Raw genomic sequence first — 40,970 nt, 5'->3', positions numbered from 1 at the left:
TTTCAAGTTGAGAGTGGGGTTATATAAGTAAGCGCCTAATCTTGGCGAGATAAGGCGCTTATATTCCGTTGTCATCATCGTTGATAAAAATATTTCAGCATTTATTTCAAGAACAACTGATAGCCGATATTGTCATTGAGCATGGTGCAGTCATAACCAATATCAAGAAGCGCATCTTGTAGCTGGCGAGAGTTGCCCTCAGAAGCTTGTAAGCCAACCAATACACGACCTTCAGCGGCACCGTGGTTGCGATAATGGAATAAGGTGATATTAAAATCATCGCCCAATTTTTCTAAAAAGGTCAATAAAGCGCCCGGACGTTCTGGGAATACTACGCTTAATAATTGCTCATTTTCGACATGGGCATGACCGCCAATCAAATGACGAATATGAGATTTGGCGATGTCATCATCGGTTAAATCATGCGCTTCATAACCATCGGCTGCCAATTGGGTGCTAATCGTTTGACGCTCTTTCTCGCCTTCTTTTAAGGCGATACCGACAAAAATAGACGCAGGTTCCATAGAGTCGGGTGATTTTTTGCTATCGGCACGATAGTTAAACTCGGTGATATTACGGCCATGTAGGCTACGGCAGAAGTTTAAAAACGCGCCGGTTTGCTCAGGAATCGTTACGCCAAAGATGGCTTCTTTTTTCTCACCAATCTCCGTACGCTCGGCGATATAACGTAGGCGGTCGAAGTTCATGTTGGCACCGCAGATGATACCAACGCAGTTTTTGCCTTGCAAATTGTTGGCTTCGATATATTTTTTCATGCCTGCAACGGACAAAGCACCAGCAGGTTCAACGATACTACGGTTTTCTTCAAAGATATCTTTCACCGCCGCGCAGACTTCATCATTGGTACAAGTGACCACGTCAGTCTCGACTAAAGGACCTGACGCATCGCCCTTTTGCATACGCACGATATCAAAAGGCAGCTCGCCAATTTGAGCAACGGCGACACCATCGACAAACAGTCCGACTTGTTTGAGTTTAACCCGTTCATTCGCTTCAAGCGCCGCCTTAAGAGATGCTGATTGTTCTGCTTCGACGGCGATGACTTTGACATGCGGCGCCACTTCACCTAAAAATGCTGCCACGCCAGACACCAGACCACCACCGCCCACGGCAACGAAGACATAATCCATGTTGCGCCATTGCTGGGTCAATTCCAGACCAATAGTGCCTTGTCCTGCAATCACCAATTCATCATCATAAGGCGGGATAAAAGTTAAACCCTCGGTCTCAGCACGATTAATCGCATAACGGTTGGCTTCATCAAAGCTGTCGCCATGCAAATCGACATTACCGCCAAGCGCGCGTACCGCATCGACTTTGATATCCGGTGTGGTGGTTGGCATCACAATGATGTTATTCAGGTCAAGTTTACGAGCAGAGTAGGCAACGCCTTGCGCATGATTACCTGCCGAAGCACAAATGACGCCGCGCGCTTTTTGCGCATCGCTCAATTGGCTAATACGGTTATACGCACCGCGCAATTTAAAGGATTTAACCGGTTGCAAATCTTCGCGCTTAAATCGGATATCATTAGCAAAACGTTGGGTCAGCTTCGGTGCAGCTTCAAGTGGTGTTTGAATGGCGACGTCATAGACGGTGGCTTGCAAGATGGCTCGTACCCAATGTGACAGCATAATGATTCCTAAACAAAGAGAAGATGAATAAAAGAAGTGCAAATGGTTATAAATTGTTGTTTGATAATAAACAGCGATAAACCAGTAAAGATAAGCACAAAAATGAAATAGATTAGCCTATGCTGATTTTCACTATCTTGCAAGACACAATTGCAAATTTTGTGGGGAGTTTCTTGAATATTAAATGCCAATTTGTGAATACATTAAAGTAAGTATGCGCAATGTGATGGGCCAATGAGTATTTAGAATAGGTTTTACGCTAACATCGTTTAAAGCCATCGGTTATAATAAGCGCGCCTTTTAATTCTTTTATCATTTTACCTCTTTTATCATTTTAGCTCTTTTAGAGTGAGACGTTTATTTTTCCAAGGATTTATGATGAGTGATCAGCAAGCACAAAAGCAAGCCGCAGCCAAAGCTGCCCTCCGCTATATCGAAGATGACATGATACTTGGCGTAGGGACGGGCAGTACGGTAAATTGTTTGATTGAGTTATTGCCGACGTTAAGGCTTGCTGGGGCGGTCGCAAGCTCACAGGTCACCGAAGATAAACTACGCGCCTTGGGTATCGACATCGTCGATTTAAACTTTGCCGGTCAGCTTGATGTTTATATTGATGGCGCTGATGAGGTGAATGAGCATTTGCAATTGATTAAAGGTGGTGGCGGTGCGCTCACACGTGAAAAAATCGTCGCTGCCGCATCCAATAAATTTGTCTGTATGGTTGATGAAAGCAAAAGCGTTGAATGGTTAGGGCGCGAATTTCCCGTACCGATAGAAGTACTGCCACAAGCGCGCTCGTATGTAGCGAGGCAATTAGCCCGTTTGGGCGGAGAGCCAGTATATCGTGAAGATTTTGTCACCGATTATGGCAATGTGATTTTAGATACTTATGACTTAGATGTCAGTCAGCCACTAGCGCTTGAGCAGCAATTAAACAATATCGTTGGTGTGGTCTGTAATGGCATCTTTGCTGCCAATCAAGCTGATGTATTGCTTAGAGCGGGCAGTGATGGGGTAACCACTTTGACGCGTTAATGCATTATTGACAGAGTTTAAGGCTAAACAAAGTAATAAACAATAAAAAGGCAGCACATATTGAATATGTGCCGCCTTTTTTGTATCTGTTCATGTGATGTTTTCTGATTTAGAAAAATATCACGGTATGTTTTTAACAAACTATTTTTAGGCAGATAGCTTAATTTTGTCTTTTAATAAAAACTCCATTAAGGCTTTTTGCGCATGTAAGCGGTTTTCCGCTTCGTCCCAAACCACTGAGCGTGGATCATCGAGCATATCGTGAGAGATTTCTTCGCCGCGATGCGCAGGTAAGCAATGCATAAATACCACTTCGGGGTCAGCTTTATCAAGCAGTGATGGCGTGACTTGATAGGGCGCAAAACGGCGTGCGCGAGTGTTTTGTTCAGACTCTTGCCCCATGCTTGCCCAAACATCGGTGACGATTAAGTTTGAATCTTTTGCCGCATCTTGGACATCTTCGACCAAGCTCACGCAATGTGAGAAGCGCTCCATCAGCTCAGGATCAGGCTCAAATCCATAAGGGGCAGCAACACGCAGCTCAAAGCCAAACTGATTGGCCGCTTGCATGTAAGAGGCGCACATATTGTTGCCATCGCCAACCCAAGTGACGATTTTGTTTTCAATACTGCCGCGATGCTCATAATACGTTTGCATATCAGCAAGCAGCTGGCACGGATGGAACTCATCGGTGAGGGCATTAATAATCGGCACACTTGAGTATTCAGCAAAGGTTTCAACTTTTTCGTGCCCAAAGGTACGAATCATAATGATATCGACCATGCTTGATATAACACGCGCCGAATCTTCTAGCGGCTCACCGCGTCCAAGCTGCGTGTCGTTTGGCGACAAAAAGATAGCGCTGCCGCCAAACTGTCCCATGCCCGTCTCAAATGAGATACGCGTACGGGTGGATGATTTCTCAAATATCATGCCAAGCGTGCGCCCAACAAAGGGCTGATAGATCTCGCCGGCATGTTGCATTTTGCGCAATTCACAAGCGCGTTTGATGAGGTTTTCTAGTTCTTGTTTGGTTAAATCAGATAGGGTCAAAAAATGGCGCAAACTCATAGTAATCCTAGCAGTCGATCACAATCGATGAAAAATCGATAAAAATGTTACGTTGTCAGTCAGTAATCATATCGCGTCAGTGCGTATACTGTGGTGACAACAAACTTTTAGTATAGCGCAATTGGGCTTAATGTAAATGTCCAATTTGCCGTGATTTGGCGGTGTCTCTTTTATCTGGCAAACTGTCATGATGTTCCTATCTAACGATTATGATTCTGTTATTTTTCTAGTTGGTCGTGCGCTTAGGCGGCATAGCAGCTCATAGCTAATAGTCTCAGCATGGGCGGCGACTTCATCGACATGCGGCGCATCACCCCACAGCAACACTTTACTATTTAACGCCACGCTTTTTGGAACAGCACTGACGTCAATGACTATCATATCCATAGCTACGCGTCCGATGACCGCGCATGGGTAGCTTTGGTTGTTGGTCTCATCAATGACGCAAACATAGGCATCAGCACTCACCACGCGTGGATAGCCGTCGCCATAACCGATGCTAACCAAAGCTGTTTTGGTATCTTGCGCAGCAGTCCAGCGGCTGCCATAACCAATGCCGTCACCTGCGTTCACCGTTTGTAGCGCAATAATCTGCGCGCTAAATTCCATCGCTGGCTGTAAGTCCAAATCACGCGCACTTTTGTCAATAACCGGCGTGCTGCCGTAGAGCATGATGCCAGGACGTACCCAATCGTGATGATGCTCGGGGAAATTGACGATACCTGCTGAGTTGCACAATGAGCCTTCTACATCGCTGCTTACCGTTTCTCGTAAAGTCTGCAGCATGTCGTTAAAGCATTGGATTTGAATGGCGTTTAGAGGATGAGCGCGGTCATCGGCATTGGCAAAGTGAGTGGTCAGAATCAGCTGATAACCGGCTTTATGCAAACGTTTGGCTGCTGGAATCAGCGTTTGGTCATTAAAGCCTAAGCGGTTCATGCCAGTATTGTATTTTAGCCAAACCACTCGAGTGGCGCTGCTAATAGGCGGCGTATTTTCTAATGCCCAGTTTAGTTGTGGCTCATGATGAATCACGCAGCTAATATCGTGCTCTATCGCTAGCTGCCATTCCTCGGCGGTAAATGCGCCTTCGATGAGACCAATGGTTTTATCCCAACCTAATTGACGGGCTTCTAAAGCTTCCATTAAAGTTGCAACGCCGATACCATCTGCTTGATTTTCACCTTGTTGCAATGCTGGTAAGACAGCAGCGACGCCATGACCATAAGCATTGGCCTTGACCATAGCAAGAACTTTAGCCGTCGGTGCCAGTTTTTTAACTTGCGCCACATTATGAGTAATGGCGGCTGGTTTGATTGTGATAGTGCGCATAATTGCCTTCTTTATTGACAAAGTTATTTTTATTAGTAAAACGGTTTTATCAACCAAATAGTGTGTTTAGTAATGTGTTGAAGCAATAAAGCCAGTACATCATCAATTTGGCTGATGACGCACTGGCTAGTTTTATTCATAGTCGCTTTAAAGTTAAAGCTTGTTATATATATCGTTTAGTCAGCCGTTTACTCGTCATTCTCAAAGCTGACGTTTTGATAGTATTCTGGTGTCAGGTTAATAAAGCGGGTAAATTGCCCTTCAAAGCCTAAGCGGACGGTGCCGATAGGGCCGTTACGCTGTTTACCGATGATGATTTCAGCCACGCCTTTGTGGTCTGAGTTTTCATTATAAACCTCATCGCGATAAATAAACATAATCAAATCGGCATCCTGCTCAATCGCCCCCGATTCACGCAAATCCGACATAATAGGACGCTTATTAGGACGGTTTTCTAGACTGCGGTTAAGCTGCGACAGCGCAATAACCGGACATTCAAGCTCACGAGCCAAGGCTTTTAAACTACGAGAAATCTCCGAGATCTCTCCCACGCGGTTGCCATCAAGACTCGGTACTTTCATTAGCTGTAGGTAATCGACGACGATAGCGCCAAGTTTACCATCATGATTTTTGGCGATACGGCGACAGCGCGAACGCAGCTCTGAGGGCGGCAAGGCGGTACTGTCATCGATATATAAATGCTTAGATTGCAAATGCTGTATGGCGTTCATCATTTTTGCCCATTCATCTTCATTCATTTGCCCAGAACGCAGATGCGTCTGATTAATCGCGCCCCACGATGACAGCAAACGCATGACTATGGACTCCGCTGGCATTTCCATCGAAAATACCACAACGGGCAAATCTTCATTAAACAAAACGCCTTCCGCCAAGTTCATAGCAAAGGTGGTTTTACCCATAGACGGACGCGCCGCTACAATGATTAAATCGCCGGCTTGTAAGCCTTGGGTTTTGTTGTTTAGCTCGACGAATGGCGTTTGCAAACCAATCATGCCGTCAGGATTAGACTTTAGCTCTTGAATTTTATCAATGACATTGGTCAATACTGAAGTGATACCAACGGGGCCGCGTTGTTCTGCGCGTTTATTATGCTGCTCATTAATACTAAATATTTTTGCCTCAACATTGTCTAAGATGTCGCTTACCGTTTGGTCTTTAGGATTATAGGCAAGGGTCAACATGTCATTGCCAGTGGTAATCAGTTGGCGTAAGGTCGATAGCTCGCGCACGCGCTGTGCATAAGCAGTGAGATTAAACAAAGTGGCAGGACTTTGGCTTAAAATATCGGCCAAGTAGCTGTCGCCGCCGGCACCTTTAAGCAGTTTCTGTGCTTCCAACCAATCATGCACCATGACCGTATCGTAAGGCTCGTTGACCGCTGCCAAATGCGCAATCGCATCAAAAATGTACTGGTGACGCCCTGCATAAAAGTCGTCTTTGGTAACGATATCTGCAATCTTATCGTATGCCTCTTCGATACTCATCAAAGACGCCAGCAAGGCCTTTTCAATATCGATATTGTGCGGCGGTGTCTGATTGAGTAAGTCGTCGGTTTTTTCGTTGTCTGCCATGGGTGCCTAATGTCTTAAAAGTCAGTTTCAAAAGTCGGTATAAAATTAATTATATAAAAGTATAAATAGCTATGTGCTATCAGTATTTATTTTAGGAGTGATACCGTCAAGCAAGCGCGACATACCTCTACGAGAGAAGTACCAAAACGTGGTCTCAGCGCTTGCTGGTAAATGCTACAATGAAAGGCGAAAGTTTAACACATTCTAGCGTTTTTTCGGCTGCTATCAGTAATTATCTATAAAAATGCCATCTGCTATGATATAAGATTTGCGTCGTCTTGAACCCTCTTAAACGCTCGTTTTCATAATAATAAATCCAATAAAAACACATTCTTAATATCAAACTAGGATATTTTACTATGCAAAAAAGACGACCATTATTAATCACAACCGGTGAGCCTGCTGGCATTGGTATGGATGTCGTGCTGCTATTAGCAGCTGAGGGTAAATTGCAGGATTTTAAGCGTCCAATCTGGGTTACTGCTGATAGCGCCGCAATGCAAAAGCGCGCTAATATGCTGGTAACAGCAGGCGTGCTCGAGAGCTGTCCGCTTTGGCAAACTGTCGATTTGGAAATAGAGGCCGATGACTTTTTAGAGCAGATGTCACAGCAAACTATTGATGACAATAATAATGACAATAATAATGACAATCATGCTTTTATCCTGCTGAATACCCCTTGTGCTGAACCCGTTGTCTGCGGAAAAATTAATACTCGCAATTCGGCAATGGTTGCCAAGCAATTGGACATCGCCCATCAGTTAGCGACCAACAAAAAAGTCGCTGCTATCGTCACAGGGCCATTGCAAAAATCTGCACTGATAGATGCGGATATTAAACTGCTCGATGGCACCATGTTTAGCGGTCATACCGAGTTTTTTATGCAGCAAAGTGGCTGTGAGAAAGTTGTGATGATGCTCGCCAATCAAGCCATGAAAGTGGCGCTTGTCACTACTCATTTAGCATTAAAAGACATACCTGCTGCTATCACTGCTGATAATGTACGCCAAACGGTGCAAATTGTCATTGATGATATGCGAGAGAAGTTTGGTTTAACGCAGCCACGTATTTTGGTCTGTGGTCTTAACCCACATGCAGGCGAGGGCGGGCATTTGGGCGTTGAGGAAATTGAGATTATCAATCCCGTATTGCGTGAATTTATCGATGCGGACGTCGATATATCAGAGGCGATGCCAGCGGATACCTTATTTACTCCAAGACATTTAGCGAATTGTGACGCTGTGATTGCTATGTATCATGACCAAGGTTTACCAGTGCTTAAGTCGCACGGCTTTGGCGATACGGTCAATCTTACCTTGGGGCTGCCCTATATTCGTACCTCGGTTGATCACGGTACGGCGCTTGATTTGGCAGGGCGTGGTGGCGCAAGTGCGACCAGCTTGTACCAAGCATTGCTGATGGCCAATGAGATGGCGGATAAATCACTTATTGATAGCTCTCTTGCATAAGTCTGTGCCTTAGCGACGTTTGTCACGCAGTATTGATTGGGCAACTTTAGTGTGAATGATGGCTATTTATGAGTCATTAGACACGGTCTAATAAAAGTGGTTCCATTATACCAGTCTGTTTTAAGTGGTCTGTTAATAGGTTTAGAGGGTTAAATAGCTGGTTCCGTTAGGGTATACTCTAAAATTCTTCCTCTCGAAATTTATTATATTTAGAAGAAAATTTACGCAAATCATTTTTCAATTTTTCGTTTAAAGTATCATATAAGTCATTTTTCAAGACGTCATAAGCGTTTATAAAAGCGCCTTTATTCTTTTGAGTATATTCTTGCATCATATCTATACAAGAAAATGAACTCAGTATGTTAAATAAGATATAGATATTGTGAGGGTCGTATTCTAAAGCCTTTTGGAAATAAATTAATGCAGAGTAGTTTTGTTGATCTTCTGCAAGATATGGGGCAAGATCTACCGCTATTCCTTTTAAAGTTAAAGCTTCCGCTATTTCACTATCTGTTGAATTACTATCAGCAATTACTTCATTTAAAATACTTATAGCAAGTTCTGGCTCATAATTTTGGCAAAAAATCTCTGCTTGGGTCAGTTTTTTTTCTATGATAGACATTATTTTTTCACCCATTTGTCTTTGATTGTAAGGTCAACAGCTTGATGCCTGTATAGTGCAACGATCATAGATAGAATATGTATGGCAAGTACATCATGAAGTACACTGTGGCTATCCCAGCAAGTTAAAACCTTGATACCATTAGCCTACATCTTGATATTCAAGTCCTCACTAGGGTACCATTCTCATTCTCATAATCGTCGTTATAATAAAGGATTTTAGAACAAAAATAAGATTCTGTGTCGCTTGCGTTAAGGTATAGATGGCTTATTAATAAAACGTCTCAAAAATACAGTGTAATTATGAGCTGTGCTATAATTTCGTATTACAAAGCCAGCAAATAAAAGCGCATATAAATCCAGCACATTGCTGCCATAGCGCTATAGCCCATTTATCTTTTATCGATTAAGACCTTTTTATGTCCAAAACTACGTTTGATGCTCAATCTATTTCTAACAGCCTACGCGCTGCCAAACACCAACCGCGTAAACGCTTTGGTCAAAACTTCTTACATGACCGTAGTGTTATACGTGAGATTGTTGAGAGCATTCGTTTAGAGCGTGACGATAATTTAGTCGAGATTGGGCCGGGCATGGGCGCACTGACTGAGCCGCTATTGGCAGAAGTCGATGCGATGACCGTGGTAGAGCTTGATCGTGACTTGGCAGATAGTTTGCGCATTCGTATTGGGGCTAATAGCCATCCAAACTTTACGATTATTAAAGACAATGCCATGCATGTTGATTATCGTGAACTGTATAGTCCTGAGCGCGGTAAGCTGCGCGTGGTGGGCAATCTACCGTACAATATTTCTACGCCGATACTGTTTCATTTGCTCAGTTATGCCGATGTCATTCAAGACATGCACTTTATGTTGCAAAAAGAAGTGGTCGAGCGTATCACCGCTGACGTTGGCAGCAAAACCTATGGTCGTCTATCAGTCATCATGCAATATCATTGCGATACCGATTATTTATTGACCGTACCGCGCGGCGCTTTTAATCCACCGCCAAAAGTCACCAGTGCGGTTTTTCGCTTGACGCCGCATATCAATAAACCAATCGTAGCAGAAGATGAAGAGTATTTCACACTTGTGGTACGCGAGACTTTTAACCATCGCCGTAAGACACTACGCGCTATTTTTAAAAATTCTACGTTATTGCCGACGCTGAGCGAAGCCGATTTCGCCGCTTGCGACATCGATCCACAAGCGCGTCCGGAAGTGTTAAGTGTGAAAGATTTTGTCAATTTAAGCAATCAAGCGCGTCACTTATCATCTTAATTTATTAGACGCTTAATTTATCAAACAAAAATGATAGAGGGTTTATGAGTTTTCGCCATCAATATGTCATCGGTGATTTGCAGGGTTGCTATGCGGCCTACCTGCAATTACTTGAAACTTTAGATTTTGACCCAGCGCAAGATAAGTTATGGTTTGCCGGCGACTTGGTGGCACGTGGTGAAGATTCGTTAAGTACCTTACGTCATGTCAAAGCACTATGTGAACAAGGAGCTGCGGCAACGGTATTGGGTAATCACGATATCAATTTAATTGCGGTTTGGCGCGGGGCAACAGCGCTCAAGAAAAAAGACAAAACCGCACCTATCTTTGCTGCTAATGATTGCGATGAATTGTTAGAATGGCTACGCCATCAGCCACTACTGGCTTATCCTGATGAGCAGACGGTATTGGTACATGCGGGTATCCCACCGCATTGGACGATTAAGGCTGCGGCGAAATATGCACAGCAGTTAGAGGCCCAACTAAAAGGCAGCTTAGAACAGCTTGATCGCTTATTGCCGAATCTATATAGCAAAACTGCCGATGAGTGGCATGCAGACATTCATGGCTATACCAAAATGCGAGCGATTGCTAATTATTTCACCCGTATGCGCTTATGCAAACAAGATGGCACGCTCGAATTTGATTTTTCAGCAGGATTAGATGAGCCAATGCCAAAAGATTTTTTGCCTTGGTTTGAATGGCAAGTACCACGTGCACGCAAGATTTTATTTGGTCATTGGGCGGCGCTTAAAGCTGAGGTTGATTTGCCGCATGCGCGTGCACTTGATGGTGGCTGTGTTTGGGGTAATTATTTATTTGCTTATCGCTTGGGCGACGGCAAAGCCATCACTTCAAGTGCTCACTGCCTACCACCAACAGAAGAGCCAACAGAAAAATAGTCATGCTGCTTTATTGCTATTGTCTGAGATGAAGTTTGTAAAAAACTAATTTATCACTTAATTCGTAAATTAAAAAAACCGTTTGCTAAGCTGGTATTTAAGCCACCAAAACCGCCCGTTTAACTGGGTAGGTTTGGTGGTTTTTTCGGTTTAGGCAAAGGCGTTTTGGCATCGCCAACGGCTTTACTATCAGGATTGCCATCTTCGTCCTTATGCGCTTTATCGTACTGGATGTCATTACTATAAGGGACGCTATTTAGCTCCTCATCTATTAGTCCATCATCGAGGTCGATCGTTTTTTTGGCGCTTACTGGCTTAGTAGTACTGTGCGTTTCTCGACTTTTCAGCGCCGCGTCAGCATGACTATCCGATATGTTATTATCATAATCTATATCAGTAATGGCCTGCTCATTTTGCATGCTTTTTTGCTTAGATTTGGGCAGAATTTTGACGTCAGATAAACGGCGTACCACATAGTTATGCGGTATGGTCTGTCCGCCTTTATGAGCATTGGTATCATCAAAAATCATATGACCTTGGCTATCGATACGAGCGTATTTCATAGGTTTGTCACGTGGCCAAAAAAAGTCGGACGGGTGGGTCAGCATATGACTAAAAAGCTGCTTGGTCAAACGGCTCCATTCCATAAACTTGACTTCTTTAGAGCGCAGGGCGACAAACAATGCCAGCGAGAAACTGACCATGAGGTTGACCATACCGATAAGGGCAACGCCCAAAATAGAGATGAAAAAAACCGTCCAATCCCATTGATTGGCAGGTATGTGAAATAACCCATGCGCCAGATTCGCCGAGGCAAAAGCGATATGACGTATGTCAATCGGTAAGCCAAATATAAAGCCTATGGTAGCCGTGCTGCCTAAGAACACTCCGAATAAAAAGTTGCCCATAATGGCGCCGAGATTGGCTTCGATAAAGCCGCCTAAACGCTGAAGCCAAGCTTTGGGTAATAAGTATTGCAAAAGCTTATGACGCTGAATACGGGCGCCGATTTGGTTGTAAACCGCCAAATTATCATAGTAACCCGCGATAAGACCGGCTAAAAATAAATACACGCCAGCGATAGCCGCATGAGGAAGTGCTAGTGAGTGAAAAGGGTCAAGGTCATGCAATAAGTGTGCGGCCTTGTCAGTATTGATCATCGGAGTACCAGTATACTGTAACCACGCAAACGAGATAATCAGGGCAACAGGTATGGCTAACATGACGTTACCCATAATCGCAACAAACTGGGTACGTAAAATATCTACCACCAGCTCTGATAACTTGTTTAATTGGTGCGATTTCTTACCAGAACCGTCAGAGATGGTAGAAGCGATTGCCGCTGCTGTCATAGCCGGCTGTTTGGTAGCGACCGTACCGTGGACGATATGAATAAATACAAAGCCTAAACCATAAATCATACTATTGATAAAGGCGCGTCCCATCGGCGCCAGCGCCAGATGGTACGCCAGTATCTTCGTAGTTGCCATAAAAGCAATGATGAAGCCACCGATGGAAGCTTTTTTAAACATCTTTTGATAGCCAGCTTTGTCGGTACTAATATAATGCTCTCCGACGCGGCTGGCGTTTTCGGTGACTTTGCGCGATAGCAGCTTGGTATTATTATCAATCAAATAACCAATACTATAGCGGCGACTGGCACTCGTAATCAGCGCTTGAATAAGCTCAATAATAGCCTGATCACGCTTATCGTAGTTGTCTGCTACCAGCTCAGTTAAAATACGCATCCGTTGTAGGCTTTGATCCAAGCGCAGCATCATGTTGGTTAGGCGGATTGAGATACCAGTTTTATAGATACGTTTACGGATAGTGGCAACGATATCTTCACATTGCTCAATCATCACTAGTAATGGCGCAGGATCGACCGCTTTGTCAGGGATAATATCGGTTAGAGTATCAAGCTCATGCGCTTCTCGGTATTGATTGACGTAGAGGACAGCTTCTTGATTTTGTGCCACAAATGACGCCGAGTAATTGAGCATTTGCGGATAAAATTCCATCAAATCTGGATGCAAGCCGATGCCGCTAATCCGATACGATAAAATGATAATCGCGTTCAAGATACTGTTTTTTGCCGTTGCGACCAAGTTTAAATGCTGCTCATTGACCTTGAGTAGGCCGACCATCTCATCCCATTTGTCTTTGTCAATATTGCTAAGCCAGCGCTCATCCGAGCGTCTGTCAAATAAATAACCGACCAATTCTATAACGGAATCTTCTTGTGGCAGCAGGGGCAAAAAACGATGACCGATAAGGCGGCGCAGACTATTAAAAAAGCCTTGATCCGACATGATGCCCGTATCGGTATATAACGCAATTTGGCGGTATTCAATAATGAGTTTTAAAACGAAGCTTGACAGTCCATCGGCGTATTCTGGATGCTGACGTAAAATATCAATCAAATCTTGCATCTTTTTATTGGCTAACGCCGGCTCTTTGTCGCTGACACGTAGCTCATCGATTAAGCGCTTGAGTACCGCAGGATCTGGCACATCACTTAAGGCAGTAATCTGTTGTAAAATGTGTTTTATTTCTGACACATTGCATCCCTTATGGTAGTTATTTCAATCATTGTTATTATTGAGCCTGAGCAAGGAGATATTTTTTTTAGCAAATGCTGTGTTTATCAATATTGCAATAAGTGAGGGGAGTTTTTGAGTGTTAATTTTTAGCGTGCCAATGCATCACTTTACTGTTTAAAACTAAAAACCCTTATTAAAGTTAGGGCGTGTCCTCAATTCAAGCGCTTGTATCTAAATGGGCTAAAAATGGCTAAATTTTGTCAAACATCGTCAAATAGCTGACTAATATCTCGATATTATTTGCGCGATTTTCCTCGTTTGACGGCAATTTATCTCATTTTTAAAATGAGGACACGCCCTAATAAGCTTAGCTCTGCGTTATTTTAATCGTAACCATCTCTCGGCGCTTAATTATTTTGTTAGCAGTTATTCTGACCTTTACTATGCTGATTTCTCTTCTTTCTTTAATTCGTCTAATTTCTTTAATGGCTGCCACAATATTTTTGGCAAAAAAAGGGACAGTAGCGTGACTGTCCCTTTTATCGTTGTACGGTATGGCTTACTTTATTATAAAAGTAAACAATTAGCTAGCAGGTACATCAAAGTAACTAAGATCAAAGTTCATCATTGGATCACTGCCAGCTTTTACCATCTGCGCGTGAGCGTCGATACGTGGCAAGATACGACCGACGAAATAATCGGCAAGCTTGGCTTTATTGGTGTAGAACTCACCTTCTTTACCATTCGCAGCTTCGACCATGAGTGCAAACATATACGAGTAGGCAAGGTAGCCAAACGCATGCATGTAATCAACGGCACAGCCATTAATTTCACTCTTACGTGCGCCAATATTGCTAAGTACCGTGGTGGTTAACTCTTCAATCGTATCAGCAGCGTTTAGCGTTGCTTGCTTGATACCATGATCCGCTTGCATATTATTGACAAAGTCACGAATCTCACCTAAGAAATGGATGACATATTTGCCGTTATTTTTTGCCACTTTACGGCCTAGTAAATCAAGCGCTTGGATACCATTGGTGCCTTCATAAATCTGCGCAATACGGGTATCACGGACGATTTGCTCCATACCCCATTCGCGGATATAGCCGTGACCACCAAATACTTGCTGACAATCAATAGTGGCTTCTAACGCTTTGTCGGTCAAGAAAGCTTTAGCAACTGGCGTCAGTAAGGCAACGCGTGCAGCGGCTGCTTGAGCGGCTTCAGGATCGTTACTAAATTTCTCTTGGTCTAGGTTTTTGGCGACGTACATCGCAAAACAACGTGACGCTTCGGTGTTGGCTTTGGCATTTAACAGCATACGGCGTACATCGGCATGATAAATGATGGCGTCAGCAGGTTTCTCTGGGCTTTGAATTTGGGTATCGCTACGGCCTTGACCACGGTCATTGGCATATAGCGCCGCATTTTGATAAGCAAGCTCAGAACCACCAAGACCTTGTAGACCCATGGTCACACGCTCATAGTTCATCATGATGAACATTGAAGACAGACCGGTGTTTTCTGCGCCAACCATCCAGCCTTTGGCATTATCAAAGTTCATCACGCAAGTCGCTGAGGCTTTGATACCCATTTTATGCTCGATAGAGCCAACTGCCAAGGTGTTGCGCTCGCCCAAGCTGCCATCTTCATTAACCAAGAATTTTGGTACCACAAACAGCGAAATACCCTTTGAGCCTTCTGGCGCATTCGGGGTTTTTGCCAACACCAAATGAATGATATTTTCTGTGAGGTCATGCTCACCGCCGGTGATAAAGATTTTGGTACCAGAGATGTTATAGCTACCATCGTCGTTTGGCACGGCTTTGGTTTTGATAATACCTAAGTCAGTACCAGCATGCGGCTCAGTCAAGCACATAGTACCCGACCATTCACCGTTGTACATTTTCTCTAAGTAAGTTTGCTTTTGCTCTTCAGACGCCGCCGCATTTAAGCAAAGCGTTGCGCCTACGGTTAGGTTTGGATATAGAGCAAATGACTGGTTGGCGGTAAATACCATCTCTTCGGTCAACATAGTGACCATTTTTGGGAAACCTTGACCGCCGTACTCAGAGTTACCACTTAAGCCAACCCAACCTGATTCGGCATACTGCTTATAGGCGTCTTTAAAGCCAGTAGGGGTGGTGACAACGCCATTACCTTCAAAGGTTGCGCCTTCTTCATCACCGCTACGATTGATAGGTAATAAGACGTTTTTTGATAATTTTGCCATTTCTTCCAAAATCATATCGACAGTTTCCATATCGACATGAGCAAGGTTTTCGTTGTTTTGCCAAAATTCAGGCGCCTTAAATACGTCGTTTAGGATAAAGCGCATGTCGTTAAGAGGGGCATTATAAACAGCCATAAACATTCCTTTGGTTTAAATGAATAAAAGTGAGTAGGGCAAAGCATCAAATTGTTCTTGTGAGTGTAGCTTAAACATAGATAGTTAAAGTTTAGCAAATTAGCGTAACGACGGGTGGTTTTCTTCGTGAATTGTGCGTCCACCAAAAATAGCTATCAATAAAAACGCTAAGAAAATCGGCAACACACCTAAGTATGTTGCCGATAGGAACTGCTTATTAAAATAGATACTACACTTGCAACGTTCTATACATTAAAACGCAAATTGATCAACGTCCATAGTCATGTACGGCTCAACACCAGTGCTGATGCGCTGTACGTGCGTGGTGGTACGTGGCAATAATTTTGCAAAGTAGAATTGCGCGGTTTTGATTTTGGCATCGTAAAAGGCTTTTTCGCCAGTACCGTCTGCCAATGCAGTTTGCGCAACCAAGGCCATACGCGCCCATAAATAAGCTAGCGTGACATAACCGCTGAAGTATAAGTAGTCAACTGCTGCACCGCCAACCGCATCTGGGTTTTCAGTCGCTTGCATACCGATACGCGCGGTTAAATCGCCCCATTCTTTGACGTGTTTGGCAAGTGGGCGGATAAATTGACCCATTTGATCGTTGTCTTTGTTCTCTTCGCAGAAAGTTTGGATGACTTTGACAAAGTTGGCCAGCATTTTGCCTTGTGAGCCCAATACTTTACGGCCGAGTAAGTCAAGCGCTTGGATTTCAGTGGTACCTTCGTAGAGGCAAGCAATACGGGTATCACGGACGTTTTGCTCCATACCCCACTCGCTAATAAAGCCGTGACCGCCATAAACCTGTACGCCATGGTTAGCCGCTTCTAGACCAGTTTCAGTCAAGAATGCTTTAGCAATCGGTGTCAATAGTGACAGCATTTGGTCAGCAAATTTAAGATCATCGCCTTCGCCTTTTGCAACAGTATCCGCAAAGTGTGAGAGGTAATAAACGAGGGCACGACCGCCTTCAGCAAAGGCTTTTTCGGTCAATAGCATGTTACGAACGGCTGGATGGACGATGATAGGGTCAGCGACTTTATCTGGGGCTTTAGCACCTGATAATGAACGCATCGCTAAGCGGTCTTTGGCATAGGTTAATGAGCCTTGGAACGCATATTCTGCTGCCGTTAAACCTTGAACGGCGGTACCGATACGGGCCACGTTCATAAAGGTAAACATGCACTGTAGACCGCGGTTTTCTGGGCCAATCAAATAACCAGTTGCGCCGTCAAAGTTCATCACGCAAGTCGCTGACGCTTTGATACCCATTTTGTGTTCGATAGAACCACAAACGACGTTGTTGTTTTCACCAAGGCTGCTGTCTGCGTTGACCATGACTTTAGGTACGATAAACAGCGAGATGCCTTTGGTGCCAGCAGGCGCGCCTGGTAGACGGGCTAGGACGATATGAATGATATTGTCGGTTAGGTCATGCTCGCCCGCTGAGATAAAGATTTTTTGACCAGTGATGCTATAAGTGCCGTCATCGTTTGGCTCAGCTTTGGTGCGGATAATACCCAAGTCAGAACCCGCATGTGCTTCAGTCAAGCACATAGTACCTGACCACTCGCCGGTGACCATTTTTTCAAGGTAAGTTTGTTTTTGCTCTTCAGTACCATGGTGCTCGATGGTTTGAATCGCGCCATGTGATAGGCCAGGATACATAGAAAATGACCAGTTCGCCGTGCCAACCATCTCATTGATGACCGTTGATAACGAGAAAGGCATGTTTTGACCGCCGAATGCTTCTTCAGCAGACAAGGCTGGGAAGCCAAGCTCGCAGTAGGCTTTATAAGCTTCTTTAAAGCCTTTTGGCGTGGTGACAGTACCGTTGTCGAAATGACAGCCTTCCGCGTCGCCGCTTTGGTTTAATGGTGACAGCTCATTTTCCGCAAAGCTTGCCGCCATCTCAAACAGACTGTCCATCAACTCACGATCGGCTTCTTGGAACGCAGGTAAGGTTTTGTAGTGACTTTCGCTGTCAAGTAACTCATGCATCACGAATTGGATATCACGTAGGGGCGCTTTATATTGCATAACTTCCTGTCCTTTTTTAGGATGCGACCGGCAATAATGCGGCGACCATCATTGATTTTCATGATTGAAATCTGAGTCGCTCGCGTTTTACTAGTATGAGGATTGTCTGTGTCAATAGCAGACAACAACATCGGTCATATGAAATAAATTGAGAAGAGTAAAAAAGAATTATGACTGTATTCGTAAATTCTTGGTAAAAGATAGGCGTTCACTGGCAAATATACAAGTTTGGTGACAATACTGATAAGTCATCAACCTGTGTTGCATCCTATATATCATCGAGCTTATACGCTAAAAACTTAAGCGTTATTTAATAATAATGGTAGAAAAATTCAAGCAATTTACTCTTAAGATAGAAGTCTAAGGAGAGTCAGTTTTAGACAAATGTTGCTGCGTGAGCAACTTAGTGGCCTCATCTGACGTCATCGGTTTACCAAACCAATAACCTTGACCGTACTGACAACCCATACTAAGCAGTAAGTCACGTTGTTGCTCATTTTCGATACCTTCGGCGATAACGTGCATATCAAGTGCTTCTGCTAAATCCAAAATCGCTTTAACAATCGCGCGCTGCGTACAATCATTGGTGATTTTAGAGATAAAGCTTTTATCAATTTTAATAAAATCAAACGGATATTCTTGTAAATAGCTCAGCGAAGCGAAACCCGTACCGAAGTCATCAAGCGCCAGACAGATGCCAAGTTCTTTGAGTAAATCTAGTTGTTTTTTGACATTGGCATGACGTTGTATTAATGAAGATTCGGTCACCTCTATGTGCAGTTGGTGGGCGGCAAGTTTATGGCTGTCTAACAAGTTACGGACCAAGCCAAAAAAATCAGGATGGCTGAATTCTGCCGCATCGGCATTGATACAGATGTGCTGCTCAAAACCCAAATCTCGCCAAACGGTCAATTGCTTGGCAATTTGGTTTGCCATTTGTGAAAACAACTCAAACGATAATTTATGAGAAATGACGGCATCCATAAAATCGGCGGGTCTTAGTAAACCACGGGTAGGGTGTTGCCAGCGCACCAATGCCTCAAAACCGCTAATCACACCCGTATCTAGGGCAAATTTGGGTTGGTAATACGGCACGAATTGACACTCGTTACTAGCCGTCCTAAGCTCAGACTCTAACTGTATATTGTGCGCATTCATCTCATTAATAGATTTATGATACCAGCAGACATCATCGCCGCCCTGCTGTTTAACGTAATTCAACGCTTTTTCAGCTTTGGTCAATAAGCCGATGAACTCATTGCCGTTTTCAGGGAAGTAGCTGACCCCAACCGAGATATGACAATAGACCTGTGCTTCTTTTGCCATGCTGTCATTTAAGAAAAAAGGGCGCTCGCACATTTGCATTAAGCTGTCTAGTTGATGGCGCACCATATTGGCATCGTTGCATTCAAATAATAAAGCAAAGTCGTCACCGCCAAAATGCGAAAAGCAGCGTAAATTGTCCAGCTCCAACTCGGTGATACGTAAAACAAAATTTTCTACCAGTTTGTTGATGCCATCTGGTCCCAATAAGATAGCAAGGTTGCGATAACGGTCAATGTTAAAACGCACGACCACCACTTCTTGGTAGCTTTCTATTAACAACTCACTGGTTTGACTTAAAAACACTTTACGGTTCGGCAGTCCAGTCAGCTGGTCATAATTTAACAGGTGGGCGACCTTTTCTCTGTTTTTAGCCAGCGTCGCCATATTACGTATGGTACCAACGTAGTAAGGGGTCTCTTCTAAGTAAATTTTGCGATAGGTGATATGACAGTCGAGTATTTCGCCATAGCGATTTGCCATCGAAAAATCGATTTCACAAAATCCTGTAATGTCTAAGCTGTTAATCAAATTTTTGAGCACCGCTTGCTCTTCTTCGGACAAAAACTCGGCTGCATAGATGCCAAGCGGACGGCCAAGCAAAAATTTTTCTGTATAACCAAGCATCAGCTCATAGCTTGCATTGACGGATAAATAGCGCAGTTTTTCGTCCAGTATGAAAATAGCGTCTTCAAATTGCTCGCACAGTTTGACCAATAATTGCTGCTTATCCGATATTGGCATAGGGGTAAAATCGGTCATAATAGGACTCATAACATCAAGTTGAATGATAAATGGCGATGCAGTAGTGGCAATTTGAAGCCTACCTAATTAAAGCATGTAGGGTCGCCAATGATGCCAATGTTGCTAAGGCAACGACAGGGGCAGTTTCGGTACGTAATACCCTTGTGCCAATTTGCCACGCTGCAAAACCAACGTCAGCAGCTTTGCCGCATTCATCAGCGCTGAGCCCGCCCTCAGGTCCGATTAGCAATTCAACATAAGGCGTCTGTTGTTTCAAAACGACGGGCAGCGCCTCAGGCATCAGTGGCTGTCCTGCTGCTGGCACGCTTAGCTGCAGACATAAATCGGCAGGCCGCTGTAATGCTTGATAATAAGCATCTTTACTCAGCTCAGCTACGATTGGGCTGACTATCATCTCATTTTTATTTTCGTTAGCTGCTATATTTGATAGCCAGTCATCAATCGATAATGGCGCGATAATAAGGGGCGGGCGATTCAGTCCACATTGCTCACAGGCAGCAATAGCCACTTGTTGCCAGTGTGCCAGTTTTTTCTCTACTTGGGCAGGTTTTAGATTGACCTCACCGTGATGGCTACTCAATAGTTGAATAGCAGTGACACCAAGCTCAGTGGATTTTTGAATGGCGTAATCCATCCGTTCGCCGCGACTCATCACTAGCCCGATTTTTGTCAACACAGCGGCATTGCGATCGGTTTCTACGTGTAATGATAGCGTCGCAGTGGCCTTTTTTTTACTGATGCTATTGAGCTGTACCTGATATTCACCGCCGAAACCGTCAAACAAAATCCCTTTATCACCGATATTAGCCCGTAGTACCCGGCACCAATGATGGACAATATTTTCGGTCAACTCGACGCTAGCACCGATAGGTAAAGTGCTAAGTTGCGGGTAGGTCGGGGTGTTTTTATCACTGCTGTCGCTACTAGTGTCATAAAAGAAACGTCGCAAATTTACTTATTCCTATAATGGGGGTGATGATATTTTTCAATATCTTAGCAGAATATCATTTGAGTGGGTAAAGGGATTGTCATCAGTAGAATTGGTATAAATGCAATGCCCATACCAAAAAAGACTGGCGCCCCTAAGAACGCCAGTCATTCAGCAATACATTTGATAAATATTTAAGCAGTCAGTCCGAGGGCTTCGACTAAGCGCTTGTTTGGCTCAACCTTGTTCATGCTATAAAAATGCATGGCAGGGACGCCCTCGCTAATCAAGCGCTCGCACAGACGATAGACGACGTCAAAGCCAAACTCCCGAATAGCGGTGCGGTCATCGCCAAAATCCGCCAACTGTTTACGCACGTAACGCGGGATATCAGCGCCACAGCTATCAGCAAAGCGTACGAGATTGCTTGAGTTGGTAATCGGCATAATGCCAGCGACTAAAGGCTGTGCAACCGTGTCAATACCGCGTTTTTCTAAGGTATCACGCAGATATAAATAGCTATCGGCGTTATAAAAAAACTGGGTAATCGACGCATTAGCGCCCGCTTGGTATTTATTCACCAAGTTGTCAACATCAAACTCAAAGCTGCGCGCTTGTGGATGCATCTCAGGATAGGCTGCGACTTCGATACGGAAGTGATCGCCTGAGTATTCGCGGATAAACTTAACCAAGTCTAACGCAAATGGCAGCTCGCCCATACCAACCTGACCGGATGGTAAATCACCACGCAGGGCGACCAAGCGTGTGATGCCCAAGCTCTTATAAAGATCAAGCAGTTCAGCGATTTCCGCTTTGTCATCACCAATACAAGACATATGCGGCGCAATATCAGTGTCACCGCGCGCGCACAAAGCTTGAACGATATCTAAAGTGCGGCTACGGGTTGAACCACCCGCACCGTAGGTCACTGAAAAGTAAGCAGGTGATAGCTTATTTAACTCATCATAAGTGCTGAGGAGCTTTTCATGTCCTTGCTCGGTTTTAGCTGGAAAAAACTCAAAGGAGAAAGCAGGCTTAGTCACAGTCTGGCTCCTATTAGTATTTATAAGCGTCAGGCTTAAACGGACCTTCGACAGGTACGCCTAAATACTCCGCTTGTTTTTCAGTCAGCTTAGTTAGCGTACCGTTAAAACCAGCAACCATCGCCGCAGCCACTTCTTCGTCTAGCTTTTTTGGTAAGACTTTGACGTATAAGTTGTCATTGCGCTTATCTGCTGGCAAGTCAGCGAATTTTTCTTCGAACAGATACATTTGCGCCAATACTTGGTTAGCAAATGAGCCGTCCATCACGCGCGATGGGTGACCGGTTGCATTACCCAAGTTCACTAGACGACCTTCAGCAAGCAGAATCAAATAATCGTTTTCATCGTCTGAGCGGAAGATTTGATGCACTTGTGGCTTAATCTCAACCCAGCGCCAGTTATCACGCATGAACTGCGTGTCGATTTCGGTGTCAAAATGACCGATATTACAAACGACAGCACCTGGTTTAAGAGCCGCTAGCATATGTTTGTCACAAACATGGTAGTTACCGGTAGTGGTGACAATCATATCTGTATCTTCAAGCAGGCGGGTGTTGATATTTTCTGCGCCGCCAGTGTTATCGCCGTTGATGTAAGGTGACAATACTTCAAAGCCGTCCATACAAGCCTGCATGGCACAGATAGGATCGACTTCTGACACACGGACAATCATACCTTCTTGACGTAAGCTTTGCGTAGAGCCTTTACCTACATCGCCATAACCGATGACTAGCGCACGGCGACCCGCAAGGAACATATCAGTTGCACGTTTGATAGCGTCATTTAAGCTATGACGGCAACCGTATTTGTTGTCATTTTTAGACTTAGTAACCGCATCGTTAACGTTGATAGCCGGTACTTTTAGCGTGCCTTTATTTAGCATCTCAACCAAGCGATGGACACCTGTAGTAGTTTCTTCAGAGATACCATGGATGTTATCAAGCATTTGGGCATAATCGTTATGAATCAAAGCAGTCAAATCACCGCCGTCGTCCAAGATTAAGTTAGCATCCCAAAGTTGACCTGACGCTTCGCCGCCAACATGGATCTGTTGACGTAAGCACCACTCGTACTCTTCTTCGGTTTCGCCTTTCCAAGCATAAACAGAGATACCAGCAGCGGCAATCGCCGCAGCAGCATGGTCTTGAGTTGAGAAGATGTTACATGAGGTCCAGCGTACTTCCGCACCTAGCGCGACAAGCGTCTCAATAAGGACAGCCGTCTGAATGGTCATGTGGATACAGCCAGCGATTTTTGCGCCTTTAAGCGGTTGGTCGGCTTCGTAGCGACGACGCAAACCCATCAGGGCAGGCATTTCGGCTTCAGCTAGGGTGATTTCACGGCGACCGTAATCAGCAAGGCTAATGTCGGCAACTTTATAGTCAGTGAAAGAGGGGTCGATCGTATGGGCAGATGGGGTGTTAGACACTGCGTCCATAATATGCTCCTATCAGTTAATAGATAAAAAGAATAAAAACGCAGGTGCCGTTATTTGCGCTGTTCATAACCCAAAATGGTCATAAACAGTTAACCGAGCCTAACATAACAAATGATTTGCAAAGCGATAAAGCTTATATGCAATAAGATTTATTATGGCGCAACACCTCTCGGAGGTCGTTATTGTAATTGATGGTGATTAATTTGTCACCTATTGGCTGCGGAAAATCGTAAGTGCTTGCGTCATAAAAAAGGCCATCGATCGATAGCCTTGATTATTTATATATAAGTTCTAATTTTTACCAAATAAGCTTAAAACCAGTTATAGGTGAGTGAGCCGAAATAGCTGGTGCCTTCTGTGGCGTATTCGTTACCGAATTGGCTGGCAAGGGTATAATCCTCATCAGTGATATTATCTACCCGCAAGTTAGCGCGAAGATTAGGGTTGATATAAACTGCGCCGCTCAAATTAAGCAGGGTATAGCTATCAAGTTTATTGTTTTCTGCTGTCAATCTATCATCGGTATGTTTGGCTTCGAGGCGAACATCGAACGTCGGTTGCTGATAACCGATATAAATTAAACCGCTGTTTTTAGGACGATAGGCAAGCTGTTGATCATAGTTAGCACTGTTTGCGGTTTTGTCCTTCGCATCTAAGTAGTCATAGCCAAGACCAAAGATAAAGTCATTCATATTCCAGTCTGAGGTCAAACTTAACCCTTTAATTTTCGCTTCACTGATATTTGCTGCATTAGAAATCAAGTCTTCTGCATCGGTATAATAGCCTGTTAATCGTGACGTTTGAGCCTCATTTGCGTATTCAACGAATACTTCGGTGTTTTTCGTTCTTTCGGGTTTAAGGTTGGGGTTGCTAAAACCCGGCCAGTATAAGTCATTAAACGTTGGTGCACGAAAACCTGTGGCATAGTTAGCACCAATTCGCATACCCGCTAATGGACGTATAGCTGCTCCTAAATTATAGGTGCTCTCATTACCATACTGCGAGTTGTCATCTACGCGGTAATTGGCTTGTAGGTCGTAATAAGTGTCCGCCAATTGATAACCAACAAACGCACTTTTAACCGTTCTGTCGTCAGGATTATAAGGGGTTTGCACGGCAGGATCAGGATAACCTGAAAAATCTAAAACATCTGAGGCGTCTAGTTTTTGTGACAACCATTCTGCGCCAATAATTACAGTACCAGGTTGCGCGTTGATACTGGTTTCTAATCGCGCCTGCTCTTGGGTGGTATCGTACTGGCTGCCTTCTTGATAGTTAATAGAATTGGCATCATGAGAAGTCGATTTATCAATACTTTGACCGTAACTAAGCTTACTGACCGTCAAAGGCGTTTTATATTGAAGATAAGCATTGGCACTGCCATTTTTTTGATCTGAATAAGCATTTGGAAACGCATTTCCTGCTGAGTCAATATCAGTGGTAGAGTCAGTATACAAGGCACTCAATCCCGCGCTCAGCGAGTCTGAAAGTTTATGCTGCAATGCCAAACTGGCATTGGTAGATTTAAAGCCGTCATCATCAGCGTTATAGTCAGCCGAGTTACTATTGGCAATTACGTTAAAGCCGTCTGTTTCATTTCGACTCACACCCAAGCTTAATGATGAAGTAGCATTTTTAAGCTGACCTGTGACACCGACTTGGTAGTGATTATTACTGCCATAACCAACAGTCGTAGACACATTGGATTGTTCTACATTATTGCCCTTAGTAAAGATTTGAATGACACCGCCCATGGCATCAGAACCATAAATACTAGAACCTGAAGCGCCGTATAAAATCTCAATACGATCCAGTTGATCTGCTGATAATAGATTTAGAGAAGGGCTACCTAAAGAGATAGAGCCATAGCGTATCCCATCGATAATCACCAAGACTTGCTTGCTATCAAAACCGCGCATATAAAAATTACTGGCTGTGCCCATACCGCCACTTTGTGTGATATTAATACCAGGCTGATTCTTTAATACGTCAGTCACTGTCTGACCTTGATAACGCTGCAATTCCTCATTGTCAATCACCCGAGTTTGGGCAATGACATTACTGGTCTTAGTTGGCGTCCGCGTCGCCGTCACGACAATTTTATCAAGCTCAATTTGTGGCAGCTCGCTGTGATTGATAACGCTACTATCAACAGTCGCTGCTGTGGCACTCATAGCACATACGCCTAAAGCACTTAAGATACATAACCGCAGATAGGTGGTCGAAGATGAACGTGATAAAGCCATATTGAATTCCAAAGTTGAATGACAAATTAAACAAAGTAAAAAGTTACAGAAGCGAAAGCCTAAAATCAAAAAGTTACAAAAAGTTATATGAAGATTACATACGCTTATTATCTATAAAACCAGCACACTTATAAACCACTTTGTCCTAATATTTATTCAGCATACGCTGAGTGGTGCTCATGATGAACGAGGAGTTTGTCTAGGTTGCTTTGCTATCTCTAGTATTTTTTTAGCTCTTTCAATGAGCATCAACTGCATCAAAGGCAAGCGCTATTTTAAACAGTAATAAAAACATGCAATCAAACGCATTGCTGTGATTAATAATTGCTATTATAGTGGCAAATTTCATTTATTTTTTTGTGCTGCCATTCATAAAGTTAAGAGGTTTGTTTTGTCTATTCAGCGTCATCTGAGTGCTCGTACTGCGATATCTGCATCATTTACATCTTTAAAAATAAAAACGCCGCTTATCATAACGGTGTTTTTGTTTGCGATGATAGTGAGTGCATTAAGCGTCATTTTTTCACATAATGCGCTTGCTGCCGAAGCCAGCATATTGGGCGTCGGTGGTCAAACTGAAGAGGTGGTCAACACATCGACACCAGATTCTTTCGGACGTGACACGCCGCGCCATACCGTACAAGGCTTTATTAAGGCGTTGGGCGATAACGACTATCTGCTGGCCAGCAATTATCTAAATTTATCCAAATCTGATAATCCAACCACCGTTGTACGCCAATTTAAGCAAGCACTCGATGCGGGTGGACGTTTTCAGCCCGATTTGCAAATTAACAATACGCCCGAGGGTAATCTAAGCGATCAGCTACCGCCAAGCCAAGAAAACGTCGGCGTGATTAATATCGGTGATAAAAGCGTGCCACTGGTTCTCGAAAGGGTCGTCTCTAAACAAGGCGAGCAGTATTGGCAGTTTTCAAATGATACATTGAGCTCGATACCAGAAGTGATAGAAAACTATCAGCCAACGCTGGTTTCGCGCTACACCATTGATTCATTAGATGGTAAAAAGCTATTTGGCTATCAGATTTCCGATATATTTGCAGCGTTAACCATTATTGTCAGCAGTTTTATCCTCACTTACATCGTGGTTTGGCTGCTCTATTATTTATTGAAGCTGATTTATCCTCGCCTGCGGGGTGAGACCTTACCGCTACCTAATAATGTGGTATTGCCGCTGACCGTCGTTATCACGGCGCTGATATTGTCCGAAGTTATGGTTTATGCCGGTATATCAGTGACACTGCGTGAACCGATTAAACGCTTTACCGACATAGCCTCTTGGGTGGCAACGACATGGCTATTACTGCGGGTTATTGATTCTATATTTACCCGTGCGGTCAATTTAAGTTATAAGAAAAACTATACCGAGCGGGTTTCTATCTTAGGTTTGATGCGCAAGGTGGTCAAAGCGCTGTTATTAATCTTTGCCGTTATTGTCATTTTTGGGAATTTAGGATTTGACTTGACCACGGGGATTGCGGCATTAGGGGTCGGTGGTTTAGCCTTGGCACTGGGTGCGCAAAAGACGATTGAAAACTTGGTCGGTAGTGTGGTGGTGGTAGCAGATTCACCAGTCCGCATCGGCGACTACTGTAGCTTCGGCAATCAAGCAGGTACAGTTATTGATATTGGTATTCGTTCATCACGGGTACGCACGCTGAACCGGACGATTGTGACGGTGCCTAATAGTGATTTTTCATCGATGCAAATTGAAAACTATACCTCGCGGGATATGTTTCATTTCTTGCATAACTTATATATCAAACGCAATGCGGATATTGATGTTGTCTTTAAGATGGTCAAAAAATTAGATCAATTTTTGGACGAGCATGAGCTGACCAACCAAGAGTGGAATCAGGCCAATATTTCGGAGCTGCGCCAAGACTGTTACGTGATTCAACTGCGCGCTTATATTAATGCTGTCGACTCGATAGAGTTTTATCGTAAGCAAGATGACTTGTTGGTCGATGTGTTGACCCTTGTGAAAAAATACGATGTCGAGCATGCGCTGCCGACCCAGCAGCTGATTGTCAATCAGGCTGAGCTTGAGCCGCAACCTCAGCTAGAAACTGTGACCGATGATATGATAAACGAAGCCGTGGACGCAGGCGATGCGAGTGAAGCAGAAACTGATGGCAATAACGGTACTGACAATAACGATACCGACAATGAGAAAAAGGCGCTTGATTTAAATAAAAACGCTGACAGTGCGACGAGTGAGAAAGATGCTCGTAAAGAAACCACTAAAAAGCAAAAAATACAAAAGCATAAACATCGTCTATTAAAAAAAGGTAAGTTTAAACACGCCAAAAAGAAATTTGGTTTTTCAATTTGGAATCAGCCTTAATGTTTTGTGTGGTGATTTTGCTTAAGGTTTATTGAGCGTTTTTTTATAAACGTATGGTTTATAAAGGGATAGCCGTTTTTTGACGTAAAAAACCATAGTATTGCCATAGCAATAAGCTGGCAGCGCTACGATGCGGCGACCAATCGTGAGTCAGGTTTTTTAATTGTTTTGGCGTTGGGCGCTCTTCTAAATCTAACAATTCCATCGCTGCAACTTTAATCGCCAAATCATCGACTGCCAGCACGTCAGCGCGCTGTAATGAAAACAGCAGATACATCTCAGCGGTCCAGCGCCCAATACCGATAACAGCCGTCAGAGTGTTAATAACTTCTTCATCGGGTAGGGTTTCTAAGGCAGCAAAATCTATATTGTGCTCGACCAAAGAGCGCGTATAACGAGTTTTTTGCTTAGATAGCCCTTGCGCCCGTAAATCCTCGTCTGTCGCTGCCTGAATGGCCATCGGTGTTGTTAATCCTTTATCCACCAAGCGTTGCCATATACTAGCTGCCGCCGCGACTGATAGCTGTTGCCCAACCATCGCTCTCATTATTTGCGTAAAGCCGCCCGCCTTATGGCGTAAATCAGGCAGGCCAACTTGCGCATAAACAGGCGCAAATTTTGGCTCGAGAGCAATCAAAGCATTGATATGTGCTTGTAATTCTTGTTTATTTTCGATGGTTTGTATATTCATAGAGAAAATCGCTCACTAAAAAATAGGCAGCAAAATGATAGGAAGATTTATCAAAGTACGACTACAAAACGAGAAGGTAAATCTTTGATATAAAAAAGGACTGCATGGTGGCAGTCCTTTTTTTTCGAGCTATAATTTTATTCTTTATCGGTTTTGGTCTTTTTTAGCAGTACTAGTACCGCACCATTACCGCCATCTTTTGGTGGCGCCGAGCTAAATGCCAATACTTCTGGCAGTTGACGTAGCCAACCATTGACGCAGGTTTTTAAAATAGCCTCAGAACCTTTACCGTGGACGATTTTTACCACAGTTTCATTGTTTTGCTTGGCTTGACTGAGCAGTTGGGTCATTGCTTCGCGTGCTTCTTCGATGGTGCAGCCATGAATGTCCACCGCATCATACCAGCGCAGTTTGCCTTGTTTTAGTTGGGTAAAAATCTTGTTTTGTAGGGTAGGCTGTTTATAGGACAAATAGGCTTCGCCGGCGACAGGATTTAATAGTGCTTGCATATCTGATAAACCTGCGCCCAAATCACCCATTTCACTACCTTGAGCGGCAGCGCGTTTTGATAATGTTGCGGCGTCGGGTTTACCAGCTTTAGAGGCATTGGCAGGAGAGCGCACGTTTTTGTCTTCGAGCTGAGTGACACCATGCATTGCTTGCATGAATAGTACTTTATCGTCGTCGATATGTTCGCTATCTAATTGCTTGACCGTTTTTTTGACTTGTTTTTGGGTCAATAGCGAGACAGGTTCGGTTGGCTTTTCATTGTCGCCATCTACTGAGTTGGTGTCGCGACCTTTACTCAGTTGCCCTTTAAGCTCTTTTAGTTGGTCTTGCATTTCTTTTGAAAATAGAGAATTTGACATAATAGTTAACGTATCGTTGGTTAGTGAATGAGTGTCTTAATGGTTTATATCATAGATAAAAATCGAATGAGCTTACTTTACGCTTGTGCTGCGACGCTCGCAAGTAAGGATTGTAACGCTTGCCCTGGATGATCGGTTTTCATAAATTGCTCACCGATTAAGAAGTGCTGAATATTATGATTGAGCATCAAACGAATATCGTCGCTGCTATGAATGCCGCTTTCGGTGACAATCAGTGGCGACGTCTTTGGTAACCGCATACTGTTATCAACGTCAGCTGCTAAGGCTTCGATTAGTATGTTTTTTAGCTCGAGCGTAGTCTGCAAGTCGACATCAAAAGTATTTAAGTCGCGATTATTGATACCGTAGATATTGTGCGCTGAGCGTGGCAGTTGTAGCGCGCGCTCAAGCTCACCTGCTGTATGAACTTCAATCAACACATCCATACCCAGCTCAATGCTTAGCGCATGCAGCTCTTGTACTTGCGCGTTATCAAGACAGGCCATAATCAATAAGATACAATCAGCGCCCATCAAATAAGATTGGTAAATCTGATAAATATCTACCATAAAATCTTTGCGCAATATCGGCAAATTGCAAGACTCACGGGCTTGGATTAAGTAGCTGTCATCACCTTGGAAATAGTCACGGTCGGTGAGTACTGATAAACAACTGGCACCGGCTTGCTCATATTGCTTGGCAAATAGCGCAGGCTCAAAGTTATGATTGATAATACCTTTAGACGGCGAGGCTTTTTTAATCTCCGCAATGACACCAATATCAGCGCTGCGTAAAGCATTGGCAAAACCGCGACGGGGCTTTGTATCAGCGGTGGCTTGCGATTTTAATGCCTCAAGCGATACTGCCGCACGAGCAGTGACAACTTCCTCGTGCTTTGTAGCAACGATACGCTGCAACACTGAAGGAATCGCGGTGTCTGATTTTGGCTTGGCGGTCATGTCTATATTCCGTTATTTAGTAAAAAAATTAGGGTAATAATTAGGCAAATAAATTAAGGCTGCATAAATAGTTGCGATTAACAAGGTTATGAGCCACGTATTTTTTATTAATTTTAGGCATTTAGTTTATTAAGCTTGGTCAGCTAATTGCTGCGTATATTTGGCTAAGTCATCAAGCTTAATCAAGGCGTCACCATTTTGAATGACTTTTTGGGCGCGGCTCACGCCATTCGGATAGTTGCTGGCAAGTCCTGCGGTATATATCGCCGCACCGGCATTTAAGGCAATCATATCACGAGCTTTTAGGACAGCGCGGTCGGTGGTATCTGCACCTGATAAAGCGGCACGAATCAGCTCAAGGCTTTGGGCTGGAGAATCTACATCAAGGCCAATTAAGGTTTGTGACTCGACGCCGGCATCTTCTGGCATCATCTCATAAACAGAGATTTCACCGTCTTTTAACTCAGCTACTGTGGTCGAGGTCGCAAGACTGATTTCATCTAAACCGTCTTTGGCACCGACCACCATCACATGGCGCGCGCCCAGATTTTTCATCACTTTTGCTAAAGGCTCACATAACTGCGCGGTAAAGACGCCGATGACGAGATTTGGCGTACCAGCAGGGTTGGTCAGTGGACCTAAGATATTAAAAATCGTCCGCGCTTTTAGCTCACGGCGTACCGGATTGGCGTAACGCATCGCGCTATGGTGGTTGGGCGCAAATAAGAAACCAATCCCTTGGTTTTCGATACACTGCTGCGCTTGCTCTGGTGTTAAGGTTAGGCTAATACCAGCTTGCTCAAGCAAGTCTGAGCTACCAGATTTGGTTGAAACGCCGCGGTTACCATGCTTCGCAACTTGCGCCCCTGCTGCGGCTGCCACCAAGGCTGCGGCTGTGGATACGTTAAATAAGTTAGCACCATCGCCACCAGTACCAACGATATCGACCATATAATGACAGTCTCTGGGGTTGATATTAGCGGCTAAGTCACGCATCGCACTCGCTGACGCCGTAATCTCGTCGATTGATTCGCCTTTCATACGCAGACCCGTCAAAATCGCGCCCATCATGGCATCGCTACATCTGCCTTGCATAATAATGAGCATGACTTGATACATCTCATCAAAGGTCAAATCAATATGCTGAAAAATCCTGCCTAGCGCGGTGGTCAGAAGCTTATGAATACTCTCATCTGGCAGCTGATTGATGCTCTCAGCATTTTGCAGGTTTTGTTTATCTTGATTCATAATTGATTTGTTATCCTGCATAGTGGCAGCGGTCATGATATTCTCACTTATTATTATCTTTTATAATTGTCATATAAATTAATGGTTTTAAAAAATAGAGCGCATTTTTTAAAACATTGTTTCTTGAAGATTCGTTTTTTAAAGCAGCCATGTCTAAGACAGCTAGCCTACTTGTGGCAGCTCATTTGTAGGCAATACTGCTAACTGATGCATTTGTAAAAAATTATTCAGCAGCTGATAACCGGCTTCACTTAAAATCGACTCAGGATGAAACTGTACGCCCTCAATGGCAAACTCGCGGTGGCGAATGCCCATGATTTCCTCACTATCGCCATTAGTATTTTGCGTCCAAGCGCTAACCTCAAGGCATTCTGGTAAACTTGCTTGCTCAATCACCAGTGAATGATAACGGGTAAATTGTACCGGATTGGGCAAGTTGACAAACACCCCTTGTTCGTCATGATAAATGGCCGATAAACGCCCATGCATGACCTCGCTTGCTTTGACGATTTTGCCGCCAAAGGCTTGGCCGATTGCCTGATGACCCAAGCAAATACCTAATATCGGGATAATACCTTTAAACGTTTCAATCACTTCTAACGAGATACCGGCGCGGTCAGGGTCACAGGGGCCGGGACCAATGACAATGGCATCTGGCGCAAGGGCTTTAATCTCATCAATACTGATTTTATCGTTGTACCAAACTCTGATGTCCTGCTGCAACTCACCGAAGTACTGTACAATATTGTAGGTAAAGCTGTCGTAATTATCGATCATCAAAATCATTATTTGTTCAACTTAGTCTTTTTAACCTAGTGTCTTAAGCTTGGTGTTCTTAGCTTGGTGTTCTTAGTGTAGTGTCTTTAATTCAGTAGGTTCAACAGCGATGCAATTCTAAACGCTGTTATCTTAACACTATTTCGTTATCTATCAAATGCAGTGCTAACAGGTGGCCATGCACACTGATAGATAGCAAGCGCACCATAAAGGTGCATTTTTTTAAGGTGAGCTTGGCAGATATTGCACTTTTATAAGACGTTTCTTAAGGTATCAATATTTTTAATGCTAAGAGAAATATTATGATTGGTCGTAAGTTATTCTCTAGCAGGCGGATTGTATATAGATAAGATATTGTATTTGCTAATAATACTTATTATATATGGATTTTTATTATATGAATAACGTATTTTACTGGCAACAAATTGGCATAGCAGTTGCAAATATCATAGGTGTAGGTAACTTGCGGTGGGTAGCAATATAGGTTCATTTACCAAGATGCATTTGAAGAGTTCAGCATTATCGGTCAGATGTTGCTAAAATAGCACCTGCATTTATTTGGCTCATAAAAATACTTAAAGCTTAATGCCAAAAAATCAGCTGAGCTTTAAGCAAAAAGTAGCCTTTAAAAAAACTTTCTGTCTAAAATTTTCATCCTACGTTTTAATTTCAGTACCACGATAACCATAAGGGAAACTATCCATGTCGAACAAATTACTTGATCTTATCGAATCATCCAATGCCAAATGGGTCGATTTCCGTTTCACCGATACCCGCGGCAAAGAGCATCACATGACTTTCCCAGCGCACAGCGTCGACGAAGAAGTGATGGAAGATGGCAAAATGTTTGATGGCTCCTCTATTGCGGGTTGGAAAGGTATCGAAGCCTCAGATATGATTTTACGTCCCGACCCAGAAACCGCCTTTATCGACCCATTTTTTGACGCGGTTACTGTGGTAGTGACTTGTGACATTATTGAGCCATCGACGCTTCAAGGCTATGACCGCGACCCACGCTCTATTGCTCGCCGTGCTGAAGAGTATTTAAAATCAACGGGTATTGGTGACACCGCTTTCTTTGGTCCTGAGCCTGAGTTTTTTGTTTTTGACGAAGTAAAATGGTCGATTGCTATGTCTGGTGTGAGCCATGAAATCGTCGCTGAAGAAGCCGCTTGGTCAACCAACAAAGACTATGCATGGGGCAACATGGGTCATCGCCCGCGTGTTAAAGGCGGCTATGTACCAGTACCACCGGTTGATAGTTCACAAGATATGCGTGCGGTCATGTGCGAGCGCATCGAAGATATGATTGGCGAAGGCTGTATTGAAGTTCATCATCACGAAGTGACACCAAACCAATTAGAGATTGGCGTAGCGTTTAATACGTTGGTTCGTAAAGCGGATGAAGTTCAAAAGTTAAAATATGCCGTCCATAACGTGGCCCATCAGTTTGGTAAAACCGCAACCTTTATGCCAAAACCTATCGTTGGTGATAATGGTTCGGGCATGCACGTGCATGTTTCTATCTCAAAAGACGGCGTCAACACTTTCTCAGGCGATGAATATGCGGGCTTGTCAGAAACTGCGCTATACTTTATCGGCGGTGTTATCAAACATGCGCGTGCCTTGAATGCCATTACCAATCCATCAACCAACAGCTATAAGCGCCTGGTGCCACATTATGAAGCGCCTATTAAATTGGCCTATTCAGCGTCTAACCGCTCAGCATCTATCCGCATCCCGCACGTTAGTAGCCCAAAAGCGGTGCGTGTTGAAGCGCGTTTCCCTGATCCAGCAGCCAACCCGTATTTAGCGTTTGCGGCGTTATTGATGGCAGGTCTTGACGGTATTCAAAACAAGATGCATCCAGGCGAAGCCGCTGATAAAAACTTGTATGACTTACCACCAGAAGAAGAAGCACTCATTCCAACGGTTGCTGAAAACTTAGAAGTGGCGCTACAAGCGTTAAAAGACGACCATGAGTTCTTATTAAAAGGCGATGTGTTCACTAAAGAGATGCTAGAAGCTTACATTGCGCTTAAACAAGAAGAAGTTCAACGCGTCAATATCACCGTACATCCTGTTGAGTTTGATTTGTACTATAGCTGCTAATCTACAGTTAACATACTAAATTCTCCATAAACAAAACCAGTTAAGGACATCTTAGCTGGTTTTTTTGTGAGTACTTAAAGTAGACATTTAATTGTTAAGTTTACTGTGAAGTCATTGCTGATTTAATGGCAAAAATATCGCATAATGGTTGCATCTATATATTAATAACAAATCGCTTTAGGCTGACTGATTATGAGTTCATTATTAAAAAGTACTGTTTTTTTAAATAAAGGATTGCCGTTAAATCTGCTGACAGGGCTAATCATTAGCACCGCCAGTCTTTATGCACCAATGGCACATGCCGCTGCTATTTATAAAGTTGTCGATGAAAAGACCGGTCAAGTCACCTTTACCGATCGTCCGCAAAACTACGAACAGCAAGCTGGCAAACAAATTAGCCAAACCAGCGTCATGACTGGCAATGATACTGTGAGTGCAAACAGTTCTAGTCAAACCAATAATGCCAGCAATCAGCCTGTCAATACCGCCCAAGCACCTGTTGCCGCTAATACCACTGGCACCACAGCCAACAGTGACTCAACCGCTAATAAAATGCCCATTAATTATCAGCTGACGATAACAGAGCCTAGCGAAGAGCGGGCGTACCGTCGTCCGGTACAAAGCATCGATGTCAAGGTACAAGTAAAACCAGCACTACAAGCAGGCGATAGTATCAGTATTTACTTAGATGGCAACGAGGTGGCGCAGGGTTTAAGCACCTCGATTGCAACTGTTGATGTTTTGCCGGGTGCGCATAACATCAAAGTCGTGATAAAAAATAAAAAAGGGCAGGTAGCAAAACAGGTCGAGCGTACCGTCTACGTCATTCAAAACACGCAAACCTTGCAAAAAAATAAGAAATTAGCAGAGCAGCTTTTGGCGTATCAGCGTCTGCCTTGGTATCAAAAAGTGTTACTAAAAATGCGTCAAGATGGCAAACAGCCCAATATGTTGTCATTTACTAAGCCAATAGTTGATAAGCCGATAACTGATAAACCCATGACCCTTGAAGAACCGATAAAAAAATAACCTTGAATCTCTTGATTAAGGGGTAATAATAAAAGATAGCTATAAAATAAGGGCAGTCACTGAATCAGCGGCTGCCCTTATTGGTAGAAGTTAGCAACAATATCTATTGCTAAATTCATTACCTCTACATTTATTTCGTTAACTCAATTGTGCCATTCGCGGTGACTGAGATGGTGCTATTGCCCGATTCAAAGCTTTGGCTTGGTACTGACGCATCCGCCGCTTCAGCTTTCATACTCATTGCGCTATACATAGGGCGAGGATAGTTGCTGCCAGTATTTAGATTGACAGTGACGACGCGATAACCGCGCGCATCCCACGCACGAGTCAGGTTTTTAGCCTGCTGCTGAAAGGCGCGTGAAGCCTCGGTCATAAGCTTTTGCTCTAGCGCATCTTTTTTGGCATCTGAAACCCCGAAGTTTAGATTTTCCATGACTAAGGTTTGCTGTAAGTCTGCAATCAGCTGGCTGGTGGCAGCGAAATCAGTGCTCTTTAAGTCGATGTTGGCTTGTCCCGTCCAACCAATGATTTTGTCATTCTTATCATAGCGTGGGTAGGTGCGCTGCTGGCCAGTACTGACGGTCACGCTTGGGTAGCGTTTGGCGATTTTCATCGCGTTATTGATCGAAGTATTAAGCGTGGTCGCTAGCGTTTTAGCATCTGATGCTTGCGCTTTTTTATACATAGTGGCACGGACTTCATCGTTTTGAACTTCCTCTTTGACTTCTGTCTGAAAGGTCAGCTGATCATATCCTGTAGGCTCTGCGTGGGCGCTACCCATCATCGCGGTCAGTAGAGCAGCGGTACCCGTAGCAAGTGCGGCTTTGTTGATCCAAGTGTTTTTCATCATTATCTCCTAATAAGTGCTAGTAATGGTCATCATAGTTGTATGAGGTATATGCTCAGAAAACTCATTTTATATGAGTGTTTTTTGTATTGGTTTTTATGCAACATACCCTGACTAAAATAGCAAAAATCAAAGCAATTGCTGTGAGAATTTTGTCAGTTAAGTTGCTGTTTAGATTTGGCCGCATCGTCGCTTGTGCGCAGTAAGTGGAGAGATTGTTTATCGCCTAAAGCAAACAGTTTGATGATAGGGGTTGTAATAATAAAAAATCCTTGTATAATCTGCAGCTGGTGGCTCCATTGGTAGCCTCGCAACATTGTTCTATGAACCCCGCCAGGACCGGAAGGTAGCAACGGTAATAGTTATAATGTGTGCCGAGGATGTGCTGATGGAGTCGCTTTTTTTTGCCTAAAATTTGCTGATAGTCCTGCTATATCGTTTTAAACGAGTCAAACCTAATAATAAGTCCTTCATTGTAAAGGGCTTTTTTTTCGCCTGCATTTCGTCTGATTTTGAACTCTGAACCAGATATATGGGTTAAAATACAATGTAGTAACATTTACTAGAAATAATATAAATGCAGAATTGTTTGGAGTCTGATAATGAAAATGTTTGTTTGGCTATTCATTGCAGTGGTGGTATTGATTGTCGGTTTTGGAGTGTCAGTATTTAATAAGTTGGTACGTGCCCGCAACCAAGCAAAAAACGGCTTTGCGCAAATCGATGTGCAGCTCAAGCGTCGTCACGATTTGATTCCAAATTTGGTCGAAACCGCCAAACGTTATCTGACCCATGAAGAAGAAACGCTGACCCGCGTGATTGGCGCGCGTAATCACGCCCAAAGCTTGCAAGATTCTACTAAGCATCAGCCAGATTCGCTTGAACATATGGCGTTGTTTGCCAAAGCAGAGGGTATGTTGTCGAAAGCCTTGGGGCAATTCTCAGCGGTTGTGGAGGCTTACCCTGAGTTAAAAGCGGATAGCATGATTAAAGAGTTGATGGATGAGCTGACCAATACCGAAAACCGGATTGGCTTTGCCCGTCAGCATTATAATGACAGCGTGATGTTTTATAACAATGATCGCGAAGTGTTTCCCAATAATCTTGTCAGCACAACCTTTGGCTTTCGTCCACTTAGTCCATTGGTATTTGAAGATAGAAAACTCATTGCTCAAGCACCTGTCGTCGATATGGGCTGATATTTACATACTGTCAAATGCACTTAGTTATGGTTAGGTAAGAGTAATAGATGGATTTTTTTGGGGCACAGCGAACCCGTACTCAGCGCAGCTTGTTGCTCTATGGGCTATTTTTTCTGATCGTCTTTGCCCATATTGCTGTAGCACTTGGTGTCATGGCGTTGCTGCTGACGCTATTTACCGATGGCATTTATTATTGGGTATTAATACTGGTGGTCGTATGGACAATCGGTAGCTTTGTTGCGGGCAGTTTTTTAGAGTACAGACGCTTAAAAGCAGGTGGTCGAGCGATTGCTAAGCGCGTGGGCGCGGTGCGATTGTTTATCGACCACAGCCAAGATGCTTGGGAGCATAGCCAAGGAGTTGCCCATCAGCATCAGCCTGTATCTAAAGTTCGCTTTAGTGCCCGCCATATTGCGGTGCGTGATGAGCGCGATTTCCCGCCTGTCTATCGGCGTTATTATGAGATTGCCCAGCAGCTAGCTATTGCTTCAGGTTTGCGAATGCCAATTTTATATGTGCTGCCTGAAGAACAAGGCATTAATGGTTTTGTAGCGGGTCGCCATAGCCAAGATATGGTGCTCGTCGTCACCCAAGGCGCGCTTGATAAGCTATCTGATGAAGCGCTATACGGGCTAATAGGGCATGAGTATGGTCATATCTTACATGGTGATGCAACGTTTAATTTACAGCTAATGGTGGTGTTAGCAGGCTTGCAGTTACTCTATGACTGGAGTGATTCTATTAATAATTTTGGTGCTGGTTATAAAAGCAGTCAGCAAAACTATTTTGACAATGCGGTTAATCATAATAACCTCTTATCTCAGAGAGATATTGACAGTCAGGCGCGTAGCACTGAAGCGCAAACTGCTAATTTTAACACTCATAGCGAATGGGTTGCTTATTGGCAAAGCCAGTCACAAAACCGGCAGTCAGCAGTTAAAAGCCAGTCGATGGGGCTACAAAGTAGGGCTACGGTTGATAATCAATCGCCGCGTAATATTTGGACATTATTAATCCATGGTTTGAGCTTTTCTAGTATGGCCAGTGCACAACTCATCAAACACAGCTTTAACCGTGAGCGCGAGTTGCTTGCCGATGCGACCAGCGTACAGCTCACACGTTCGCCGGCTATTATGGAAACCTTAAAGACCATTCATCAAGATGCGCTTGGTTCGCGCTTAACTGGCATCGCCGATATTAATGGATTAAGTCATTTCTTTTTTGCCAGTAGTGGTGCCGATTTGGGTGACGTATCGTGGTTTGCCACCCATCCAAGTTTGGCTGAGCGCATGAGTGCCATCAATGCCAACGCTTATCATGATTTCGCCGTGCAAGTGGCTAAAGAAAAACGTCTCAATCAGCAAAAGATAACAGAAATCTACGAGCAGCGCCGCTTGGGTGATTGGGGCGTGATAGTGGTAAATAGCCTAAGTAAAAATAAATTTGCTGATAAAAACATTAATAATACATTCAATGATGTTATTGACGAAGATGCCATTCAAAAAAATCCTATTCAAAAAGATGCTATCGAAAAAGAAATCGCAGTCTTTTCTACTAGTGAGATAAATAATGAATTGCAGAGCGATAGTGGGCTTGAATTTGTTGTAGAGGAAGATGTTGTTATTAATGGGCGTTTGCAGGTGCAAGTACAAGATATCAGTATGCATGAGTTGCTTAAGCCATGGCAAGCCAAACCTGATAGTGATTTGCCATCAGATACCTTGATTGCTATCGAAGATATACAAAAAGTATCGCTACCGCAGTATGTGCTCAATCACAGTTATCACCCGCTAGGGGCGCAAGCTTTGATTGAGTCCGTGCTACTTTGTCATCAGGGTTATGTGCTGTCAACAACAGCGACTTATGATTTAACTGATATCTGGCTTGGGCTTGATGAGGATAAGAAGTTTTCTGCTGAAATCACTACTAACTCTAGGGCGGATATTAGCAGTAACACACAAATTTTATCGCATACACTCGATCATAAATTATTAGCGGCAGTAGCAAATCTTGATCGGCGTCTAGACAGCGCTTTGATTGCGTTGGCGTTAAAGCAACTACGCCAGCATGATTTATCAGAAAGTGCTATTGATGAATGGCGCTTAAAATATGAAGCCAGTCATAGTAATCAAGATCATCAACATTATGTGCAGCAAAAAAAGTATCGGACGATGCTAGTGCGCTATCAGCAAGGTATCATTGAGCTGTTTGAAAACTCCCTTACGGCTGATCTAAGCCAAAATATCGCTGATAATATAAATAATGATGATTCTATTGATAAATCTACATCCGTATTAAATCCTTTAGAGAATACGCGCTCTCGATTGTCTCGCTCGCCTTCGATTTTAGCGTTATGGCAGGCGCTAAAGCTGCAGAAATTGTTGCCCGTATTGTCTGCCGTATTAAACGATACACAGGTTCAGTCGCATCTTCCCCCTCAATATCCATACTATCAATGGCAGCAAGTATTGCACGCCGGCACGGATGATATCTATGCTCAGCTTGACCCATCAGGGCAGGTGTTTGATGGTCTTGATGTTGCCGCAAAAACCATGCTTACTTTATTGGCTTATCGCTTAGCAAAGGATGCTAAAGGGCAAATAATATCCGCACTAGATAGCTCAGTACCTATCTCAACACCTATTTCAGTGCTCAGCTATAATAGTGCTAGCGTTGCTCATTATCTTGTAGATTTACGCCGTCATGCACGTTTGATTGATATTGATTTAGCAGCCGTTAGTGAGGCAAATTTGCAATGGCTATTATTGACTGCGCAAAATCTAAATAGTGTTCAATTATTAGCATTAATAGCAGCCGCACCTATTTTTATAGCGCCTGCCAGTCAATCGTCTGGTTCTAAAGCCAAAGGTGATGATAATTATCGACAGAGGCAACAGGGCGGCGCTCAAATAGATTATAATGCGACTACTAATAAGCCTTATGGTTATAATGATTACCGGCAATGGCTAAGCACGTTGCATACAGTGATGTTACACGATACGATAGTCAGTCAAGATGAGTATGATTGCTTGACCGAGCTTGCCAATCATTGGCTAGGCGTTCGGCAGCTTTTTTGAGCAATGTCATTGACGGCATTTGAGTATTCTTTTTTAAATTGAATCGACTATATTTTTAATCCTTTTTTTTAACATTGTTCTTTAATATTATTTTTGACATTAAAAGCCTGGGTGGTGTTCTAAAAAGTATG

General features: G+C 43.6%; 28 protein-coding genes and 1 other RNA gene. 10 read left to right on the top strand and 19 right to left on the bottom strand.

Features of this window, described 5'->3' with window-relative positions:
• Positions 1–101: 101 nt before the first annotated feature.
• Positions 102–1,655: a threonine ammonia-lyase, biosynthetic gene (ilvA, locus tag B2866_RS11515; protein WP_296194362.1), complete on the bottom strand. Its 1,554-nt coding sequence runs from the start codon at positions 1,653–1,655 to the stop codon at positions 102–104.
• A gap of 378 nt (positions 1,656–2,033) precedes the next feature.
• On the opposite strand from ilvA, the gene rpiA reads away from it, so the two are divergent.
• Entirely contained in the window at positions 2,034–2,693 is a 660-nt protein-coding gene (gene rpiA / locus B2866_RS11510) for a ribose-5-phosphate isomerase RpiA (protein ID WP_296194359.1), read from the top strand.
• Between the two features lie 147 nt (positions 2,694–2,840).
• Here the strand turns inward: rpiA and argF are convergent, their stop codons facing one another.
• The 3 genes from argF to dnaB form a co-directional block, all read right to left on the bottom strand.
• Positions 2,841–3,764: an ornithine carbamoyltransferase gene (argF, locus tag B2866_RS11505; RefSeq protein WP_296194355.1), complete on the bottom strand. Its 924-nt coding sequence runs from the start codon at positions 3,762–3,764 to the stop codon at positions 2,841–2,843.
• Between the two features lie 207 nt (positions 3,765–3,971).
• A complete protein-coding gene (alr, locus tag B2866_RS11500; protein WP_296194353.1) occupies positions 3,972–5,096 on the bottom strand; it encodes an alanine racemase in 1,125 nt (374 codons plus the stop codon).
• Positions 5,097–5,284: 188 nt separating this feature from the next.
• On the bottom strand, positions 5,285–6,688 hold the full coding sequence (gene dnaB / locus B2866_RS11495) for a replicative DNA helicase (protein WP_068405205.1): 1,404 nt from the start codon (positions 6,686–6,688) through the stop codon (positions 5,285–5,287).
• Between the two features lie 359 nt (positions 6,689–7,047).
• On the opposite strand from dnaB, the gene pdxA reads away from it, so the two are divergent.
• Entirely contained in the window at positions 7,048–8,157 is a 1,110-nt protein-coding gene (gene pdxA / locus B2866_RS11490) for a 4-hydroxythreonine-4-phosphate dehydrogenase PdxA (RefSeq protein ID WP_296194349.1), read from the top strand.
• 178 nt (positions 8,158–8,335) lie between these two features.
• Here the strand turns inward: pdxA and B2866_RS11485 are convergent, their stop codons facing one another.
• Complete coding sequence (locus B2866_RS11485) at positions 8,336–8,779, bottom strand: hypothetical protein (RefSeq protein ID WP_179799765.1); 444 nt, start codon at positions 8,777–8,779, stop codon at positions 8,336–8,338.
• A gap of 418 nt (positions 8,780–9,197) precedes the next feature.
• Between B2866_RS11485 and rsmA the strand changes: the two genes are divergently transcribed.
• Both rsmA and B2866_RS11475 read left to right on the top strand, forming a co-directional pair.
• Positions 9,198–10,061 carry a 16S rRNA (adenine(1518)-N(6)/adenine(1519)-N(6))-dimethyltransferase RsmA gene (gene rsmA, locus B2866_RS11480; protein WP_296194342.1) on the top strand — a complete coding sequence of 288 codons (864 nt, stop codon included), beginning with the start codon at positions 9,198–9,200 and terminating at the stop codon, positions 10,059–10,061.
• A gap of 44 nt (positions 10,062–10,105) precedes the next feature.
• Positions 10,106–10,963 (top strand): symmetrical bis(5'-nucleosyl)-tetraphosphatase, encoded by an 858-nt coding sequence (locus B2866_RS11475; protein WP_296194339.1) that lies wholly within the window; start codon positions 10,106–10,108, stop codon positions 10,961–10,963.
• A gap of 119 nt (positions 10,964–11,082) precedes the next feature.
• Here B2866_RS11475 and B2866_RS11470 read toward each other — a convergent pair whose 3' ends face one another.
• The 8 genes from B2866_RS11470 to B2866_RS11435 form a co-directional block, all read right to left on the bottom strand.
• A complete protein-coding gene (locus tag B2866_RS11470) occupies positions 11,083–13,524 on the bottom strand; it encodes a site-specific recombinase (protein ID WP_296194337.1) in 2,442 nt (813 codons plus the stop codon).
• A 565-nt stretch (positions 13,525–14,089) separates the two neighbouring features.
• Positions 14,090–15,874, bottom strand: coding sequence for an acyl-CoA dehydrogenase C-terminal domain-containing protein (locus tag B2866_RS11465; RefSeq protein WP_296194335.1), 1,785 nt, complete (start codon positions 15,872–15,874; stop codon positions 14,090–14,092).
• 252 nt (positions 15,875–16,126) lie between these two features.
• Positions 16,127–17,920 carry an acyl-CoA dehydrogenase C-terminal domain-containing protein gene (locus tag B2866_RS11460; RefSeq protein WP_296194332.1) on the bottom strand — a complete coding sequence of 598 codons (1,794 nt, stop codon included), beginning with the start codon at positions 17,918–17,920 and terminating at the stop codon, positions 16,127–16,129.
• A 360-nt stretch (positions 17,921–18,280) separates the two neighbouring features.
• Positions 18,281–20,005, bottom strand: coding sequence for a bifunctional diguanylate cyclase/phosphodiesterase (locus tag B2866_RS11455; protein WP_296194330.1), 1,725 nt, complete (start codon positions 20,003–20,005; stop codon positions 18,281–18,283).
• Positions 20,006–20,066: 61 nt separating this feature from the next.
• Positions 20,067–20,957, bottom strand: coding sequence for a 16S rRNA (uracil(1498)-N(3))-methyltransferase (locus B2866_RS11450; RefSeq protein WP_296194328.1), 891 nt, complete (start codon positions 20,955–20,957; stop codon positions 20,067–20,069).
• 173 nt (positions 20,958–21,130) lie between these two features.
• A complete protein-coding gene (locus B2866_RS11445; protein ID WP_296194325.1) occupies positions 21,131–21,979 on the bottom strand; it encodes a methylenetetrahydrofolate reductase in 849 nt (282 codons plus the stop codon).
• A gap of 13 nt (positions 21,980–21,992) precedes the next feature.
• Positions 21,993–23,417, bottom strand: coding sequence for an adenosylhomocysteinase (gene ahcY / locus B2866_RS11440; RefSeq protein WP_296194322.1), 1,425 nt, complete (start codon positions 23,415–23,417; stop codon positions 21,993–21,995).
• Between the two features lie 311 nt (positions 23,418–23,728).
• The gene (locus B2866_RS11435; RefSeq protein ID WP_296194319.1) at positions 23,729–25,663 is read right to left on the bottom strand and encodes a TonB-dependent receptor; all 1,935 of its coding nucleotides are present in this window, start codon (positions 25,661–25,663) and stop codon (positions 23,729–23,731) included.
• Positions 25,664–26,054: 391 nt separating this feature from the next.
• Here B2866_RS11435 and B2866_RS11430 point away from each other — a divergent pair, with 391 nt between their 5' ends.
• Complete coding sequence (locus B2866_RS11430; RefSeq protein WP_296194317.1) at positions 26,055–28,028, top strand: mechanosensitive ion channel family protein; 1,974 nt, start codon at positions 26,055–26,057, stop codon at positions 28,026–28,028.
• A gap of 58 nt (positions 28,029–28,086) precedes the next feature.
• Here B2866_RS11430 and B2866_RS11425 read toward each other — a convergent pair whose 3' ends face one another.
• The 5 genes from B2866_RS11425 to B2866_RS11405 form a co-directional block, all read right to left on the bottom strand.
• Positions 28,087–28,719: a DNA-3-methyladenine glycosylase family protein gene (locus B2866_RS11425; RefSeq protein WP_296194313.1), complete on the bottom strand. Its 633-nt coding sequence runs from the start codon at positions 28,717–28,719 to the stop codon at positions 28,087–28,089.
• 137 nt (positions 28,720–28,856) lie between these two features.
• Entirely contained in the window at positions 28,857–29,588 is a 732-nt protein-coding gene (locus B2866_RS11420; protein ID WP_296194312.1) for a Smr/MutS family protein, read from the bottom strand.
• 77 nt (positions 29,589–29,665) lie between these two features.
• Positions 29,666–30,547: an indole-3-glycerol phosphate synthase TrpC gene (gene trpC, locus B2866_RS11415; RefSeq protein ID WP_296194310.1), complete on the bottom strand. Its 882-nt coding sequence runs from the start codon at positions 30,545–30,547 to the stop codon at positions 29,666–29,668.
• Positions 30,548–30,676: 129 nt separating this feature from the next.
• Positions 30,677–31,795 carry an anthranilate phosphoribosyltransferase gene (gene trpD, locus B2866_RS11410; RefSeq protein WP_296194365.1) on the bottom strand — a complete coding sequence of 373 codons (1,119 nt, stop codon included), beginning with the start codon at positions 31,793–31,795 and terminating at the stop codon, positions 30,677–30,679.
• 162 nt (positions 31,796–31,957) lie between these two features.
• Positions 31,958–32,581, bottom strand: coding sequence for an anthranilate synthase component II (locus tag B2866_RS11405; protein WP_296194307.1), 624 nt, complete (start codon positions 32,579–32,581; stop codon positions 31,958–31,960).
• Positions 32,582–33,274: 693 nt separating this feature from the next.
• Here B2866_RS11405 and glnA point away from each other — a divergent pair.
• Both glnA and B2866_RS11395 read left to right on the top strand, forming a co-directional pair.
• On the top strand, positions 33,275–34,684 hold the full coding sequence (gene glnA / locus B2866_RS11400) for a type I glutamate--ammonia ligase (protein WP_296194303.1): 1,410 nt from the start codon (positions 33,275–33,277) through the stop codon (positions 34,682–34,684).
• 192 nt (positions 34,685–34,876) lie between these two features.
• The gene (locus B2866_RS11395) at positions 34,877–35,713 is read left to right on the top strand and encodes a DUF4124 domain-containing protein (RefSeq protein WP_296194300.1); all 837 of its coding nucleotides are present in this window, start codon (positions 34,877–34,879) and stop codon (positions 35,711–35,713) included.
• Between the two features lie 130 nt (positions 35,714–35,843).
• Here the strand turns inward: B2866_RS11395 and B2866_RS11390 are convergent, their stop codons facing one another.
• On the bottom strand, positions 35,844–36,560 hold the full coding sequence (locus B2866_RS11390) for an SIMPL domain-containing protein (protein WP_296194296.1): 717 nt from the start codon (positions 36,558–36,560) through the stop codon (positions 35,844–35,846).
• Positions 36,561–36,857: 297 nt separating this feature from the next.
• On the opposite strand from B2866_RS11390, the gene ffs reads away from it, so the two are divergent.
• From ffs to B2866_RS11375, 3 genes are all read left to right on the top strand, one after another.
• Positions 36,858–36,954: signal recognition particle sRNA small type (gene ffs / locus B2866_RS11385), an RNA gene on the top strand.
• 208 nt (positions 36,955–37,162) lie between these two features.
• Complete coding sequence (locus B2866_RS11380) at positions 37,163–37,759, top strand: LemA family protein (protein ID WP_296194293.1); 597 nt, start codon at positions 37,163–37,165, stop codon at positions 37,757–37,759.
• A gap of 50 nt (positions 37,760–37,809) precedes the next feature.
• Positions 37,810–40,839: a M48 family metalloprotease gene (locus B2866_RS11375; protein ID WP_296194292.1), complete on the top strand. Its 3,030-nt coding sequence runs from the start codon at positions 37,810–37,812 to the stop codon at positions 40,837–40,839.
• Positions 40,840–40,970 lie beyond the last annotated feature (131 nt).

Source organism: Psychrobacter sp. UBA3483, from assembly GCF_002377905.1.
Classification (GTDB): domain Bacteria; phylum Pseudomonadota; class Gammaproteobacteria; order Pseudomonadales; family Moraxellaceae; genus Psychrobacter.
This window is presented reverse-complemented; position numbering and strand designations above follow the sequence as displayed.

Coding starts and splice junctions, on each gene's coding strand:
- ilvA (WP_296194362.1), bottom strand. CDS start 1,655: ATGCTGTCACATTGGGTACGAGCCATCTTGCAAGCCACCGTCTATGAC.
- rpiA (WP_296194359.1), top strand. CDS start 2,034: ATGAGTGATCAGCAAGCACAAAAGCAAGCCGCAGCCAAAGCTGCCCTC.
- argF (WP_296194355.1), bottom strand. CDS start 3,764: ATGAGTTTGCGCCATTTTTTGACCCTATCTGATTTAACCAAACAAGAA.
- alr (WP_296194353.1), bottom strand. CDS start 5,096: ATGCGCACTATCACAATCAAACCAGCCGCCATTACTCATAATGTGGCG.
- dnaB (WP_068405205.1), bottom strand. CDS start 6,688: ATGGCAGACAACGAAAAAACCGACGACTTACTCAATCAGACACCGCCG.
- pdxA (WP_296194349.1), top strand. CDS start 7,048: ATGCAAAAAAGACGACCATTATTAATCACAACCGGTGAGCCTGCTGGC.
- B2866_RS11485 (WP_179799765.1), bottom strand. CDS start 8,779: ATGTCTATCATAGAAAAAAAACTGACCCAAGCAGAGATTTTTTGCCAA.
- rsmA (WP_296194342.1), top strand. CDS start 9,198: ATGTCCAAAACTACGTTTGATGCTCAATCTATTTCTAACAGCCTACGC.
- B2866_RS11475 (WP_296194339.1), top strand. CDS start 10,106: ATGAGTTTTCGCCATCAATATGTCATCGGTGATTTGCAGGGTTGCTAT.
- B2866_RS11465 (WP_296194335.1), bottom strand. CDS start 15,874: ATGGCTGTTTATAATGCCCCTCTTAACGACATGCGCTTTATCCTAAAC.
- B2866_RS11460 (WP_296194332.1), bottom strand. CDS start 17,920: ATGCAATATAAAGCGCCCCTACGTGATATCCAATTCGTGATGCATGAG.
- B2866_RS11455 (WP_296194330.1), bottom strand. CDS start 20,005: ATGACCGATTTTACCCCTATGCCAATATCGGATAAGCAGCAATTATTG.
- ahcY (WP_296194322.1), bottom strand. CDS start 23,417: ATGGACGCAGTGTCTAACACCCCATCTGCCCATACGATCGACCCCTCT.
- B2866_RS11435 (WP_296194319.1), bottom strand. CDS start 25,663: ATGGCTTTATCACGTTCATCTTCGACCACCTATCTGCGGTTATGTATC.
- B2866_RS11425 (WP_296194313.1), bottom strand. CDS start 28,719: ATGAATATACAAACCATCGAAAATAAACAAGAATTACAAGCACATATC.
- B2866_RS11420 (WP_296194312.1), bottom strand. CDS start 29,588: ATGTCAAATTCTCTATTTTCAAAAGAAATGCAAGACCAACTAAAAGAG.
- trpC (WP_296194310.1), bottom strand. CDS start 30,547: ATGACCGCCAAGCCAAAATCAGACACCGCGATTCCTTCAGTGTTGCAG.
- trpD (WP_296194365.1), bottom strand. CDS start 31,795: ATGAATCAAGATAAACAAAACCTGCAAAATGCTGAGAGCATCAATCAG.
- B2866_RS11405 (WP_296194307.1), bottom strand. CDS start 32,581: ATGATTTTGATGATCGATAATTACGACAGCTTTACCTACAATATTGTA.
- glnA (WP_296194303.1), top strand. CDS start 33,275: ATGTCGAACAAATTACTTGATCTTATCGAATCATCCAATGCCAAATGG.
- B2866_RS11395 (WP_296194300.1), top strand. CDS start 34,877: ATGAGTTCATTATTAAAAAGTACTGTTTTTTTAAATAAAGGATTGCCG.
- B2866_RS11390 (WP_296194296.1), bottom strand. CDS start 36,560: ATGAAAAACACTTGGATCAACAAAGCCGCACTTGCTACGGGTACCGCT.
- B2866_RS11380 (WP_296194293.1), top strand. CDS start 37,163: ATGAAAATGTTTGTTTGGCTATTCATTGCAGTGGTGGTATTGATTGTC.
- B2866_RS11375 (WP_296194292.1), top strand. CDS start 37,810: ATGGATTTTTTTGGGGCACAGCGAACCCGTACTCAGCGCAGCTTGTTG.